Annotated in this window: 49 protein-coding genes (1 of these 49 running past the window's edge); 29 read left to right on the forward strand and 20 right to left on the reverse strand. The window is 69.0% G+C overall.

All coding sequences use genetic code 11. The features are described 5' to 3' along the window. From VFK57_11475 to VFK57_11490, 4 genes are all read left to right on the forward strand, one after another. On the forward strand, positions 1–780 hold a 780-nt coding region (locus VFK57_11475; GenBank protein ID HET7696321.1), incomplete at its 5' end, for an FtsX-like permease family protein. A gap of 133 nt (positions 781–913) precedes the next feature. Further along, entirely contained in the window at positions 914–1495 is a 582-nt protein-coding gene (locus VFK57_11480; GenBank protein HET7696322.1) for a hypothetical protein, read from the forward strand. Positions 1496–1560: 65 nt separating this feature from the next. Then, complete coding sequence (locus VFK57_11485; protein HET7696323.1) at positions 1561–1944, forward strand: hypothetical protein; 384 nt, start codon at positions 1561–1563, stop codon at positions 1942–1944. A 122-nt stretch (positions 1945–2066) separates the two neighbouring features. Next, positions 2067–2219: a hypothetical protein gene (locus VFK57_11490; protein HET7696324.1), complete on the forward strand. Its 153-nt coding sequence runs from the start codon at positions 2067–2069 to the stop codon at positions 2217–2219. Here VFK57_11490 and VFK57_11495 read toward each other — a convergent pair. Further along, positions 2212–3366: an alpha/beta hydrolase-fold protein gene (locus VFK57_11495; GenBank protein HET7696325.1), complete on the reverse strand. Its 1155-nt coding sequence runs from the start codon at positions 3364–3366 to the stop codon at positions 2212–2214. The two genes, VFK57_11490 and VFK57_11495, sit on opposite strands and share 8 nt — an antisense overlap. A gap of 437 nt (positions 3367–3803) precedes the next feature. On the opposite strand from VFK57_11495, the gene VFK57_11500 reads away from it, so the two are divergent. Genes VFK57_11500 through VFK57_11510 form a run of 3 tightly spaced genes read left to right on the forward strand, consistent with a single transcriptional unit; the run spans position 3804 to position 6042 of the window. Further along, positions 3804–4289, forward strand: coding sequence for a VOC family protein (locus tag VFK57_11500; GenBank protein ID HET7696326.1), 486 nt, complete (start codon positions 3804–3806; stop codon positions 4287–4289). 20 nt (positions 4290–4309) lie between these two features. Beyond that, the gene (locus VFK57_11505) at positions 4310–4714 is read left to right on the forward strand and encodes a YciI family protein (GenBank protein ID HET7696327.1); all 405 of its coding nucleotides are present in this window, start codon (positions 4310–4312) and stop codon (positions 4712–4714) included. Next, positions 4711–6042, forward strand: a complete 1332-nt coding sequence (locus tag VFK57_11510) for a DUF6596 domain-containing protein (protein ID HET7696328.1) — start codon at positions 4711–4713, stop codon at positions 6040–6042. The genes VFK57_11505 and VFK57_11510 overlap by 4 nt, the downstream gene beginning before the upstream one ends. Here the strand turns inward: VFK57_11510 and VFK57_11515 are convergent. Next, positions 6012–8837, reverse strand: coding sequence for a protein kinase (locus VFK57_11515; protein HET7696329.1), 2826 nt, complete (start codon positions 8835–8837; stop codon positions 6012–6014). The genes VFK57_11510 and VFK57_11515 overlap by 31 nt on opposite strands. Before the next feature lie 70 nt (positions 8838–8907). On the opposite strand from VFK57_11515, the gene VFK57_11520 reads away from it, so the two are divergent. Further along, positions 8908–9279 (forward strand): DoxX family protein, encoded by a 372-nt coding sequence (locus tag VFK57_11520; GenBank protein HET7696330.1) that lies wholly within the window; start codon positions 8908–8910, stop codon positions 9277–9279. Between the two features lie 142 nt (positions 9280–9421). Here the strand turns inward: VFK57_11520 and VFK57_11525 are convergent, their stop codons facing one another. The 8 genes from VFK57_11525 to VFK57_11560 form a co-directional block, all read right to left on the reverse strand. Beyond that, a complete protein-coding gene (locus tag VFK57_11525) occupies positions 9422–10234 on the reverse strand; it encodes an SRPBCC domain-containing protein (GenBank protein ID HET7696331.1) in 813 nt (270 codons plus the stop codon). After that, a complete protein-coding gene (locus VFK57_11530) occupies positions 10231–10866 on the reverse strand; it encodes a winged helix-turn-helix domain-containing protein (protein ID HET7696332.1) in 636 nt (211 codons plus the stop codon). The genes VFK57_11525 and VFK57_11530 overlap by 4 nt, the downstream gene beginning before the upstream one ends. A gap of 89 nt (positions 10867–10955) precedes the next feature. Then, positions 10956–11669 carry a TonB family protein gene (locus tag VFK57_11535; protein HET7696333.1) on the reverse strand — a complete coding sequence of 238 codons (714 nt, stop codon included), beginning with the start codon at positions 11667–11669 and terminating at the stop codon, positions 10956–10958. A gap of 148 nt (positions 11670–11817) precedes the next feature. Beyond that, positions 11818–14226 carry an ABC transporter permease gene (locus tag VFK57_11540; protein ID HET7696334.1) on the reverse strand — a complete coding sequence of 803 codons (2409 nt, stop codon included), beginning with the start codon at positions 14224–14226 and terminating at the stop codon, positions 11818–11820. A 120-nt stretch (positions 14227–14346) separates the two neighbouring features. Further along, the gene (locus VFK57_11545; protein HET7696335.1) at positions 14347–17238 is read right to left on the reverse strand and encodes a protein kinase; all 2892 of its coding nucleotides are present in this window, start codon (positions 17236–17238) and stop codon (positions 14347–14349) included. Continuing rightward, a complete protein-coding gene (locus tag VFK57_11550) occupies positions 17225–17800 on the reverse strand; it encodes a sigma-70 family RNA polymerase sigma factor (GenBank protein HET7696336.1) in 576 nt (191 codons plus the stop codon). The genes VFK57_11545 and VFK57_11550 overlap by 14 nt, the downstream gene beginning before the upstream one ends. Positions 17801–17949: 149 nt before the next feature. After that, on the reverse strand, positions 17950–18432 hold the full coding sequence (locus tag VFK57_11555; GenBank protein HET7696337.1) for a CoA-binding protein: 483 nt from the start codon (positions 18430–18432) through the stop codon (positions 17950–17952). Beyond that, entirely contained in the window at positions 18429–18842 is a 414-nt protein-coding gene (locus tag VFK57_11560; protein ID HET7696338.1) for a hypothetical protein, read from the reverse strand. Before VFK57_11560 ends, VFK57_11555 begins: the two co-directional genes overlap by 4 nt. 240 nt (positions 18843–19082) lie before the next feature. Between VFK57_11560 and VFK57_11565 the strand changes: the two genes are divergently transcribed. The 4 genes from VFK57_11565 to VFK57_11580 all read left to right on the forward strand — a co-directional run bounded on the left by VFK57_11565 (position 19083) and on the right by VFK57_11580 (position 23227). Further along, positions 19083–20141: a CPBP family intramembrane glutamic endopeptidase gene (locus VFK57_11565; GenBank protein HET7696339.1), complete on the forward strand. Its 1059-nt coding sequence runs from the start codon at positions 19083–19085 to the stop codon at positions 20139–20141. Between the two features lie 1087 nt (positions 20142–21228). Beyond that, the gene (locus VFK57_11570) at positions 21229–21600 is read left to right on the forward strand and encodes a response regulator transcription factor (protein ID HET7696340.1); all 372 of its coding nucleotides are present in this window, start codon (positions 21229–21231) and stop codon (positions 21598–21600) included. Between the two features lie 107 nt (positions 21601–21707). Next, on the forward strand, positions 21708–22937 hold the full coding sequence (locus VFK57_11575; GenBank protein HET7696341.1) for an NAD(P)/FAD-dependent oxidoreductase: 1230 nt from the start codon (positions 21708–21710) through the stop codon (positions 22935–22937). Further along, positions 22928–23227 carry a hypothetical protein gene (locus VFK57_11580; protein HET7696342.1) on the forward strand — a complete coding sequence of 100 codons (300 nt, stop codon included), beginning with the start codon at positions 22928–22930 and terminating at the stop codon, positions 23225–23227. Before VFK57_11575 ends, VFK57_11580 begins: the two co-directional genes overlap by 10 nt. Before the next feature lie 33 nt (positions 23228–23260). On the opposite strand, the gene VFK57_11585 is transcribed toward VFK57_11580, so the two are convergent. Beyond that, positions 23261–25708, reverse strand: a complete 2448-nt coding sequence (locus VFK57_11585) for an ABC transporter permease (GenBank protein ID HET7696343.1) — start codon at positions 25706–25708, stop codon at positions 23261–23263. Between the two features lie 197 nt (positions 25709–25905). Here VFK57_11585 and VFK57_11590 point away from each other — a divergent pair, with 197 nt between their 5' ends. Genes VFK57_11590 through VFK57_11615 form a run of 6 tightly spaced genes read left to right on the forward strand, consistent with a single transcriptional unit; the run spans position 25906 to position 31756 of the window. Further along, positions 25906–26169, forward strand: coding sequence for a hypothetical protein (locus tag VFK57_11590; protein ID HET7696344.1), 264 nt, complete (start codon positions 25906–25908; stop codon positions 26167–26169). A gap of 12 nt (positions 26170–26181) precedes the next feature. Then, positions 26182–26769 (forward strand): OsmC family protein, encoded by a 588-nt coding sequence (locus tag VFK57_11595; protein HET7696345.1) that lies wholly within the window; start codon positions 26182–26184, stop codon positions 26767–26769. A gap of 6 nt (positions 26770–26775) precedes the next feature. Then, positions 26776–28059: an NAD(P)-binding domain-containing protein gene (locus VFK57_11600; GenBank protein HET7696346.1), complete on the forward strand. Its 1284-nt coding sequence runs from the start codon at positions 26776–26778 to the stop codon at positions 28057–28059. After that, positions 28025–29170, forward strand: a complete 1146-nt coding sequence (locus tag VFK57_11605; GenBank protein ID HET7696347.1) for an FAD-dependent monooxygenase — start codon at positions 28025–28027, stop codon at positions 29168–29170. The genes VFK57_11600 and VFK57_11605 overlap by 35 nt, the downstream gene beginning before the upstream one ends. Positions 29171–29220: 50 nt before the next feature. Continuing rightward, the gene (locus VFK57_11610; protein ID HET7696348.1) at positions 29221–30861 is read left to right on the forward strand and encodes a winged helix-turn-helix domain-containing protein; all 1641 of its coding nucleotides are present in this window, start codon (positions 29221–29223) and stop codon (positions 30859–30861) included. 10 nt (positions 30862–30871) lie between these two features. Continuing rightward, positions 30872–31756 (forward strand): TIM barrel protein, encoded by an 885-nt coding sequence (locus tag VFK57_11615; GenBank protein ID HET7696349.1) that lies wholly within the window; start codon positions 30872–30874, stop codon positions 31754–31756. A gap of 7 nt (positions 31757–31763) precedes the next feature. Here VFK57_11615 and VFK57_11620 read toward each other — a convergent pair whose 3' ends face one another. Further along, entirely contained in the window at positions 31764–34100 is a 2337-nt protein-coding gene (locus tag VFK57_11620; GenBank protein ID HET7696350.1) for a helix-turn-helix domain-containing protein, read from the reverse strand. A 116-nt stretch (positions 34101–34216) separates the two neighbouring features. Here VFK57_11620 and VFK57_11625 point away from each other — a divergent pair, with 116 nt between their 5' ends. Next, positions 34217–35218 (forward strand): D-2-hydroxyacid dehydrogenase family protein, encoded by a 1002-nt coding sequence (locus VFK57_11625; protein HET7696351.1) that lies wholly within the window; start codon positions 34217–34219, stop codon positions 35216–35218. Positions 35219–35362: 144 nt separating this feature from the next. Beyond that, the gene (locus tag VFK57_11630; protein ID HET7696352.1) at positions 35363–36028 is read left to right on the forward strand and encodes an outer membrane beta-barrel protein; all 666 of its coding nucleotides are present in this window, start codon (positions 35363–35365) and stop codon (positions 36026–36028) included. A gap of 78 nt (positions 36029–36106) precedes the next feature. Here VFK57_11630 and VFK57_11635 read toward each other — a convergent pair whose 3' ends face one another. From VFK57_11635 to VFK57_11645, 3 genes are all read right to left on the reverse strand, one after another. Beyond that, positions 36107–38293: a DUF5916 domain-containing protein gene (locus VFK57_11635; protein ID HET7696353.1), complete on the reverse strand. Its 2187-nt coding sequence runs from the start codon at positions 38291–38293 to the stop codon at positions 36107–36109. A 139-nt stretch (positions 38294–38432) separates the two neighbouring features. Continuing rightward, a complete protein-coding gene (locus tag VFK57_11640; GenBank protein ID HET7696354.1) occupies positions 38433–41513 on the reverse strand; it encodes a hypothetical protein in 3081 nt (1026 codons plus the stop codon). Positions 41514–41574: 61 nt separating this feature from the next. Further along, a complete protein-coding gene (locus VFK57_11645; GenBank protein ID HET7696355.1) occupies positions 41575–42375 on the reverse strand; it encodes an ion transporter in 801 nt (266 codons plus the stop codon). A gap of 229 nt (positions 42376–42604) precedes the next feature. Here VFK57_11645 and VFK57_11650 point away from each other — a divergent pair, with 229 nt between their 5' ends. After that, positions 42605–43555, forward strand: a complete 951-nt coding sequence (locus VFK57_11650) for a trypsin-like peptidase domain-containing protein (protein HET7696356.1) — start codon at positions 42605–42607, stop codon at positions 43553–43555. A gap of 6 nt (positions 43556–43561) precedes the next feature. Here VFK57_11650 and VFK57_11655 read toward each other — a convergent pair whose 3' ends face one another. The 5 genes from VFK57_11655 to VFK57_11675 form a co-directional block, all read right to left on the reverse strand. Next, positions 43562–43831: a response regulator transcription factor gene (locus tag VFK57_11655; GenBank protein HET7696357.1), complete on the reverse strand. Its 270-nt coding sequence runs from the start codon at positions 43829–43831 to the stop codon at positions 43562–43564. Positions 43832–43943: 112 nt separating this feature from the next. Further along, positions 43944–44837: a trypsin-like peptidase domain-containing protein gene (locus tag VFK57_11660; protein HET7696358.1), complete on the reverse strand. Its 894-nt coding sequence runs from the start codon at positions 44835–44837 to the stop codon at positions 43944–43946. Between the two features lie 56 nt (positions 44838–44893). Beyond that, on the reverse strand, positions 44894–45367 hold the full coding sequence (locus tag VFK57_11665; GenBank protein ID HET7696359.1) for a DinB family protein: 474 nt from the start codon (positions 45365–45367) through the stop codon (positions 44894–44896). Positions 45368–45371: 4 nt separating this feature from the next. Then, positions 45372–46592, reverse strand: a complete 1221-nt coding sequence (locus VFK57_11670) for a PQQ-binding-like beta-propeller repeat protein (GenBank protein HET7696360.1) — start codon at positions 46590–46592, stop codon at positions 45372–45374. Positions 46593–46613: 21 nt separating this feature from the next. Continuing rightward, complete coding sequence (locus VFK57_11675) at positions 46614–48716, reverse strand: TonB-dependent receptor (protein HET7696361.1); 2103 nt, start codon at positions 48714–48716, stop codon at positions 46614–46616. A 125-nt stretch (positions 48717–48841) separates the two neighbouring features. Here VFK57_11675 and VFK57_11680 point away from each other — a divergent pair, with 125 nt between their 5' ends. The 8 genes from VFK57_11680 to VFK57_11715 form a co-directional block, all read left to right on the forward strand. Continuing rightward, positions 48842–51106 (forward strand): PQQ-binding-like beta-propeller repeat protein, encoded by a 2265-nt coding sequence (locus VFK57_11680; protein ID HET7696362.1) that lies wholly within the window; start codon positions 48842–48844, stop codon positions 51104–51106. After that, positions 51103–52530 (forward strand): PQQ-binding-like beta-propeller repeat protein, encoded by a 1428-nt coding sequence (locus VFK57_11685; protein ID HET7696363.1) that lies wholly within the window; start codon positions 51103–51105, stop codon positions 52528–52530. The genes VFK57_11680 and VFK57_11685 overlap by 4 nt, the downstream gene beginning before the upstream one ends. A 79-nt stretch (positions 52531–52609) precedes the next feature. Further along, entirely contained in the window at positions 52610–53719 is a 1110-nt protein-coding gene (locus VFK57_11690) for a PQQ-binding-like beta-propeller repeat protein (GenBank protein HET7696364.1), read from the forward strand. 230 nt (positions 53720–53949) lie between these two features. Further along, positions 53950–55281 carry a coproporphyrinogen-III oxidase family protein gene (locus VFK57_11695; protein HET7696365.1) on the forward strand — a complete coding sequence of 444 codons (1332 nt, stop codon included), beginning with the start codon at positions 53950–53952 and terminating at the stop codon, positions 55279–55281. A 38-nt stretch (positions 55282–55319) separates the two neighbouring features. Further along, positions 55320–55766, forward strand: a complete 447-nt coding sequence (locus VFK57_11700) for a thioesterase family protein (protein ID HET7696366.1) — start codon at positions 55320–55322, stop codon at positions 55764–55766. Between the two features lie 23 nt (positions 55767–55789). Continuing rightward, entirely contained in the window at positions 55790–57115 is a 1326-nt protein-coding gene (locus VFK57_11705; GenBank protein ID HET7696367.1) for an NAD(P)/FAD-dependent oxidoreductase, read from the forward strand. 52 nt (positions 57116–57167) lie between these two features. After that, on the forward strand, positions 57168–57614 hold the full coding sequence (locus VFK57_11710) for a hypothetical protein (protein ID HET7696368.1): 447 nt from the start codon (positions 57168–57170) through the stop codon (positions 57612–57614). A 41-nt stretch (positions 57615–57655) separates the two neighbouring features. Beyond that, positions 57656–57671 carry the beginning of a PQQ-binding-like beta-propeller repeat protein gene (locus VFK57_11715; protein ID HET7696369.1) on the forward strand. 1286 nt of this gene lie beyond the right edge of the window, so only the first 16 of its 1302 coding nucleotides appear in the window; it begins with the start codon at positions 57656–57658; its stop codon lies off the right edge, out of view.

Raw genomic sequence — 57671 nt, forward strand, 5'->3', positions numbered from 1 at the left:
AAGGGCCGCGACGTCTCGTGGGACGATGGCCCGGGGAGACCCGCCGTCGCGCTGATCTCGGCGTCCCTCGCTCGCGCGGTGTTCCCGGCCGGCGGCGAGATCGGCCAGCACCTCCGGATCGCCGGACCCGATCGTCGAGACGTCGAAGTGATCGGCGTCGTCGCCGATGCGCCGTACGTCAAGCTGGACGACCCGGCGCCGCTCGTCGTCTTCCGGCCGATCATGCAGGAAACGGCACGGACGCAGTTTCCGATCGCGTACGTCCGCGCGACAGGCGACCTCGCGACGGTGCGCGACGGCTATACCCGCGTCATCGCGTCGCTCGACCACCGGTCGCTGCGCGGCTTCATCACTTCGTCGGCATGGGTCGACGGCGTGCTGGTGCAGGAGCGGTTCACCGCGGCGCTGTCGACATTCGCGGCGGCGCTCACGGTGCTTCTGGCCTGCATGGGCGTGTACGGGCTGCTGGCGTACTCCGTGACGGCGCGGACCCGGGAGATCGGTGTGCGCGTGGCCCTCGGCGCCACGCGCCCGACCGTCGTCTGGATGATCGTGCGGGACGGCCTTGCGATTGCGGTTCCCGGCGTGCTCATTGGCGCTCCGTGCGCGTGGGCTGCTGCACGGCTCGTACGGGCGCAGCTCTACGGCATCGCCCCGGGTGATCCGCGCACGCTGGCGATCGGCGCGGCGATCCTGCTTGCCACGGTGCTCGCCTCGTCACTGGTGCCGGCGCTGCGCGCGTCGCGGGTGGCGCCCCTCGAAGCGCTGCGCGACGAGTAGCCGTCCCGCCAGACTTCCGAATCATTCCGAGCACACGGGCAACACCTTCGGCGCGAAGGCGTGTCGATCGGCTCGAGGCGAACGGCCTCGGACCGTTTGACAGCCATTCGTCGACGATGCCATCGTCGTCGTCATGGCGACGGACGACCGCAACAACGAACAGGAAGCGCGGATCGAGGCACTCAAGGCGCAGGCGGCGGCGCTGGGCGGCGGACACATGGCCTACGAGGAAGCAGGCCTGAGCCCGGAGCTGCGCGAACAGTTCTGGCGCCGTGTCATCGACGCGGAGACCGCGCCCACGACGACTCTCGTCAAGGAACTCAACGGGATCGGTGTGGAACTGCCGGATCCCGAGGGGCTGGATGACGCGGCGCTGCACGAGGTCCTGTGGAAAGTCATCCAGGCGCTCGGCACGCTGCACGTGTACCTGGATCAGACGGATCATCTCAGCGACCGCGAGCTGTACACGAAACTGCTGCGTGAAACGCTTCCCGAAGAGATGGATGCGCTCGACGGCGACGACAACACCGCGTGCCACATCGACATACTGGGCGGCTGGAGTCTCGAGGACGTCGCGCTCTTCCTGAAGTACTACGCCGGCGAGGAGCAACGCGAATATTGGCGCCGGAACAATCCCGAAATCGAGATGCCGCAGCACGAGGACCCGCCGTACGACCGCGACAGCCATCTGCCCCAGCCGTGGTGGTACACGTAGGAGGAGTCGCCGGCGGATGAATGGGCTGGCAGGACAGGAGCCGGTGGCGTGCGAGAATGACCCCGATGGGGAAGGGCCGCGGTCCGCAGGATCCCTTTGGCACCTACCGGGAATGGGCCGAGCATCGGCTGGATCCGGGGCACTATCTGGGCGGAACGATCGAACCGCACCTGCGGAAGTCCGAGCTTGGTCCGAGAGCGCGGCGCCTCAGCGGGATCATGCTGACGGCAAGCGGCGCCATGGGCGTGATGTCGTTGCTGGCGCTGGAGTGGACCGCGATAGGCGATATGCCGGCGTGGCTGGGATATCCGGCATTCCTTCTCACGTTCGGCGGTCTGCTGCTCGTCATCTGGGCGGGGGTGACGCTCTTCCGGTCGGATCCCGCCACGCCGCGACACCCGGAGAAACGACGAGGATCTTCGCAGAGCCGCGCCGCCCGCCGTCGATAGGCTTCGCCGCACACCGGCGCCGCCGTGCCTCACATCTGGCGCGTGGACACCAACGCCCGCGACACGGCGGCGATGGGCGCATTTTCCAGCGGCGGCCGCAGACTGGCGCGATCGGCGTCGGCATGCCCCGATTGGAGTCGTCGTCCGCGGCCGAATCCACGCCGGCGACGATGCCGGCATGGACGATGCGACTCGCGAACCCGATCGACGGCCGAAAGGACACCGAGATCCTCGTCGGCGAGATGACGAACTGGCGGCCGGCGCCGCTTACTTGAACGCCTTCTGAACGAAGTCGGCGAGGTTCTGCCGCCAGAGCGGCCACACGTGGCCCACCTCCGGCGCTTCCTCCTCGGTGAAGCGTACGTTCTTCGTTTTCAGCCACGCCTTGAACTGCCGGTTCACACCCACCAGTCCATCGGCCGTGCCACACCCGATGAACAGGTACTTGATCCGGGAGTTGGCCCTGGCGTCGAGAGCCGGAAAGTTCTTCTCGAAATCCGCGGCCGTGAGCGGCGGGCCTCCGCCCCGCCCGCCGCGGCCCCGGCCCTCGGCGGCAGCCGCCGCCGCCGGCGCCGCCCCAGCCGGCGCGGGAGCCGCCGGGGGTGCTGCACCCGGCGTCCCCGCCGGCGGCATCGCGCGCGGCCACATGACGAAGGCACCGCTGAACGATCCGAGCCACGCGAACTTGTCGAGATTGTTCAGCCCCGTGTAGAGCGCCTCGGCACCGCCCATCGACAAGCCCGCGATCGCTCGTTCCTCGCGGCTGCTGCTGACGTGATACCCCTTCTGCACCTGCGGCATCACTTCGGTCAGCAGGATCTTCGCGTAGCCGGTCACGATGTCAGCGGAGTTGGCATTCGGTCCGGCGCTCGTGCCATAGCCGAGCGTCGTCACGACGACCATGGGCACCGCCTTGCCCTGCGCGATCAGGTTGTCGAGGATGACGCTCGCCGCGCCGCCGTTCATCCACCGCTCCGCGTCGTCCCCCAGCCCGTGCAGCAGGTAGAGCACGGGATACGCCCGCGAGCGCTGCACGTCGTAGCCGGGCGGCGTGTAGACGAAGAAGTCCCGCTCGTCGCTGGCGACGGTCGAGCGAAACCGGTGGCGGGCAATCGCCCCGCGCGGGACGTTGGCCGCCGGCAGCCAGGGCTCTGGCCCGGGGACGACGAACATCGACTGGAACCCGTTGAAGCTGGTCTGCACCTGCCGGTTGTTCGGGTCGTTGATGGTCGTCCCGTCGATGACGAGCTGGTACGTATGGAGACCGGGACCGAACGTGCCGGACGTGACGCTCCAGACACCCTGTTCGTCCCTGGCCATCGGCAGGCTCTTGCCTCCGACCGCGACCGCCACGTCCTTTGCGTTCGGCGCGCGGAGGCGGAAGGTGACGCTGCCGTCCGCCCCGACCTCCGGTGATTTCACGGCTGCTCCGCCGCGTCCGCCACCGCGTCCGGCGGGCGGCGGGGCGGCGCCCGGGGGCTGCGTGCCGGCTGCGGCCGGCGGGGGCTGCTGCCACGCGTGCAGCGACGGCGCAACGAGCGCACCTGCGAACAGAACAATCAGCCACGGCCGCCTTTGCATACGAGCAGCTCCGTCAGAATCGTGAAACCGGCGAATAATATACCGTCCGGCGAGACCTCGGTCATGAAGATCACCATCTACATCGCTATGCCGGCCAACGGACTGATCTCGAACAGCCGGAACGTTCGCGACTGGCTCTCGCCCGAGTCGTTCTCGCCGCCAAAGGCTTCGGTCAGGTGAGCGGTGTCTATTTCGTCAGATGACGTGTAGAGTTCTGGCAGTCGGCTCCGACTACATGATGAACGCCCCGCACGCGGGCCACATCACAGGAGCCGAGCATGGCACGTCCTCAGAAGATCACCACGCACCTCTGGTTCAACGGCAACGCCGAGGCGGCGGTCGAGTTCTACACCTCCCTGTTTCCGGATTCGCGGGTTACCAACGTGGCCCGGTGGGGCGACGGGGGCCCCGCGCCCAAGGGGACCGTCCTGAACATCACGTTCGAGATGGCCGGGCAGACGTTCATCGCCCTGAACGGCGGGCCTCAGTACACGTTCACGCCGGCGATCTCGCTGTTCGTGTCGTGCGAGTCTCAGGCGCAGGTGGACGAGCTGTGGACGAAGCTCCTCGCCGGCGGCGGCAAGCCGAACGCCTGCGGATGGCTCGACGACCGGTATGGCCTGTCGTGGCAGATCGTTCCGACGGCGCTCATGGAGCTGATGAGCGATCCGGACCCGAAGGCGTCCGGACGCGTCGCCCGAGCGCTGATGGGGATGCAGAAGATTGACATCGCGGCGCTGCGCCAGGCACACGCGGCCGCGTAGCCACACCACGAGGACACATCATGAAGTACATGCTGATGATGAACGCGCCCCGCGGAGGGGCGTACCAGATCGCGGGCTGGCCCGCGGCAGCGATCACCGCCCACATCGCGTTCATGCGGGACTTCGCCGGCAGGCTCTCGGCTGCAGGAGAGCTGGTCGCGGCCGAGGGCCTGAGCGGGCCTGAGGAGGCGAAGCGCGTGCGAGCCGGCGCCGGCGGCGAGCCCATCACCGACGGCGTGTTCCCCGAATCGAAGGAGTTCCTGGCCGGCTACTGGATCGTGGACGTCGACACGCCCGAGCGCGCCTACGCGATCGCCGCAGAGGCCTCCGCGGCTCCGGGCCCGGGCGGCCGGCCGTTGAATCTCGCCATCGAGGTGCGGCAGGTGATGAGCGGCGCGCCGGCCGACTGGGCGTCGAGCACATGATCCCGCGGCTGGACGATCGCGCTCAGGAGCTGTTGCGCGATCTCGCACCCGCGGTCCTCGGCGGCCTGGTGCGCCGTTACCGCGATTTCGGTGCGTGCGAAGACGCGGTGCAGGAGGCGCTGCTTGCCGCCGCGATGCAGTGGCCGACGCAGGGCATGCCCGACAACCCGAAAGGCTGGCTGATCACCGTGGCCGCGCGCCGGCTCACCGATCACATCCGGGCGGACGCCGCCCGCAGACATCGTGAGCAGCTGGTGGCCAGCCTGATCCCCGCCGACCAGCAGATCGCGCTGGCGGCGGATGCTGCCGGCGTCAACGAGCGGGACGAGACGCTCGACCTTTACTTCATGTGCTGCCATCCGGCGTTGTCGGCGGCATCGCAGGTCGCGCTCACGCTGCGCGTCATGGGCGGCCTCACTACGGGTGAAATCGCGCGCGCGTTCCTGGTGCCCGAGCGGACGATGGCGCAGCGCCTGACGCGCGCGAAACAGACGATCGAATCAGCCGGGCGAAGCTTCCCCGACCTTACAGCGGACGATCGTGCGGCCCGCCTGCCCACCGTACTCAACGTGCTGTACCTGATCTTCAGCGAAGGGTACACCGCCGCCCAGGGAGACGAGCTGTACCGCCTCGACCTGTCGAACGAGGCAATCCGGGTGGCCCGGCTGCTCTCGCGATTGCTGCCGGATCACCCGGAAGTCTCCGGCCTGCTTGCGCTGATGCTGCTCACCGACGCGCGGCGCGCGGCGCGGGCGGGGCCGAACGGCGAGCTGATCCCGCTCGACGAACAGGTTCGATCGCGCTGGAACCAGGAGCGCATCTCGGAAGGCAAGCGGATCCTCGAGCGGGCGCTGGCGCGAGGCGCCGCCGGTCCGTACCAGATTCAGGCCGCCATCGCCGCGCTGCACGACGAAGCACCCAGCACCGAGGCGACGGACTGGCCGCAGATCCTCGCGCTCTACGACGCGCTGCGATGTTACGGCAGCCCGATGGCGCGGCTCAGCCGCGCGATCGCCCTTGCGATGGTCGAGGGGGCCGACGCCGGTCTGGCTGCCCTGGAGGACCTCGCCGCCGATCCACGTCTTGCGGCCCACCATCGGCTGGCGGCGGCCCGTGCGCACCTGCTCGAGCGGGCGGGCCGTCACCACGAGGCGGTCGACGAGTATCGTCGCGCCTCGCAGCGCACGGCGAACACGCCGGAGCGGAACTACCTCCTCCTGCGCGCGGCGCGGCTCAGCGACTCGCTCGCGGCGGCCGGATTGAACGGTGTCGCGCCGCGCCCGAATCTCTCGGGCGGCTATCGCACCGTCACCGGCCCCAGATACTGATCGAACCAGCCGAGCACGTCCCGAATCAGCTCGTTGAGCGGCGGAATGTGGCCGCCTTCGTGGATCGCGAGCCGCTTGCGGTCGGGCGGCGCGCCGAGCAGCGCGAACAGCGGCCGGGCGACGTCGTCGAGCGGGAAAATGAAATCGTCGCGCCCGTTCAACATCAGCGTCGGGGCGGTGATGCGCGGCGCGAAGTTGATGGGATCGGCCTCCGCGGGCCGGCGGCCGGTCTGCAGTCCTCCGGACAACAGCACGACCGCCTTCAGCCGCGGTTCGACGGCGACGATCGGCAGCGCCGCCGTGGCGCCGGCACTGAGGCCGTAGAATCCGACCTTTGCTGCGTCGATGTCCGGCCGGGTCTCGAGGTAATCGATCGTCCGGCCCAGATCCTTCGACCACTGGACGACCATGTCCCGATAGGCGTTCATCTGATCGTCGCGGGGGAATTCGCCGACGCCCGCGAAGCGCTGGAACGTGCCCTGATAGATCGGAATCACGAGAGCGCGGCCGCTGCGCGTGAGGAAGTTGAAGTACGCCGCGCCGGGCGCGGCGCTGAGGTCGGGGCCGAGAGGAAGCAGGCCGAACGCATATCCGCCTGGAAACCAGATCACCGGTTGATAGGGGGGCGGTGCGTTCTTCGGCAGAAGCAGAAAGACCGGGACGCGCTCCTGTCCGTACGCCGCGGCGATCGACACCAGTTCGGCACGCCAATGGTCGGTTTCCGGCAGCGGCTCGACGCGCGCGTCGAGTGGCCGGCGGTCGTAGCCATACAACGCCTTGTACGCCGCATAGAGATCGTCGCCCACCGGTTTGTCCGAACGCGCGCCGACGTTGGGAGGAACCGGCGCGAGGGCCTCGGGCGGCAGCGGCGAGACGTCACGAATGCAGCGGAAGCCGTGAGCCGCATGACGATCGAGCGGCAGCCGCGGCTCGCGGTTGAACGCCATGTATGGAGGATCGTTCCAGGCCCCGCCGACGATGTTCCGGCGGTCTCCGGTCGCGTTCCAGACCCACTCCTTGACGTTTCCCGAGAGGCCGTAGGTGCCGAACGCGCCGAGATCCTTGAGCGCGGTCACCGGTTCGGCCGACTTGCCGTTGAAGTTGGCCACCGACGCGACCGCCTGGCCGTACAACACGGTTCCAATCGCCTGCCTCCAGTGGAAGAGCGTCGGCAGCTGCTTGCCGGCAAACTGCGCGTAGGCGGCGGCCTCGTACCAACTGACCCCGCCGACCGGGTAGTCGGCCTGTCCTTCGGGGAACGTGCCGAGCTCCCACGTCGCCGGCCCCGGCCGCCCGGTCTTGTCGCGCAGGCCCGCGACGAGGTCGAACCCGTCCTTCCAGTACTTCGGATCGCGGTAGCCGCCGGCATCGACGAATCGCTTGAATTCACCATTGGTGACTTCGTACTTGTCGATCCAGAAGTCCGGCAACCGGACCGCCGCCGTTCCCTGGCGAAACGGCCCGCCGCGCACGTAGAGCATTCCGGGTGGCGACTCCCCGGTCTGGCGCAGCGCGATGACCGGCGCGATCGGCGATGCACCTTCAGCCGTGTCGAATCCACTCTTCACGAGCCTCCAGCGCAGTTGCCCCTGGGGAACGCGCGCGTCCTTGATCGGGATGCGGCCGACCGATACCCACGCGCCGCCGGCGTCGATGAAGTCGTTGAAGTGCACCTCGGCGCCCACCGGCTCACTCATGCTGAGAGGCAGTGTGGCGGCGCCGAGCGCGCGCCGCACGCGCAGGTCGCCGGGGGCGAGCGCGGCGGCTCGCATGGCCAGCCGATAGGCGTCGACGAACTGCCCGAGGCCGGCGAGCCGTTCGATCTCCGGCAGCGATCGCTCCACCAGCGCCGCCGACTGCCATCGGCGCACCATGACCCACGTGATGGCGATGACGATCGCCAGCGCCAGGACGGCGCCGGCCGCGACCAGGCGCGGCATTCGCGACGAACGCGGCATCGCATGTGCCGGCGCAAGCCGCCGCAGATCGGCGAGCAGCTCCACCGCCGACGGATAACGCCGCGCGGGATCCTTTTCGAGGCAGCGCTCCACGATCTGCGCGACGGCGGCGGGAACGTCCGGCCTGACGGTCTGCAGCGGCACCGGCTGCTCGCGAACGACCGCGTTCATCACCGACCACTCGGAGGTGCCGGAGAAGGCCTGCCGTCCCGCGAGCGTCTCGTAGAACACCACGCCCATCGAGAACACGTCCGACCGTGCGTCGGCCGGCTGGCCGAGGGCCTGTTCCGGCGACATGTATCCGCTGGTCCCGACGATCGCTCCGGCCTGCGTGTACGGAGCGCCGGTCACCGTCGCGGCATCGCCCTGAGGCGCGCTGGTCGATTTCGCCAGACCGAAATCCAGCACCTTGATGGTGCCGTCGCGCGTCACCATCAGGTTGGCGGGCTTGAGGTCGCGATGCACGATTCCCGCGGCATGCGACGCCGCCAGCGCGCCGGCCATCTGGATGGCGTAGTCGATCGCGCGCGCGAGGGGCATCGGCCCGTCGGCCGGCCGCCGGTTCAGCGGCGCGCCGTCGACGAGCTCCATCACGATGAAGTCCCCATCGTCGGCGGCGTCGATATCGTGAATGGTGATGATGTTGGGATGATTCAGCGCGGACGCGGCGCGCGCTTCCTGCGCGAACCGCTGCGCCCATCCGGCACGATCGGGCCCCCGCTGAAGGACTTTGATCGCCACCTTCCGGCGAAGGCGCGTGTCCTCGGCCTCGTAGACGATCCCCATGCCGCCGCGTCCCAGTTCCCGTCCGACGACGTAGCGAGGGGGCAGGCGCATCGGGGTGAGGTGGATACTATCGCACCAGGTGCGGATTCGAGCCGCCGCACGTTAGAATGCGCCCTCGACGATGAACATTCTGTTGTGGGTCCTGCAGGTCCTCGCCGCGCTCGCGTACGCTGCGTCGGGCTGGATGAAGATCTTCCTGTTCGACCAGATCAGCCGGGAGGTGCCGTCCTTTGGCGCGTTACCGCGCCAGGCCTGGATGGCCCTCGGCATCGTCGAGCTCGTGTGCGTGATCGGGCTGATCGTTCCGGCGGCGCTCCACTGGCGGCCGGCGCTCACGGTGGCCGCCGCGACGGTGCTGGCGCTCGAGAGCCTGGTGTTCATCGGCGTCCACGCCAGGTACGGCGAGATCGGGTCGATCGCCATGAGCGGCACGCTGGGCCTCCTCATGGCGTTCGTCGCGTACGGACGGATGGTGCTGAAGCCGATCGTCTGAACCGCGGAACTGCGGCGGTCATGGGACGCGGCGGGATCTGACGGCATCGACGGCGTGCATTTCGATCGGCCTGCGCCGGAAGAGCGCGCCGCCTGGCTCGCCTACCTGCGAACGTTGCGATAGCGGACGCGGGTTGCGCGTTTCATGGCTCGGGCACGGCGAACGCCGACTTCAAGCCGGCCAGCCCTTGCCGCAGCGGCGCCGCGGCCGTCTCGGGCACGCCGTAGAGCGAGAGCCAGACGCCCAGCCCGTGCGTCTCCTTCATCCCTTCGCGTTCGACGAAGAGCAGCGCGTCGTTCCACGCCGGCACGACGAAGGCGACCGCGCGCGGCGCGCGGCGCACGGCGACGCGGGCATCGGCCTCGATGCCGCCGAGCGAGAAGCGACAGGCGTCGCCCGGCCGGAGACCGGCGACCGGGGGCTGCACGCGCAGACCCTTCGCGCCGAAGATCGGGTGGTCGCCGCCGGCCGGCGCGGTCGTGCGGAACCGTGCGGAGAGCTGCTGGCGATCGACGCCGCGATGGCGTTCGAGCGCGTGCTTCAAGTTGAACAGGAAGTACGTCCAGCCGGCGTCGAGCCCGTCGATGTAGTCATCCCATGTGCCGCTGTCGTCGAAGCCGGAGTGCACGAGACGCACCCGCACCCGTCCGCCGCGGGCTTCGAGGTAATAGTCGACCGCGAGACGGATCGTGCGGCCGTCCTTCGTCGGCATCTCGCTGGCGGTCTGCATCCGCCGCATCGGTTCCCACACCGTGATTGGCGTGGCCCACATCTCGTTCGGGTCCCAGCCGATGCTGACGCTGCCGCCTGCGCCCGGCGTGACCGCGGCGTACGGGGCGAACCAGCGGGCAATGCCCTCGCCGCTGGTCAGCGCCTGCCACACGTCTTCGAGTGTGGCGTCGATGTCGACGGTCAGATCGAGCGCGCGCGCGGTGCGCCGGGGGTCGTCAGTCACATCGCCTCCATGCCGGCCTCGCGGCCGCGTTGGGGTTGGGCCGGCCCTGCGGGCACGGCGGGATAGCCGCACGCGAACACGCGGAACGTGCGTCCCTGCGGCGCATCGGGGTCGTGGTACTTGGACGCGAGGGTGGCGAGAGCCGCGGTGAGCTCGTCGGTGAACCGCCGCTGATCGGCCGGCGTCGCAAACCGCACGGCGGTTTCCAGCGTGAGCGTCGGCACGCGCTTGCCGCGGGCGGCCGCGGCCTTGCCGAGCGCGGCGAGGTCGTTCAGCGCCCGGCCGGCGACCGCCGAGAGGTACGCCGAAGAGAACGCGTCGGCGATCGTCCGCGGATCGGCGGCGACGCCGCCCAGCGTCTTCGGCGCAATGGCGTACGACGTCGCGGTGCGGACGTAGGAGCGATCGATGCGGCGGCCGACGCTTCCGTGCTCGTGCGCCTCCACCAGCCGCTGCGCCTCGAGCTTCCGCAGGTGGTAGAGCACGCGCTGGCGCGGCATCCCGGTCGCGTTCGCCAGTTGGGGCGCCGATTGCGGCCGCTCGAGCAGGTGCAGGAGCCGCAACCGAATCGGCTGGAGCGCCGCGCGGGCGCGCACGGGGTCGTCGATGATGTCGAGCGGTTGGGCGCCCATGGGTTCGTTGTCGGCCGGCAACGGACAAAATAATCTGTCCGTTGGCGCATGTCAAGCGATTGGGCCGCTCGGCCGTCCGCCGCCGCGGCTCATCGCACCAGCAGCACGATCTTCGGGAACTTCTGTTCGACGAGCCGGCCTCCGGCCCACCGGCACAACTGCATGTCCTCCCGCGTGCAGTCGACGGCAATGAGCCGGTCGCGCGGCAGCTCCGGCCCGCTCCGAACCGAAAGCTCGTCGAAGGGAATGTTGACCGCGCCCGGCCAGTGACCGCGTCTGAACGCCTCGCGCTCGCCTGAATCCAGAACCACGTGGCGGGTGCGTGCCGCCTGCTTCCTGAATGCGGAGACGGTCATGGTGTCCAGCGTCTCTCCATGACTGCCCGGTATCGACTTCGCCGGGGCCGATGGAACATTGAGAGACGGCACGCCGGAGCGGGGGATCGTCACTGCCGGTGCCGGTTGCGGCCGCGGCGTACCGCCAGGCATCTGATCGGGATCGACGACGTAGCCTTTTCCATGTCGAACCTGGAAGTAAAAGGTCAGCTTCCCCGCAATGGGGTAACTGCGCGGACGGTCTGCTCCGTGGGCCGCAGGCATCGTCCACCGGCTCACCGCGCTGCGGACCGCCGCGCCCGTCAGAGCGTCCGGCGACTCCAGGATCTCGACTGAATCGACTCGCCCATCGACCCCGAAGCGAACCGCTGCGACGACCACCCCCGACACCTTGTCGCGGAGCGCCTCTCTCGGATATTCGGGCATCGGCGCAGAACTGGTGGACCCGCGCAGCGCCCACTCACCCATCTTGAAATACGGCTGCTGCGCCGCGACGGTCTCGCCGGCGAGTCCGGCCGCACAACTGAGAAGGAGAAGTCCGGGCGCAATCGTTCGCAGTACAGTCGCTGTCTTCATGACACTGCTCGCGGCTGATGTGAGCTTCGGGTGTGCTGTATCACTCCCGTCTGAGCGCGATGGCGGGGTCGACGCACATGGCTCGACGCACCGGGACAACGCATGCCAGCAGCGCGGCAAAGAGCACGACCATTGGCGCAGCCGCGTAGGTCGTGGCATGAACCGCCGGGACATTGAACAGCAGGGCCTGGATGTACCTCGCCCCCGCGAACGACGCACCGAGCCCCGCGACCAGACCTGACAGGACGGCCAGCGCGGCATGGCGCACGATCATGCGAGCGATATCGCCGCGTGCGGCCCCGAGCGCGAGCCGCAAACCGATTTCTGCTGTCCGCTGCCGGATCGTGGACGCCAGCGCGCCGTAAATGCCAATCGCGCCGAGCAGCATCGCCAGCGTGCCGAAGATACCGAAGACCGTCGACCCGAGCAGCCACGAGCGCGCCTGCACGTCGGCGAGTTCCTCGAGCGTCCGGATGTTCACGTAGGGCAGGTCCGGCGCGGCGCCCTGCAGCACGCCGGAGACTGCCCGTAACTGAGAAGCGGCCGGCCGCCTCGTCCGGATCAACAGAACCTGCGCTGTCGTTTCGATGTCGCTCGATGCACGGAAGGGCACGAATACCTGCGAGGTCTGGCTGCCCGGTTTCAGGCTGGCGCGCGATGTCGGCACGACGCCGGCCACCTTCAGACAACGACGCGACACGAAGACACACTGCCCGAGCGGCGACTCCGACGGAAACAGCTGCCTCGCCACGATATCCTCGAGCACGATGGTGTCTTCCGAGGCAGCGGCTGCCTGGCCGTCAAACCCCGGCCCGCCGGACAGGCTCAGTCCCAGCGTCGAGAAGTACTCAGGCGTCACCTCGACCAACTTATGCATCGTCACCTGGCGGCCGGTGATGGTGCGGCTCACGCCAAATATCCGGCTCCAGCCGCCGGACTCGAGGACCGGAGCGGAGCTGAGCGCTGCAGATTGCACCTGCGGCATCTGCTGCACACGACGCAAGAGGGTTTCGAAGAGGCCCTGAACCTCCAGAGGCGTCCGCGTATTCGACGTCCGCAGGTCAATCGAGGCGGCGATGACGTGCTCCAGGTCGTAGCTGAAATCCTGGTGGAACTTCCTGACGCTCGCGACGAACAATCCCGCCGCCACCGCGAGAACCAGGGCGAGCGCAATCTGCAGCGACAGCAGCGTCGCGCGCCATCGCGAGCGCATCGCCGCGAGGGAATCCCCCGTTCGAAAGAATCGCTCGGCACCGGTCCGTGAAGCATGGACGACGGGCACGATGCCGCTTGCAAGGCCGGCGAGAAACGCGAGCAGCCCCACCACGACGAGGCTGCGGAGGGTCATCAACTCGACGCCCTCCGCATACGGGAAATACCTGTGGACCGCCCGTCCGAGCACCGCTGCGACCGCAACCGCCGCGACCCCGCCGATTGCGGCCGCGATCAAGTGTTCCACGAGCAGGTGCGCGAATACCCGAACGCGGCTCGCTCCCACCTGGAGGCGAACCGCCGTCTCACGGGCTCTGTTCAGCGTCTGGGTCCAGAGCAGCCCGGCGACATTCACGCACGCCATAAGGAGAAGGACCGCGGCGCCGCCCATCAACCACAGGGCAAGCCGGCCATCCCGGCTGAGGCTCACGCGCCTGGACGCGTACATCGGCGTCAGCCTGTCCCGGTCGTTCGAACGTCCAGAGGCGGCGGGCGCAACCGGGCTGGCCAGGGCGAGGCTGGCGAGTTCGGCCTGTGCCTGGCTGAGCGGAACGCCGTCACGAAGCCGGCCGATGGTCGTCAGCCACCGGGTGTCGGATCGAAGCAGGTTTCTCGCGAACGGCGAACAGGCCTCCGGCGACGCCTCGAGCAGAATCCACGCGTCCACGTCGCCAAACTCCACGCCCGTGAAGCCGGCCGGTGCCACGCCGATCACGTCGTAGGACTTATCGGCGATGCGAACGCGCGTTCCCACCGCGTTCAGATCGGCATTGAACCGCCTTCGCCAGAGATCGTGAGAGACGACCACCGTCCTGTCAGCGTCGAGGCTGGCGTCCGCCTCGGCGAAGGTCCGTCCGTACTGAGGCGTCATTCCCAGCACGCGAAAGTAGGTCGGCGTCACGCATTCGATGCGGAGAGGCATTGCTTCAACGCCCGCGCCGAAGCCCACAGAGCGGCGAGTGTAGGCCGCCAGTTCCGCAGAGCGCAGCCGATCGCGCAGATCTTCGTAGCGGACGTAGCTTCCGGCCCCCTCGACCCGAACGATGGCCTCAGGCGCGGCCACGTGCCGTGGTGTGCGGAACATGAGCACGTCCACGAGCCCGAACATCGCGGCGTTCGCTCCGACGCCGACGGCGAGCGTCACGGCGACCAGAGCCGTGAACGCAGGCTGCCGCTTGATCCGCCGCAGACCGTAACGCAGATCCTGGATCAGCATCGCGATGAGCGTGGAAGGCATTGTCGGCAATTACCAGGTATTCGACGGCACGTTGTCAAACCCCGCGCGTGTTGTACGAGCTCGAAGAATGCCGCGTGCGGGCTTGGCGCGAAATCGGACAACGAAACAGCGAGGCTCAGCCTACTGCCTCGGCAGCTCGATGAGCACGACGTTCGAGTTCTGCCGCGCGCGATCGAACACGATGTACTTCCCGTCCGGCGTGATGTCGAAGGTCCGCACGGCGCCCCGATTCTCCAGCCGCGTCAGCTGCCGCCGCTCGCCGCTGGCGAGATCGAGCCGCCAGAAGTCCGGCGACTGGATGCGTTCGACGTAGACGAGGGCGCTGCCGTCAGGGACGAAGCGATACCCGCCGGGACGGACCATCACCCGCGGCAGCGCCACCGCCGTGCCGTCCGGTCTGATCCCGCGGAGCTCGACCTGGCCGATCACGGACCTGCCGGCATACACGATCAGATCGCCGCGGGGAGACCACACCGGATTCAGCCATGTGCCCTCGACGAGCCGGGTGGCGACGCCCGTGTCGACGGCAATGAGGAACAACGCCGGCCCCTTCTCGTCATGACCCCCGGCGACGATACGCGTGCCGTCCGGCGACCAGTCGGCCGCGCCCTGGCCCGCGGCGCCGTCGATCTCGATGGCTCCCGCGAGCTTCTGCGCGTTGGTGCCGTCGCCGGCCATGACCGACAGAGAGCGCCGGCCCTGCTTTCGAACCACCACCGCGAGCCGGCCGTCGCGCGACACCGCCGGCGCCTCGGAGATCGGCGCGTCCACGGCGCGGCGCAGCTGCGACGCCCGGTTGTCCTGGACCTTCCACAGCCCGTCGTCTATGCCGCGGTCGGTGAGATAGAACAGGGACTGCGGACCGGCGCGCGGCGCGAAGGCGAAGCCGGTCGGTCCCGGCAGCGGGTATCGCTCGGCATCGCGCTCCTCCGCGGGCCGATCCGCCAGCGGCACGCGCCACAGGCTCGCGCTCGGGTTCGCAACCGTGGCGACGACGCGCCGGCCGTCGCGGCTGGCGGAGACCGACAGGTATTGATCAACCCCCGAAGGCACGCGCGTCGAGCGGCCGGTGTCCACGTCGACCGACCAGAGCCACGGCCCCGATCGATCCTCGGCACGCGCCACGTACAGGAACCTGCGCGAGTCGAGCGGCGCGAGGAAGTTGATGGCGAGGTGCTGTGCGGTCACACGCTCCGCCGTGCCGCCGGCCGGGCGGAGCCGCCACACGTCCATCGCGGTTTCGTCCTGCGGCTCGACGCCGCGGGTGAAATAGATCCACTTGCCGTCGGGGGACCAGACGGGATTCATGTTCTTCAGGCTGCCTGGTCCGAAGATCTGCTGCCGCTCGGTGTTGGAGGCATCGGCGCGATAGATTTGATCCTCGCGCCTGGCCTTGTCGACATAGACGAAGCTGGTGCCGTCGGGCGACCAGGCGGGCGTGTTCGTGCCCGCCGGCAGGAACGGCTGCGGCGGTCCTCCCATCCACGGCATGAGCGCGGGGGGCTTGCCGTCGCCCGGGTTGAACCAGATCTGCGCGCCGTCGGACGTGAACCCCAGCTTGCGCACGATCGAGCCGCTCGCCGCGAGCGGCGCGACATCGCGCGTCAGGTTGTGAAAGATCCCGGTGCCCACCTGGCTGACCCAGAGATCGAACTCCCCCTCGCGGTCCGAGAGGAACGCCACCAGCTCGCCGTTGGGAGAAATCTCGGCTCCCTCTTCGTTCCCCTCCCAGTTCGTGAACTGCGTGAACGTGGCGTTCGCCAGCGGCGACGGCGGCTGCATCGCGCGCCAGCCCTCCCGGATGACGACTGCGGAAAGCGCGATCGCCACGGCCGCGGCCCAGGGCAGCCACCCGGCGTAGCGCGCGGGGCGGTTCCTCGACGCCGTCGCGTCGGGCGGCCCCTCGTTCTCGACGTCGAGCTCGAGCCGCGCGTCGCCGATGTCCCGCAGCCGCTGTCGAGGATTCTTGACCAGACAGCGCCGCAGCAGCCGCTGCACCGGAAGCGGCGCGTCCGCGGGAAGCGCCGTCCAGTCCGGATCCTCCTTGACGACGGCGGCGAGCACGTCGGTGACGGTGTCGCCGCGAAACGGCGGCCGGCCCGCGAACATCTCGAACAGCACGCAGCCGAACGCCCAGATGTCGGTGCGCTTGTCGACCGGCAGCCCCTTCGCCTGTTCCGGCGACATGTAGGCCGCGGTGCCGAGGATGATCCCCTCGCGAGTCGCCGCGGTATCGTGCGGCGCGTCGTTGATCGCCGTGCCGGCATCGGCGCCGAGGGCTTTCGCCAGGCCGAAATCCAGCACCTTGACGACGCCGTCCGCTCGGACCTTCACGTTGGCGGGCTTGAGATCGCGATGCACGATGCCCTGCTCGTGCGCCGCTTCCAGCGCGTCGATGATCTGCCGCGCGATCGGCAGCGCCCGGCGGGCGGGCATCGGCCCCGCGGCGATGAGGTCCGCCAGCGTCGGCCCGTCGACCAGCTCCAGCACCAGCGCGCGCGGCTCCGCCGATTCCTCGACGCCGTAGATCGCCGCGATGTTCGGATGGTTCAGCGCCGCGAGCAGCTGCGACTCGCGTCTGAACCGCGCGACGCGGCTGGGATCGTCCGACGAGAGTCCGGCGACGACCTTGAGCGCGACCTCGCGGTTCAATCTGGCGTCTCTGGCGCGATAGACGTCGCCCATTGCCCCGGCGCCCAGCACGCCGATGATTTCGTACGAGCCCACCGAACGTCCGGGACCGAGCAGCGGCCGCGTTCTCGTCACGCCGATCGTCGTCGACGCGAGGACGCCCAGGGCATCCGCCGGCGCCGCGCGCGCGTGGCCGGGAAGCCGGTCGAGCAGCGCGGCGTCCCGGGCGTCGGACGACAGCAGCGACTCGACCTCGGCCCGCAGGTCCTCGTCGTCTCCGGCCGCCGACGAGACGAACGCCCGGCGGTCTTCGGGGGCAAGCTCCACGGCGGCCTGGAACAGCGCCTTCACGCGCCGCCACCGGTCGTCAGTCAGCGGCATCCGTCGCACCGATCTCGCGATTGAGCCACGCCCGGGCGGTGCGCCAGTCGCGTTTGGCCGTCGACGGCGAGACGTTGAGCACGTGCGCCGCTTCGTCGATCGTCAACCCGCCGAAGGCGCGCAGTTCGACGATGCGCGCGAGATCGGGGTCGACCTTCTCCAGCCGGCGGAGAGCGTGATCGAGGGTGATGAGCGGCATCTCGGCGGCCGCCGCGACGCCCTGGGCATCGTCGATGGAGATGTGCGGCGCGCCGTCGCCGCGCTTGTTCGCGGTGTGGCGGCGCGCGTGATCGACGAGCACTCTCCGCATGATCTGCGCCGCGACGCCGAAGAAGTGCGCGCGATTCTGCCAGTCGACCTGGCGCTGATCCACGAGCCGCAGGTAGGCCTCGTGGACGAGCGCGGTCGGCTGCAGCGTGTGGCCGGCGCGCTCCCTGCCCAGCTGCCGGGCGGCGATTCGGCGGAGCTCCGCGTAGACGAGAGGCAGCAACTGGCCGAGCGCCGCCTGGTCGCCGCGACTCCATTCGTCGAGGAGCGCCGTTACGTCGTGACGCGCCGCCATGGCCGCAGGTGCTTGCGAGACCGGGGAGAGTGGCTCGCTGCGGCCACAGCATAGGGGTCCGGGCGGTGGATCGCAACCCCGCGCCCGGTGCCCGATCGGCGGTCAGCTCGAAGGCTGCGATGCCCCAGTCGTATGTCGGCGCGCCTGCGTCATGCAGGGAGCCGTCCGGTCACCCGGAGCATCCATCGCATGCACGCGTGTCCGAGATCGACGCCTTCGCCGTACATCATCGGGCACGCGCCCGCGATCACGCTGATGTCGTGCTGCTGGCAGTACTCGACGGCGGCCGGCGAGACGCTCGACGCCTTGGTGCCGATGGACTGGTGCATCCAGACGCGGCGGACGCCGGCATCACCGCAGTCGCGCACGATCCGCTCGGTGGTGTCCGGCCGGGTGACAATCACCACGCCATCGACCCCGCCAGGAATCGATCGCAGATCCGGGTAACACGGATCGCCTTCGAACGTCTGGATGTGCGGATTCACCGGGAAGACCTCGTGGCCGGTCTTCTTCAACCGGCGATAGATCAGGTTGCCCACCGGGTGATGGCCGTTGTCGCGTGACACGCCCGCCACCGCGATGCGCTTCTGCGCCAGGAACTCGTCTACTTTCGTCTGGAGCGCCGGTGTCATACGAGCTGCCTCATCTCGCCGGCAGGCACGGGAACCGGGTTGGAGATGGACGGCTCCAATCCCTGGAGGAAGCGAAACCACTTGAACCCGACCCCGTGCGCCTTGAACAAGTCGAGCAGCGGCTGCGACGGCTCTCCGTACACCGTCATAAAGTGATCGTCGGCGTAGTCGGCGAACAGCCTGGTGCGGGCCTCGAGGATGTGGCTGTTGTGCTCGATGAGTCCTTCAGGTCCGGTGTACGCCTCGTGCACCTCGCACTCGGCGCCATCGCTCGCCAGGAACCAGTCGTAGCGCAACGTTCGCGTGTCCTTCTCCTTCGTGATCCGGATGCACTCGGCCGCCTGCCGTTTGAAGCCCTCCAGTTGTCCCGGTCGAACCGTCAGGTGTGCGAAGACCTCGAGAATTGCCATAGGTCCTCCTTGGCGCGACGCGGCCCACGTCCGCATGTCGGGCGCGTCGGCGCCTGCATATGCCGCGCCTGAGGGAGATCGCGCCGCGCCGGCGCCGATGGCGCTCGTGCGGCGGCGGGCGATCGGAGATTTTTCCCGCTGCGCAGGACTATTCCGCGGCAGCGCGGCGATGGAGCCGTCACCGCCGTCACTGCAACGGGCAGGGTTCATGCGTTCTCTCCCGGCGATACGCGAGGTGTCATGACCAGCCTCAAGTCGTTCGTCGGAAGACATCCTGTTGCCTCCTACTTCGTACTGACGTTCGCGATTTCGTGGGGCGGCGCGCTTCTCGCCGTCGGCGGCTCGGGCGGGATGCGCGGAACCACGCCGGGAAGCGACCCGCGGTTCGCCTACGCATTGTTCGCGATGCTCGCCGGCCCGGCCCTGTCCGGCCTCTTCATGACCGCGCTGCTGCACGGACGGAGCGGTCTCGCCGCCTTCGCGTCGCGCCTGATCGCCTGGCGCGCCGGCGCGCGCTGGTACGCCGCCCTGCTGATCGCGCCGGCGGCGATTGCGGCCGCGCTGGCGGCGCTCTCCTCCGTCTCGCGTGGCTTCCTGCCGGGCATCGTCACCTCGGACGACCCGCTGTCGCTTCTGCTCACCAGCCTCGCCGTAGGCGTGGCAGCGGGCATCTTCGAGGAACTCGGGTGGACGGGTTTCGCGATCCCGGCGCTGAGGCGAACGCGCGGCATGGTCTCAACCGGGTTCATCGTCGGCATCCTCTGGAGCGCGTGGCACCTGTTCCCGAACATCTGGTCGGCCCGGTCCGCGGCCGGCGACCTGCCGATGTCGATCCACATGACCGGCATCGCCGCCGGCATATTCATCGGGTACCTGACGGCGTACCGAATCGTGATGGTCTGGGTCTACGACGCGACCGGGAGCATCCTCATCGGCATGCTCATGCACGTGAGCATCACGTTTTCACTCCTGGCGCTCAATCCGCTCGGCATTTCGGGGCTGCGGTTGCTGGTGTTCTCGTTCAGCTTCGCGGCCGCGCTCTGGATCGCCGTCGCGCTGGTGGCGCTGATGAATCGCGAACCGGGGCGGCAACCCTGGCGCCGACTGATCTACGATGCGCAGGGACGCCATGGTGAACGCGCAAACGCTCGAGCGGGCGCGGAAGTCATTCGCGGAGCGGTGTTGGGCGGAGGCGTATCGCCTGTTCGAGGCCGCCGCGCGCGAAGCTCCGCTGGAAGCGGAGGATCTCGAACGCCTCGCCACGGCCGGCTACCTGCTCGGGCGCGACGACGACAGTGAGGCGTTCTGGGAACGGGCGCATCACACCTTCCTGGAGCGCGGCGACCGCGAAGGGGCCGCGCGATCGGCATGCTCGCTCGCGATCGGACTGCAGCTCCGCGGCGCCATGGCTCCGGCATCCGGCTGGTTCGCGCGAGCCCGGCACATCCTCGACGAGGGGCAGATCGAGTGCGTCGTGCGCGGGTATCTGTTGATTCCGTCCGCCATTCAGCGCGTCGTGCAGGGGGACCCGGCCGCGGGTCACGCCCTGTTCGGCGAGGCTGCCGAGATCGCGCGCCGGTATGCGGATCCCGATCTCGCCTGCAAGGCGGCTCAGGGCTGCGGCCGCGCCCTGATCCGTCTCGGCCGCGTCCGCGAGGGTGTGGCCCTGCTCGACGAAGCGATGGTCGCGGTGATCGCAGGCGACGTCTCGCCGATGCTGGCCGGCGATGCGTACTGCACCGTGCTCGAGGGATGCCAGGAGATCTTCGACCTGCGCCGCGCGTACGAATGGACCGCGCGGCTCGCTCGGTGGTGTGCCGCGCAGCCCGATCTCGTGCGCTACCGCGGCGAGTGCCTGCTGTATCGCGCCGAGGTCCTGCAGCTGCGCGGCGAGTGGGACGCCGCGGCCCGCGACGCGCAGAACGCGTGCGAGCTGCTGCTGTCGCGGCCGGCAGCGGGCGCCGCGCTGTACCGCCTCGGCGAGATTCATCGATTGCGCGGTGAGTTCGACAAGGCCGAAGCCGCGTTCGTGCGCGCGAACGAGCGCGGCCGCAAGCCGCAGCCCGGCCTGTCGCTGCTCCGCCTGGCCCAGGACCGAGTCGCGGACGCCGCCGCGTCGATCCGCGCGGTTCTGCTCGACACGCGTGCCCCGGCGGCGCGCGCCCGGGTCCTCGCGGCTGCGGTCGAGATTCTGCTCGCGGCCGGCGAGATCGATCAGGCCCGCGCGGCGGCCGGCGAATTGTCGGAGATCGCACGGGCGATCGACGCCCCGCTGCTCTCGGCGGCGTCCGAGCAGGCGGCCGGCGCCGTTCTTCTGTCCGAGGGGGATGTCGCGAGCGCCGCCGGAGCACTGCGTCAGGCATGGGAGACCTGGCGGGACCTCGAGATGCCGTACGAGGAGGCGCACACCCGCCTGCTGCTCGCGGCGGTCTGCGCGCGTCGCGGCGACGAGGATGGCCGCCGGCTCGAGATCGATGCCGCGCGCAAGCTGCTGAAGCGGCTCAACGCCCGGGCACCTCTCGCGCGCGCCGCGCCGCCGTCGGCACCAGGGGGCCCGCAGCCGGCCGCCCCTCTCAGCGAGCGGGAACTGCAGGTCCTGCATCTGCTGGCATCCGGCAGGACGAATCGCGCGATCGCCGAGGCGCTGTTCATCAGCGAGAAGACCGTCGCCCGTCACGTCAGCAACATCTTCGACAAGCTCGGCGTGTCGAGCCGCTCTGCGGCGACCGCCTGGGCCTATCAGCGGAACCTCATCTGACCTGATACGCAGAATTACCCAATTTCAAGCGGCTGCGACGGTTGGGTAATCCGTCCGATGCCCGCCGCTCCGGCGGTCGGGTAGGGTTGGCGGCGCGGAGGTTCACGATGTTCGATGCCATCGTCGTCGGCGCCCGCTGTGCCGGCTCGCCGGCTGCCATGCTGCTGGCGCGCCGCGGATTCAAGGTACTGCTCGTCGACAAGGCGAGCTTCCCGAGCGACACCATCTCGACCCACATTCTCTGGCCTCACGGCGCCGAGATCCTCGGGCGGTGGGGACTGCTTCAGCGGCTCGCCGCGACACGAGTGCCGCCGATCTGCCGGCGAATGCGGTTCGACGTCGGTCCCTTCGCGCTGTCGGGCACGATTCCCGACGCAAACGACGGGATGGGCGGCTTCTGCCCGCGCCGCACCGTGCTCGACGCGCTCCTCGTCAGCGCAGCGGCGGAGTCCGGCGTGGAGGTTCGGGAGAGCTTCACGGTCGATGAACTGATCGTCGCCGATGGAACCGTCATCGGCATTCGCGGACATGCAAGGGGCAGGAAGCCGGTCGAAGAGCGGGCGCGGATCGTCGTCGGGGCGGACGGTGTGAACTCGTTCGTCGCTCGAGCCGTCAAGGCGCCGGAGTACGACGTGGAGCCGGCCGCGGCGTGCGGGTACTACACGTACCTGAGCGGCGTGCGGCAGGACGACATCGAGCTGTACGTGCGGGATCACGTCGCGTTCGGGGGGGCGCCGACGAACGACGATCTGCACCTCCTGATGGTGAACTGGCCGGCGAGGGACTTCCCCGCCGTCCGCCGCGACATCGAAGGGCACGTGTGGCGGGCGCTGGAGGGCGCGCCGGATTTTCTTGCCAGGATGCGCGAAGGACGCCGCGAGGAGAAATGGTACGGGGCGGCCGGCGTCCCCGGCTACTTCCGCAAGCCTTATGGGCGCGGCTGGGCGCTGGCCGGCGACGCGAGCTACAACCGCGATCCAATCACCGCACAAGGGATCAGCGACGCCTTCATCGACGCGGAACTGCTCGCCGAAGCGCTCGGCAAGTGGCTTGCGGGCGACGGCGCGTTCGAGGAGGTCATGGCAGGGCACGAAGCGGCGCGCAACGAACGCGTCCGTCCGATGTACGAGTTCACCACCCATCTCGCCGCGCTCGAGCCGGCGCCGCCCGAGATGCGCGCGCTGTTCGCGGCGCTGCGCCACAACCAGGACGCCACCAACGCGTTTCTGTCCGCGATCACCGGCGCCATTCCCCTCCCCGACTTCATGTCGCACGACAACATCGGCCGCATCATGGCTGCGGCAAATGAACGCGAGAGGAGCACGTCATGTACGTAATTCGCGAGGTCCTGCACTGCAAACCGGGAAAGGTCCGCCAGATGGCCGACAAGTTCAAACACATCTCGGCACTGCTGCAGGAGATGGGACACGAGCCGATGCGCCTTCTGACGGATGTGTCGGGCGAGCCGTTCTGGACGCTCGTCGCGGAAGCGAAGGTCGAGAGAATCGACGACTTCTTCGCCCTCGAGAAGAGCCTCATGGCCAATCAGGCGCTGCAGAAGACGATGGCCGACTACCACGACCTGGTCGAGAGCGGCCGGCGCGAGATCTACCGAGTGGAGAGCTGAGATCCCGGCGGCTGCCGCCAAGGGGCTGGGCGGCTATTCGTCGCGCAGCGCAATCAACGGATCGATGCGCGCCGCGCGCCGCGCCGGCAGATAACTGGCGAGGAGCGCCACGCCGATCAGCACGAACGACACCACCGCGTACACCGCGGGATCGGTCGGACGCACGTTGAACAGGAGGCTCGTCATCGAGCGGCTGAGGAGCGCCGCGCCGACCAGACCCAGCGCGACGCCGATGCCCCCTTTCCACAGCCCCTGCCGCAGGATCAGCCCGGCAATCTGCCCGCGTGACGCGCCGATGGCGCTGCGCACGCCAATCTCGCGCGTCCGCTGCGACACGTCGTAGGCCAGCACGCCGTAGATGCCGAGCGCCGACAGGAAGAGCGCCAGACCGGCGAACGCGGCGAGCAGCAGCATCACCGCGCGGCGGTTGTCAAACGACGAATCGACCGCCTCTTGAAGGCCGCCGGCGTCGAACAGCGGAAGCTTGGGATCGATCTCGCGCACCTTGGCGCGCAGCGCCGAGACCACATCGCCCGCCGGGCGTGACGTGCGCATGAACATCGTGAACCCGCCCGGCCGTCCCCCCTGCACGACCTGGTACACGAACGGGTTGCCGCTTCGTTCTTCCACGCCGTTGTGCGGCACGTCCTTCACGACGCCGACGATGGTGGGCCAGTCTTCCGGCTTCGCCGGCCGTCCGCCGAAGCTGAAGTGTCCTCCGACGGCGGACCGGTTCGGGAAGAACTTCCGCGCGAAGCTCTGATCGACGACGAACGTGCGTCGGCCGGGGGCGGTGTCCGCCTCTTCGTAGAAGCGTCCCTCCACCAGCCTGAGCCCCAGCGTCTCGAGATATCCCGGCGTCACGATCACGCGGTAGGCGCCCGGCTGCGGCGAGCCGGGCGGCAGCGTATCGTTCTCGAGGGTGAAGGCGTTGATCGGCAGTCCGCCCTGGAACGGCGTCGACGCGGACAGCGCGACCGACGTCACCCCGGGAATCTCGCGCATCCCCTGCAACAGACGCTCGCGGATCTTGCTGGCCGCCTCGTCGCTGGCGCGGTGCTCCCGCGTCAAGGCAATCCGCGCGGTGACCACGCTCCCGGCGTCGAGGCCGGTGTCGACGCGCAGCGCCTGCGCGAAACTGTGGATCAGCAGGCCGGCGCCGGTCAGCAGCATCAGCGCCACGCCCACCTGCGCGACGACGAGCACGCTGCTCAGCGCGCGGACCCCGCGGCTCGAGGACGAGCCGCGCGAGCTGCTCTGGATCACGGACGCGAGATTGGTGCGGACGATGTGGAACACCGGGATGAGGCCGATGAACAGACCGATGGCGATCGCCAGCGCCACCGCGAACCCGAGCACGCGCCAGTCGAGCGACGCCGGCAGCGACTGCGGCATCATCCTCGCCAGGTAGATGTTCGTGACGCGCAGCGCGCCCCACGCCACGGCGAGGCCGAGCGCGGACCCGAGGGACGTCAGCAGCAGGCTCTCGAGGAGGAATTGCCGGGCGATCGTGCCGCGCCCCGCGCCGAGCGCCGATCGAATCGCCATCTCCGACTGCCGGGCGTTCGAACGCACCAGCAGGAGGTTGGCGACGTTGAAGCAGCCGATGAGCAGCACGAACGCCACGCCCCCCTGCAGCATGAGCAGCGTCGGCCGCACCGGCTGCACCCGCTGCTCCTGCACGCCGCCGACGTTCATGGTCATGCCCGACCGGTCCACGAACGCTTTCAGCTGCGGCGGTCCGGCATCGACGTAGCGCTTCTCCAGCGTTTTCGCCTCGGCGTCCGCCTGCCCGGCGGTCACGCCGGGCTTCAGGCGCCCGAACAACTGCAGGCCGACGCCGTAGCGGCCCTGCGGATTCTCCTGCGCGGGCGTCCAGCTCAGAGGCACGACGAACTTCATCCGCGCGTCGAACGCTTCCAGCACGCGCGGCGCCACCCCGACGACCCTGTACGCCTCGTCGTCGATGCGCACCTCGGCGCCGAGAACGTCCGGACTCTCGCCGAACTGGGTCTGCCAGTACGACTGCGTGAGCACGATGACCTTGTCGGCGCCGGGCCGGTTCTGCTCCGTGGTGAAGAAGGCGCCGATCAACGGCTGGATCCGCAGGATGTCGAACATCTCGGCGGTCATCCGCACGCCGGGCACGCGGACCACGGCGTCCTTGTCGCCGACCAGGCCATAGAAGAACGTCCACAGTCCGAGGCGCTCGTACGAGGTCGCGTTCTTCGAATAGTCGAGGTAGAACGGCACGTTCGCGGGCATGTGGTGCAGCCCCGCCTTCGACGCCGACGTGTAGAGCTCCACGATCCGATCCGGTTCGTGATACGGGAGCGGCTTCAGCATCAGCGAATAGACCGTCGAGAAGATCGCGGTCGTCGCGCCGATGCCCAGGCCCAGCGTGATCAGCGTGGTGGCGGTGATGCCCTTCGATTTCCAGAGCAGGCGGAAGGCGTGACGCAGTTCCTGAATGGATGTCATTGGCGAGGGAAGTCCTGGAAGGAGATATACGTGTGACGGCGGAACTCGTTCGGTAATCGCACAGGCCCCCTGCCCGACTCCCGCCGCAATCCCGGACTAATCCCGGCCGGTTCTCGGGACTCCAACCGGCCCCCCCTCCTACTCTGTGCCCATCGCAATTGGACATCGCCCGATGAACGGGCAAGAGGAAGGACAAGATGAAAAGCAAGCTTCTCTCTGGTGTATTGGCGGCCGCCGTGGCGGCGCTGGTGGGCGTCCCCGCCGTCGCCGCCGCGGCTCAGCCGGCGTCGCAGTTGTGGACGATCGTGGTCCACTTCGAGTACGCGGACGGCTTCAACTACGACTACCCGCTGAGGACCGGCGTGCCCACGTCGGAGGTGCCGGGCTATCTGGCCGACTGCGGCCGGGCGCACCAGCAGCCCTCGGTCGTTCTCTTCCGCTGCTTTCCCATCCCTGAGTAATTGGAGGACATCATGCCAGTCGAAACGACGTTGAAGACACGCCGCGAGCGCCTCCCGCTCAACGGCGTCGACACCCCGACCCTGTTCGCCACGCTGGACGCGGTCAAGGGCCAGCCGGAGCTGGCCAAGTTCCAGTTCCGCGCCCGGAACCGGTGGCAGAACGGCACGCTCAGCGAGTCGACGATCTCCACCTTCTCCGGAGCCGGCGGCGAGCACGCGCACAAGACCGCCTTCAAGGTGGCGGCGGACCATCCCGCGGTCCTCGTCGCCGAGGATCGCGCGCCGCTCCCGGTCGAGTACCTGCTCCACGCGCTGGCGTCCTGCATCACCGGCGGCATCGCCAACATCGCGGCGGCGCGCGGCATCACGCTGCGTGAAGTGGAGTCGACGATCGAAGGCGACATCGACCTGCTCGGCATCTTCGGGATGTCGAAAGAGGTTCGCAACGGCTACCAGGGCATCCGCGCCAGCTTCTCGATCAAGGGAGACGCGACCCCCGAGCAGCTGCAGGACATCGTCGAGCAGTCGCGGGCCCGTTCCGCGGTGTACGACGTGCTGACCAACGGCGTTCCGGTCTCTCTGTCGGTCAACGCCGGCTGAACCACCGTGCGCCGAACGGACGTCCTCATCGTCGGCGGCGGCCAGGCGGGGCTCGCAATGAGCCGCTGTCTGGCCGCCATGCGAATCGAACACGTGGTGCTCGAGCGCGGCCGGGTCGCCGAGCGCTGGCGCAGCGAGCGGTGGGACTCGCTCCGCCTGCTCACGCCGAACTGGATGAGCCGTCTTCCCGGCTTCAAGTACGACGGGCCCGACCCTGACGGATTCATGAGCACGAGCGAAGTGGTGGCGTTCTTCGAACGCTACGCGACATCCTTTCCGGCGCCGCTCGAAACGGGCACGTCAGTCGATTCCATCGAAGCGGCCCACGGCCAGTTTCGCGTGACCACGTCCGGCGGGGTGTGGCTGGCACGCAACGTCGTGCTCGCCACCGGCTATGCGGATGCGCCGCTCGTGCCCTGGCTGGCCGCGCGGCTGGACGCCGGCGTCCTGCAGGTCGTGCCGCGCGACTACCGCAGCCCCGCGGCCCTGCCTCGCGGCGGCGTCGTCGTGATCGGCGCGTCCGCCACCGGCATTCAGCTGGCCGACGAGATTCAGGCGAGCGGACGCCAGGTGGTGATCTCGACAGGACAGCACCTGCGCGCGCCGCGGCGCTATCGCGGACGCGACATCATGTGGTGGCTCGATCGCGCGGGTATCCTCGACGCGACGGTGGAGTCGGTATTCGACGTGGATACGTCGCGCCAGGCGCCGTCTTTTCAGCTCGCCGGCCGTCCGGACCACGCCACGATCGATCTCGAACGGCTTCGCCGCGCCGGCGTCATCGTGACCGGCCGCCTGAAGGCAGTCGACGGACACCGGCTCCAGTTCGACGACGACCTGGTGAAGACCACGGCAGCGGCTGACGTCAAGCTCGCCAGCCTGCTCCTGCGGCTGGATCGCGCCGCCGGCGATCTCCGCGAGCCGGTCGAGGCCGCCGAACCGTTCGAGCCGCTCTGGCCCGAGTTCGTCAGCGCGCCGACCGGGCTCGATCTGCAGGACGCCGGCATCGAAACCGTGATCTGGGCGACGGGCTACACGCGCACGTATCCGTGGCTGAAGCTTCCCTTGCTCGACGCGCGTGGGGAGCTGCTGCATCAGGGCGGCGTGACGCCGTGTGCCGGCGTGTACGCGCTGGGCCTTCCGTTCCAGCGCACCCGCAAGTCGGCCTTCATCGACGGGGTCGGCGCCGACGCGCGTGTGCTGGCGGAGCACATCGCCGTTCGGCTCGGCCACGGCGTTCTGAGGATTCCCGGACATGATACGAGACACGATTCCCGCATTGCGGTATGACGTCGTCGTCGCGGGCGCGCGGTGTGCCGGGGCGGCCACCGCGCTGCTGCTCGCGCGCGCCGGACACCGCGTGCTCCTGATCGACCGCGGACGGTACGGCACCGACGCGCTCTCCACTCACGCGCTCATGCGCGGCGGCGTCGTCCAGCTGCATCGATGGCGCGTGCTGCCCGAAGTGATTGCGAGCGGTACGGCACCCGTGCGGAAAGCGACGTTCTACTACGGCGCTGACGCCGTCACGGTGCCGATCGCGCCGCGGGACGGGATCGACGCGCTGTACGCGCCGCGGCGGCACGTGCTCGATCGACTGCTGGTCGACGCGGCGGCCGCGGCCGGCGCCGACGTCGTCTTCGGCGTCCATCTGCGGGACCTGCAGCGCACGGCCGGCGGGCGCGTCGCCGGCGTGGTGCTCGAGAACGACGCCGGGGAGGTCCATCGCCTGGCGTCTCGCGTCGTGGTCGGCGCCGACGGTCTGCGGTCGACCGTCGCGCGCCTGGTCGACGCGGCGGCATACCGTGTCGGACGGCATGCGAGCGCGACGATGTATGGCCACTGGAGCGGGCTCGACGTCGATGGTTACGGGTGGTACTTCGTCGAGGGCCTGAGCGCGGCGGCGATTCCAACGAACGCCGGCCAGGTGTGCGTCTCGCTGTCGGTGCCGGGCGCCGAGTTCACCCGGCTGTTCGCGCACCGCCCGGACCGCGCCTTCCGCGAGCTGCTGGCGCGGGTCGCACCGGATCTGGCGAAGCAGATCGACGGTGCGGGTCATGCGCGTCTCAGCGGATTCGGCGGTCAGGAGGGATTCTTCCGGCGCGCGCACGGTCCGGGCTGGGCCCTCGTCGGCGATGCCGGATACTTCAAGGATCCGCTGACGGCGCACGGCATCACCGACGCCCTGCGTGACGCGGAGCTGCTCGCTGCGGCCATCGGCGCGGAATCCGACGCCGCGCTCGCCGAATATCAGGAGCAGCGGGACGCCGCGAGCCTGGCGCTCTTCGAGGCCACGGACGAGATCGCATCCTTCAATTGGAACCTGACCTCGGTGCGACCGCTGCACGAAGCGCTCGCCCGGGCGATGTCGCGCGAGGTGAAGCTGCTGCTTCGCACCTGATAACCCGTCCGTGCGGCCGGTCCGGAAATATACTGTGAGCCGGCCGCTCCATGATCCAGAGTGTCGGCTTCGGCGACTACAACTTCCAGCTCGATACCGGACAGCTATGGTTCCGGGGGCGCGAAGTGCGCCTGACCCCCAAGGCCGCCGCCGTTCTCAAGACCCTGGTCGCCAACGCCGGCTCCCCGGTATCGAAAGCTGACCTGTTTGCGTCCGTCTGGCCCAACATCGCCGTTACCGACGATGCGCTGACGACCTGTATTCAGGAGCTGCGCCGCGTCCTGAATGACGATGCCAGGCATCCGCAGTTCATCGAGACGCGCCACCGCCGGGGCTACAGGTTCATCGCGCCGGTCTCCCGGGAGGCGCCCGCAGCGCCGGAAGCGCCCGCCCGCACCGTCCGCCCGATCGCCTCGATTGCGGTGCTGCCGTTCGCGGACATGAGTCCCGCGCACGATCAGGAATACCTCTGTGAAGGGCTGGCGGAAGAGCTGATCAACGCGCTGACGCATGTCGACGGTCTTCGCGTCGCGGCGCGCACCGCCTCGTTTCAATTCCGCGGCAAGGGCGAGGACATCCGCCTCGTCGGCGAGCAGCTGAACGTCGAGGCGCTGCTCGAGGGGAGCGTGCGCAAGTCGGACGACCGGCTCCGCGTGACGGTTCAGCTCATCGAGGTCTCGACCGGCTATCACCGCTGGTCGCACCGGTTCGACGGCCAGTTCACGGACGTGTTCGCGATTCAGGATGAAATCGCCGAGAGCGTGGCGGCGTCGCTCCGCGGCGGCGCGGCGGCGCCGCGGGAGCGGAAAGCGTCACATCGGGCCGCGACCGCACCCGCGGCCTACGAGTTGTACCTGCGGGGACGCCAGCGCCTGCACCGGATTCAACACGAGGATCTGACGTGCGCGGTCGACCTGTTCAGGCGCGCGATCGAGCTCGAGCCGCGTTACGGCCCCGCCTACGCGGGACTCGCCAGCGCGCATGCGACGTTGTACGAGTGGTTCGGCGCGAAGGACGCCGATCTTGCCGGCGCCGAGCGCGCGAGTCAGCGCGCGCTCGAACTGGCACCCGATCTCGCGGAGGCGCACGTGGCGCGAGGCTGCGCGCTCGGGCTGATGCGGCGCTACGAGGACGCCGCGCGCGAGTTCGAGGAATCGATCCGTCTCAACCCCAACCTGTTCGATTCCTACTACTGCTACGCGCGGACGCGTTTCGCGCGCGGCGACGTTCCCGGGTCCGCCACCCTGTTCAAGAAGGCGGCGGAAATCCGCCACGAGGATTTCCAGAGTCCGTTCCTGCTCGCCCAGTCGCTCAAGATGCTGGGGCGGGAGGACGAGGCGTCGGCGTGGAGGCGCGAAGGGATCCGCCGCGCCGAACACGCGCTGCTGCTGAATCCGCGCGACGGCCGCGCGATGTCGCTCGGCGCGCTGTACCTGCTGGAGGAAGGGCACGCGGAGCGCGCCGTCGACTGGTCGCAGCGCGCGCTCGAGCTGAACCCGAACGACATGAGCGCACTCGGGAACGGCGCCTGCCTGCAGGCCAAGCTCGGAAATGCCGAGCGCGCCATCGCGCTGCTCGAGCGCGTCTCGGCGCTCGGCTTCGGCCAGCGCGACTGGTTGGAGCGCGATCCCGACTATGCAAACCTGCGCGACGACCCCAGATTCCAGCGGCTGCTGACGACCTTCAAATAGGATTGCCCACATGACGACCAGACGCACGTTCCTCAAGACGCTTGCCGGAGCCGCCGCACTGCCGCCGCTCGGCGTGTTCGAGCGCCTGGCTGCGCAGCGCGCGCTGCAGCATCCGGCGACGGGCACGATAGGGCTCCAGCTCTATAGCCTGCGCCACCTGTTCGAGAAGGGGGACATCGCCGGCACGCTCGCGATGGTGCGCGGCTGGGGGTTCACCGACGTCGAGGCGGCGGGCACGTACAAGCTCAGCCCCGAGGACTTCGCCGCGCAGGTGAAGAAGGCCGGCCTGCGGATCGCGTCCACCGGCGGGGACTTCAATCAGCTCGCGAAGGACGCCGGCAGCGTCATCAAGGACGCCAGGACGCTCGGCGCCCAGCAGGTGATGTGCGCATGGATCCCGCACGAAGGGCGGTTTTCACGAGCCGACGTCGACAAGGCGGTGCCGGTCTTCACGCAGGCGGGACGGGCGATGCGCGATGCCGGCCTGCGGTTCCTCTATCACGTGCACGGCTACGAGTTCCAGCAGGGACCCGACGGGACGCTGTTCGACGCGCTCGCCCGGCAGACCGAGCCGGGCGTGGTCGACTTCCAGATGGACGTCTTCTGGGTGGTGCACGGCGGCGGCAATCCCGTCGAACTGTTCGCGAAGTACCCGAACCGCTTCCCTTCCACGCACCTCAAGGACATGCGCAAGGGGACGAAGATCAACGAGCCGACGGGCAGCGCCCCCGACGACACCAGCGTCGCTCTGGGCGAGGGCATGGTCGGGATCGCGGACGTGCTTCGCGCCGCGAACGCGGCCGGCGTGAAGCTGCATTTCATCGAGGACGAGCATCCCGAGTCCGAGAAGCAGATCCCGCGGTCGCTCGAATACCTGGCCCGGCTGAAGCTGTGATGCCGCGTCAGGCGCGCGTCATCCGATCGATGTCGTCCAACAGCGCGTCGACCGAGGCTTCGCGCCCCACCGCGTAGGCGGCCGCCCATCGATCGGCGCCGAGCCGGGCTCGCGCCTCGCGTTCCGCCGCCGCGTGCAGATCCAGGATCGTCGGGTCGCTGACGTTGACGCCGGTGCTCGCGCTGATCGCGTCGCGCGCCCCGAAGATCCGGGCCGCCCACGCGTCCTCCCCCTTGAGCGCCGCCGCCGCCGCGAGCGGAACGAGGCTGTAGAAGTACGCGACCTTGTCCTGCAGATCGCGAATACGCGCGAGGTTCTCGCGCACCAGCGCGATCGCGCGATCCACCTCGCCGCGGCGCAGCGCCAGCATCGCGCGGATGTACGCCCCCAGCGCGTGGAACCAGGGGCCTTCGTCTTTCAGCACCGCCGCGGCTTCGTCGAGGAGACGTTCCGCCTCGACGGCGTCGCCGGTGGCCAGCGCCACCTGCGCCAGGCCGCTCAACGACAGTCCGGCACCCCACGGAATCGCCGCCGCGCGAAATCGCCGCGCGCCGTCCAGGAATCGAACCCGCGCCGCGTCGGGGCGGCCGAGCGCAAATTCGACGTGGCCGAGGAGATGCGCCGCCTGGCCAATCATCTCCTCGTCCGCCGCCGCTTCTGCACGCCCCATCGCGCGCGCCGCCGCGTCGAGGGCTCGCGCATGTTCCCCCTGCCAGTACAACATGATGGCGGCACCGATGAGCGTTCGCACCTCGGCTCCCTGGGGAACGAGCCGGAGGCTGAGAATCTGCTCGTACCACCGCTGCCCTTCCGGCGCATGCCCCCGGATCAACCAGAAGAACATCAGCGGCCACGCGATCCTGGCCGCGTCGCCGGGGCGGTTGCGCTCGATCAGCCACGTGAGCGCGGCGCGGTAGCTCTCGAGATCGTCCTGGACGCGGCCCAGCCACTCGGCCTGCGCCCGTCCGATCAGCCCCGCCCCGGCGAGTTCGGCTTCGGCAGTGCAGTAGCGCGTCAGCCCCTCCATCGCGGCGTCGTAGTCACCCGCCGTGCGGAGTTCGGCGCCGGCAAACGCGCGCACCGTCTCCAGCATCACGAAGAGCGGCCGCGTCGACGCCGGCGCGTCGCCGCGCAGAAGAAGGCTTCTGTCGATCAGACCGGCGACGGTCCCAAGCGCCTCGTCCGTGGACCGCGGCACGCCATCACGTCCCGCGCAGACCGCGGCGGCGGCCTCGATCGGAAAACGGTCCGGCAGGACGCCGAGCTGCCTGAACGTGCGCTGCTCGGGCGGACCCAGAAGCTGATAGCTCCATGCCACGGTCGCGACCACCGTGCGTTGCCGCTCGGGGAGATCGCGCGGGCCGACGGTCGAGAGCAGCACGTCCTGCTCGAGCCGCCGGAGCAGCTCCTCGGGCGTCAGCGTCTTCATCCACGGCGCGGCGAGCTCCAGCGCGAGCGGCAGCGTGTCGAGCCGGCGGCATACGGCAGCGACGACGGCCCCGTTCTCCGGCGTGAGCCGGAAGCCGGATTGCACGTCGCGCACCCGCTCGACGAACAGCCGCACGGCGGGTATCCGCGCCAGTTCGTCGGCAGGCATCCGATCGCAGTCGGGCGGCAGCATCAGCGGGCCGACCGCGAACTCCCGCTCGCCGCGCAGGTGCAGCGGCGCGCGGCTGGTGACGAGCAGTTGAAGGGCCGTGACCGACAGCAGGAGATCGGCGAGCAGCGGCGCGACCTCGATCACCTGCTCGAAGTTGTCGAGCACGAGCAGCGTGCGGCGATCGGCCCCGGCCGCCCGCGCGCGCCTGGACAGATCGGCCGCCGTGACGTTCGACAGTCCGAGCGCGTCGCCGATCGCCGACGCGACGAACGCCGGACTGCGGATCGCCGCCAGCGGGACGAAGATCACCCGCGTGGCCCCGTCCCCGGCGATCCGGCGGGCGACTTCGAGCGCGAGGCGCGTCTTCCCCACCCCGCCGGGTCCGGTGAGGGTGACCAGACGAACCTCGGGATCCGCGAGCCATTCGGCGAGCCGCCGGACGTCCGGCTCGCGCCCGAGAAGCGGTGTCGGGGCGAGCGGCAGCGAATCGTCGCCCGGCGCAGTCCCCGCCGATCCGCGCGCGCTCTGGAGGAAGGCGTCGCGAACGTCGCCGGTCAGATCCAGCGCCGCGGACAGCGCGCGGACCGTCTCGAGCTGCGGACGGCGCCGCTCGCCGCGCTCGAGCGCGCTGACGCCGTGGACCGACAGCCCGGCGATGGCCGCGAGCTCCTCCTGCGTGTAGCCGGCGGCTTCGCGCAAGGCCCTGAGCTGCACCCCAAACGTGCGGGGAGCGCTGACGGTCATGACGCGACCATCTTACCGCCGGGCGTATGGGCGGTGTACGAGCCGTGTGCGGCCACTGGGGGCGGCGCCTCGGCCCGGTCACGCTCACACTGGGGTGAGACGACGCGAGCATCGCCATGCAGATCACGATTCTCGATGACTACTTCGATACGCTCCGGACCCTGCCCTGCTTTCGCAGACTGGACGGGCATCAGGTCGAGATCTGGAACGATCACGTTCAGGACACCGGCGCCCTGGCTGAGCGCCTCAAAGACACCCAGGTCCTGGTCCTCATCCGCGAACGGACCGAGATCAGGGAGCCGCTGCTCGCGCGGCTGCCGGCGCTCGAGTTGATCAGCCAACGCAGCGCGTACCCGCACATCGATGTCGATGCCTGCACCAGGCTGGGCGTGATCGTGTCGTCGAGTCAGCACCCGGGCACGCCTTCGTATGCCGCCGCGGAACTGACATGGGCGCTGATCCTTGCGGCGGCGCGGCAGATTCCGCAGCAGATGCAGTCGCTCCGCGCCGGCGCGTGGCAGTGCGGCCTCGGAACGACCCTGCGCGGCAAGACGCTGGGCATCCACGGCTACGGACGCATCGGCAGCACCGTCGCCGGCTACGGCAAGGCGTTCGGCATGCGTGTCCTGGTCTGGGCACGCGACGCGTCACGGCGCCGCGCGGAACAGGACGGCTGCGAGATCGCGGCCGGCAAGTCCGCGCTGTACCAGCAGTCCGACGTCGTCTCGGTGCACCTGCGCCTCGTCGAGGAAACCCGAGGGATCGTCACCGGAGCCGACCTGGCCTGCATGAATCCGTCGGCCCTGTTCGTGAACACCAGCCGCGCCGGCCTGGTGGAACCAGGCGCCCTCGTTCGCGCGCTCGCCGAGGGACGCCCCGGGATCGCTGCGGTCGACGTGTTCGAACAGGAACCGCTGCGCGATCCGGCTCACCCGCTGCTGATGATGCCGAACGTCCTGTGCACGCCGCACATCGGGTACGCGACGCGGGACGAATTCGAAATCCAGTTCTCGGACGTCTTCGATCAGATCGTGGCGTACCACCAGGGGCGCCCGATCAACGTCGTGAACCCCGAGGCGCTCCAGCATTGCCGCAGGCCGGCGCGGCGCCGTCCCTGACGGTTCTGTCCTGGAGCTTACGGTTCTGAGACGGCTCGTCCCGCCGCGGCGCGACGGATCCGCCTGCGGCGGCCGCAACGCGCGGATCTCCGGCCGTACGCCGGCGGCATCCGGTTTGGAGAGCCGCCGGGCATGGCTTCAACGATGCGCGCACTCACGATCACGGCGCTCTGCGTGCTGGCCCTGCCGGCCGCCGCGTGGAGCCAGGAACAGTCCGACGGTTTCGCCAGAAACGGCGCCTACCTCGCCGTGTCCGGCGTTCCCAACTTCACCCTCGACGGGCTCACCTTCGACGGCGCGACCGTCTACAAGCAGGTCGACGGCGAAGAGTTCATGATCCTGCCGCGCCTGAAGGCGAAGACGTCCGTTCGTGCACTCGTCGGGTTCCGGACGACGCGGGGCGCGTTCGAGATCGGCTACGAACAGACCCGGCACGTCGGCACGTTCCTCGATATCAGCGGGGAGGCCACGTTCCACTCGCTGAACTTCGACGAACGGATCTTCTTCCTGACCCGCGGCCACATCCAGCCGTACGGGTTGGTCGGGCTGTCGGCGCCGTGGCTCACGGTGAAGGATGGCAGCTTCCTGGATCCCGACGTGGCCGACGGCACCTTCCGCGGGTTCGGCGTCAACAGCGAACTGGGCGTCGCGGTGTTCGTGCACCCGCGCGTCGGCATCACCGCCGGCTACCGTTACCGCGCGATGTGGTTCGACAAGGCCAGCGGCGTCAGCGAGACGAACTACAAGCTGCGGCCTCGCTTCCGCGAGACCGCCGGCAGCCTGGCGCTGGGCGCCTCGTTCACCTTCTGACGCCCGGACCCCAGTCCCCGGAAGCCGCGGCTGCAGGTCGCGGCACGCGTCAGTCCCGGCCTCGCGGTGAAGGCGCCCTCAGAAACGCCGCAGGTATGAGGCCTTGAGAAACAGTCCGCGGTTGATCATGACGTAGCGCGGCGTCGACGCCGGCTCGACGGATCCGAAGCCCTTCTCGTACAACGATCCGTAGCCGGCATGGAACACCGTGCCGGGCACGAACTCGTACGACGCGAGGAAGTCCGTCAGGACGCGGTCCTGCGAGCTGTCGTAGCGCGCCAGCATCCGCAGCAAGAAATGCTTGTCGAACTGATACGTCGTCCTCGCGTTGACGATGTTCACCGCGTAGACCTGCGCGCCCGTTTCGGGACGCCAGAACCGGTTCCGGCTGAACTCGAGATCCTGGGAGAGGTGCTGGCTCGGACGGATCGTCGTCTCCACGCCGTAGTAGCGCGCGCGCCCCTGGAACGGCGCGGTCTCGTCGTAGAAGATCGCCGGGCCGCCGCCGTAGCTGGCGGACAGAAACAGCCACCCCAGCGGCTGCATGTTGCCGAAGAAGTTGAAGTCGCTGCCGATCCGGTACTTCGTCCCCTTCCACGATTCGTGGCCGCGGCCGTGCGAGAAGTTGAAGAAACCCTGCCGCGTGAGGTTGAAGCGGATGCCGGTGTGCAGGTAGTCCTCGTCGCCGTTCTGAATCCGGTCGCGGCCGTACTTCGCGAAGTAGAACGGATGGATCCGCTGCAGCCAGGCAGACTTGGGATAGAAGTTCAGCTCGCTGAACGACCACACGCTGGTGAAGCCGGTGCGATTGTAGAACGCCGTGTCCATCACGAAGTCTTTGTCGTAGTGCTCCGCCTGATTGGTGCTGAACCAGCGCCGCGTCGCGTAGGTGTAGGTCGCCTGCGCGGTGCTGCCGGCGACCGAGGATTCGGCGCCTCGCGGATCGCTCGTGCGCGAGGCGAGGAACGTCGCCGAGAACGAGTGCGCCTCGGACGGCCGCAGCGACAGGTCCCCGCCGCCGACGAGGTTGCGCCGGCCGTCATGCTGCGTGTGCGTGAAGATGCCGCCGACGTAGTCGGAGCGCTGCAGCCCATACGTCGCTCGCCCGACGGTCGTCACTTTGTTCGCCACGTCGATGGGCTCCCCCTCGATCGTGAACGGCGGCGTCGGGCTGTCGTCCACCGCATTCAACACGCCGAAGGCGGTCTTGCCCATGGTTCCGGTGAGCTTCGACCCGTAGATCGGATCGACGATGCGGCGGGTGTGGACGGCGGTGCGCATGTTGCCGTCGCCGCCGGTGCCGGCGATGTTGAAGAGGCCCATGCCTTCCATGAAGAACGGACGCTTCTCGGAGAAGAACACGGGGAAGCGTTGGTTGACCTGGACCTGGAACGCATCGCTCTCGACCTGGCTGAAGTCGGGGTTGATCGTGCCGTCGAGCGTGATGCCGGACGTGATTCCGAGCTTGCCGCTGGCGCCGAAGTTGTACTTGTCGTCGGCGGGACCCCAGTTCTTCGCCGCGTCGCGCTGCTGATTGACGCCGTAGGTGACGCTCGGCAGCAGCTCGACGAGACGCCGCGGCTTCAGGTTGCCGAACACCAGCCGCGACGGACGATCGAAGACCCATTGCCCCGGCCGCATTTCCGGCCACGCGTACGAATAGCCGATGCGGCTGACCTTCCGGAAGAAGACGAGATTCATCCGGACTTCGTCGCCCCCGGCGAAGCGCAGGGTCTGCAGCGGAATCTGCAGTTCGACGACGTAGCCGTCGCTCGTGGTCCTGGCGGCGCTGAACCAGACCATGTCGGCATCGAACTGCTCGCCCGACGCCGAGGTGTTGAGCGCGTCCATCTGGCTGGCGCTCGGATTGGAGAAGAGGTGATACGCCGCCTGCCCGGTGCCGGCGGAATCGAGGCTGATGGCGATCCAGTCGTCGCTGAACGCGGCGTCGCGCTTGGCGACGTTCGTGCGGATCTTCGCCGGCTCGTTGTCGAGGCAGTGGAAGGCGAAGTAGATGTTGCGGTCGTCATAGGCGATGCGAACGTCCGTCTTGTAGACGTCCGGCATGTTGTCGCCCCGATTCGGGTTGTAGGAGACCCACTGCCCGGTCGGCATGGGCGGCTGCGTCCACGCCTGGTCGTCGAGCACGCCGTCCAGCTTCGGCGGCGCCGACGCGCGCGGCACGCGGTACTCAACCGGGGTTTGTGCGAAGACGCCCTGGCCAACACAGAGGCAGAGCGCCAGGGGGAAGAGGAGCCGTTTCATATCGAGTCATGCATTAGACGGATGCGCGGCCGGGACCGTTGCGGACTGAACGGCAAAGGTTTCAGCAGCGGCCGCAGTCGGCTCCGATCGGAACCCGGGCCCGCCGGCCGATCTCGATGTTGATGAGGAAAGCGAGCGCCTAGGCGCGGAGCCGAAGGGCAGGGGCGGCACGGAACCAGCGGGACAGACGTCCGCCGCGATCGGACCGTGCGTTCTGTGCTCGTCTCTCGGGACCGGCAGCCGACGCGCGGCGCGGCAGGTGGATCTTCACGACGAGATTGCCGGCCGGCTGAGCCTCCAGCCAGAGATGCCCGCCGCAGGTGCCGACGAGATCGACGAGCGCGGTCAGTTCGACGCCGGGCCGATCCAGGGGTACCGCCTCGCCTGCCGTGAACCCCCGCGGTCCGCCGATGCCCGGCAGCTCGGTCACGGTGATCAACACGTGGTGGCCGGGACGCACGTGCGGGTAGCGGCTGACGAACCGGCGCCCGAGCGCCGTCGCTTCCACGTCGATGCGCATCTGGCCGCCGTGCGGCATCCGCTGGCGAGCGTAGCCGGCGACGTTGACGAGCACCCGCTCCAGCCGCTCGGCCTCGACGTCGACGTCGAACGCGCCCGAGGATTTCGTGAGCACCAGCGCAATGCGATCGCCGACGACCCGCTTCAGGACCGGCGCGAGATCGCTCAGCACGCGCTGCACCCTGACGGGCGCCAGCGCGCGGACCTGTTGATCGCCGTAGACGCCGAGCTGGCGCAAGTAGCTGGCGGTACGCGTCACGTCGGTGAGCAGCCGATCTCCCTGCCGCAGGGCGTCGGCGCCGCCGCTCAGCGTCGCCCACTCCCGCACGCCGCGCGCCACGTCGCCGAGGAGCGCGTCGCAGGTCGCCGCCACTTCGGAGGCCAGGCGCCCCACCGCTTCCATGCGCTGCGCCAGCCGCAGCCGCTCTTCCAGCGCGCGCACCCGCGTCACGTCTTCGGCGACGATCTCCACCGATCCGGCTGCCGTCGCGGCGGCATGAAGCCGGACGACGAGATCGCGGCCGTCCCGCGTCTGCCACACCGTTTCCACCGACTCGGTCCGGCGGACCGTCCGCGTCCGCTCCAGCAGCCAGCCAAGATCGCCGGCGCAGTCGACGACGGCCGCGGCGAACTCGACGTGGCGCAGCTCGTCGGGGCGGCGCACGCCCAGCATCGCGGCGAAGGTGTGGTTGGCGTCGGTGATGACGCCCTCGGGGGTGCAGTGGCACAGGCCGTAGGGCGCGCGCTCGAATTCGCGGCGGCGCTCCTTCTGGCTGGTTTCGAGCTGCATCTGGAGATCGGGGACGAGCGCGGCGTCGCGGCGCAGCGCGTCGGCGTGCGCGCGGGAGGCGTCGAGCGCCGTGCGCAGCGTGTCACGTTCGTGCTCGAGCCGCGCGACATCCGCGCCGCTCGCGGCCAGCGACTGTCGCAGCACGGCCTCGGCTTCCGCAAACGCGGCCTGCGAGGCCTGCTCCGCGGCCCGATGGCGCTGTGCCTGTGCGGTCAGCTCGCTGTCGCGCGTCGCCACCACGCCCTCGAGCCGGGCGCGTTCCGCCGCGTGCTCGCCGGCGATCTCTTCGAGCGTCTGGAACGCGGTCTGCAGCCGGTCGAACGACCCGCGCAGGTGATCGTACTCCGTCGAGACGCGCTGGATTTCCGCCGCGCCGGTGAGCCGCGTGCGCTCGTGCGCCTCGTGGGCCTCGTGGGCGTCGCGCAGCGCCTCGGCGCGCTGCTCGCGCTCGCGGGTCAGCTCGCCGCGCAGCTCGGCGACGTGGGCGTCGACCGCCCGCCTCTGCTCGCGGCCGCGGGCGCGCTGCACGCGAAGCGCGCGCGCGAGGCGGCGGCGGCGGCGCGCCGTTTCGATGCGCAGGCCCGTCAGGCGCGTCGATAATTCCGTTTCCCGCACGGTCGCTGCCGCAAGCGCATCGGCCGCGCGCTCCAGCTCCGCACTGTGCCGCTCGACCGCATCGTCCAGAGCGGCCTCGGCGGCGGCAAGCTTGCGTTCGGCACCGGCTCGACGGTCCGCCTCCTGCGCGAGCAGGTCTTCGAGGGCCGCCTGACGCTCCGCTGCCTGCGCGAGCTCGATTTCCGCCCGCTCCCGCGCGTCGCGATACTCGGCGTCCCGCTCTTCCAGCCGCCGTTCCAGCGTCGCCCGCGCGATGCCCGCTTCCACCAGCGCGGACGCGAACTCTGCTTCGCGGCGCGCGACATGCTCGGCGGCCGCGGCCTCGGTCCGGACGAGCTGCTGCTGCAGCGACGCGCGCTCGCTCGCGTGCTCGCTTGCGGCGGCGTCGTACTGGGCCTGGACGTCGGCGAGCCGTGCCGCCGCGCGGGCCAGTTCCGTCGTGTGCCGGTCGCGCGCGTCTTCGAGCGCCGCCTCGGCCGCGGCGAGCCTCTGCTCGAGACCGGTCCGGCGATCCGCTTCCTGGCCGAGGAGATCCTCGAGCGCGGACTGACGCTCGACCGCCGCCGCCAGCTCGATGTCCGATCGCGCCTGCGCCTGGCGGTGCTCGGCTTCCGTCTTTTCGAGCGCGCGCGCCAGGATCGTGCAGGCGGTCCCCGCTTCGTGCAGCGCGCCGCCGAGTTCGGCTTCGCGCCGCTGCAGGCGCTCCGCGGCCGCCGCGCGCTCGGCCGCTCGCGCTTCCTGCGCTTCGTCGAGGGCTGCGGTCGCCGCGGCCAGATCGATCGCCAGGCCATCGCGCGCCTGCAGGGTCTGGGTGAGGCTGGCCGTGAACTCGGCGTGTCGCTTGGCGACCTGATCCGCGAACGCGCCGGCCTCCGCCGTCCGGCGCTCTTCGGCGGTGCGCAGCGCGCTTTCCAGCTCGAAGACGCGCTGCTGCAATGCGGTGCACAACCGGGCTTCGCGGGCGAGCGACGCGTTGTGCTTCGCCTCGACGCGGGCGACCCGACCGGCCGCTTCGGCTTCGGCCTCGCTGAGCGCCCGCGCGAGGAGGTGCCGGCGGTTCCGATCGCGATCCGCCGCGTGGCCGACGATTCTGGGGAGAATCCGGTCGACGAACCAGGCGCTCTCGCCGGGGACCGCCACGACGACGGCCGCGGCGTCCGGATTGCCGTCCAGCCACTGGACCGCCGAGGCCGGGCTGGCCGCGGTGGCCAGCGCGACGTTCTGTGCAGTTCCGTGCAACGCACGGACAGCCGCCTCAGCGGCGTCGCGGTCGGGTGTGACGTACAGGATCTTCATGGAGCGGGCAGACCCGTCAGGCCACTTATCGGCCGATGCCGCCCGGGCAACAGTCCCCGGCCTACCGCCCCGCCCGAAGCCGCGCCTCGACCTCCGCCAGCCGCTGCCGGGCGGCCTCGATCGCCTCCAGCACGCCGCGATGGACGCTCTCGCGGTCAGCGTCCGCCTGCTGCTCGTGCTTGACCGACTCGAGGTTGTTGATGACCACCGCGATGAACAGGTTGACGACCACGAAGACGGCCACGAAGACGAAGCTGCTGAAATAGATCCAGGCCAGGGGATAGGTGCCCAGCACCGCTGCCTGGATTTCCACCCAGCCTTCCAGCGTCAGCATCTGGAACAGCGTCAGCAGCGCGGCCGGCAGCGACCGCCAATGGGCCGGATCGGCCTCGCGGAAGAAATGGAAGCCGAGCACGGCGTAGACGTAGAGCAGCAGGCTGAGCAGCAGGATCACGTGCCCCATCGACGGGATGGAGCGGACCATGGTGCCGATGATCAGCCGCAGCTCGGGAAAGGTCGAGACCAGGCGGGTCACCCGCATCAGGCGCGCGAGGCGCGCGACCATCGCAAAGGGGCCGGCCTGCGGCAGCAGCGACGCGGCGACGACGACGAAGTCGAAAACGTTCCAGCCGTTTCTGAAAAACGCCCCGACGCGCGGCCAGCACGCCAGCAGGCGGATCGTGATCTCGATGACGAAGATGCCCTGAATCAGGACCTCGGCCGCGGCGATGATCGGGCGGTACCGCGCCGTGAGCGCCGGCGACGTCTCGACCCCGATGAGAATCGCGGCGAGAACGATCACGGCGAGGATGAAATGCTGAAACTGCGTACTGTCGGCGGCGCGGCGGGCGATCGCAATCACGGCGCCATTATCGCCGCATCGCGCCGAGGGCACCTTCGAGCCCATCCACTCCCCGGGGCGCGGGTCTTGCTCGCGGCTCGCAACCGCCGCGAGCGCGGGACGCGGGAGTGCAGGAGATCCGGCAGCGCGGCGGCCGGGCGGCCGCCGTGGACGGCGACGCGGGCCGGGGCGCATCCGCACCGCCCAAATGGGTGAGGCGGGACGCCGACCGGATCGCTAGGATCCGGAGATGCCGGCCCGGCCCGATGCGTGGTCAGATGCCGATCTGCTCGACGACTTCTCCCGCACCGTCGTCAGCGCCGTCGACGTCGCCGGACCGGCCGTCGGACGGATTGAAGCCGGCCGCGGGCAGGGATCCGGGTTCCTGTTCACGCCCGACGGCTTCCTGCTCACCAACAGCCACGTCATCCGGGGTGCCGGCCGCATCACCGTCGCGCTGCCTGACGGACGCACCCTCGCGGCGGATCTCGTCGGCGACGATCCGCACACCGACCTCGCCGTCCTGCGAGTGACTGGACGGGACGGCGACGCCGGGCCGCTGCCGTGGATTGCCTTCGCGGACTCCCGCGCGGTGCGAGTGGGGCAGATCGCCATCGCCATCGGCACGCCGCACGGACTGCAGCACTCCGTCACCTCCGGCGTGGTCAGCGCGCTTGGACGATCGCTGCGGTCGCGAACGGGGCGCCTGATGGACGACATCCTCCAGAGCGACGCCGCGTTGAACCCGGGGAACTCGGGCGGTCCGTTGATCGACTCGCGGGCGCGCGCGATCGGCGTGAACACCGCGATCATCCTCGGCGCCCAGGGGCTGTCGTTCTCGATCGCGAGCAATACCGCGCGGTATGTCGCCGCGCGCTTGATGCGCGACGGCCGCATCCGCCGCAGCGTCATCGGGTTCGCCGGCCAGACGGTCACCGTGCCGGCCGCGCTCGCCCGCGCGCACCAGGTGGCCGCCGCCGCCGGCGTGCAGGTCGCCGCGGTGGAGCCCGGAAGCCCTGCGGAGACCGCCGGCTTCCGTGAAGGAGACATCATCATCGCGATGGCCGGCAGCCTGGTTCCGGGCATCGACGAGCTGCACAAGCTGTTGACGGAAGAGCGGATTGGCGTGCCGACGCCGGTCGTCGTCCTGCGGCGCGGCGCACGCCGGCAGCTCACGGTCGTCCCGGCGGAAGCAAAATGAAGACGGTCAGAGCGCGATCAAGCCGCGCCGCACCGCCCGCCGCACGATCGCGGTCCGGGACGGCGCGTCCAGCTTTCCCGCGATCGACGCGACGTGGAACTTCACCGTCTGATCGCTGATCCCCAGCCGCGCCGCGATCCCCTTGTTCGACAGTCCTTCGGCGAGCAGCTCGAGCACCTGCACTTCGCGCGCGGTGAGGGGTTCGGCGGCAACGAAGTCGTCTGCGCCGGACCACGGCGCCTCGTCGGGGGCGACGATCCAGACGTCGCCGCCCACCGCCCGCGCCTCGGACGCATCCCGCGCCTCGGCCGCGATCGGCAGCGCGCCGTTCAGAAGCGTGCGCAGACGCGCGCGGACCGCCGGCGGACCGACGAGGACTACGCGAGGATCACGCAGGCCGCTCCTCCAGCGTCACCGTGACATCGGCCGGAACGCCGCCCCGCAGCACGCGCAGCGTCAACGGGGGCCCCACACGATCGCCGCGAAGAATATCGAGCAGATCGTCGGGCGAAGCCACCGGCTGACCGTCCAGGTCGAGGATCACGTCACCTACTATGACGCCGCCCCGTGCCGCCGGGCTCCCGCCAGTCACGGCGACGACCAGCGCCCCCCGATCGCGCCCGCCGGCCGACTCTGCTGAAATCTGCACCTGCTGTGCCGCCACCCCCAGGTATCCGCGCCGCGCGCCGCCGTGCTCGAGAATCGCCGCCGCGGTCTTCCAGGCAATGCCCGCGGGGATGACGACGCCGAGTCCGCGGATCCGCGCCGCGGTGGCAACCCCGGCGAGCGCGCCGGCCGAATCGAGGAACGCGCCGCCGGAGAAGCCATCGTGCATCGGCGCGGTGGTCCGGAAGATCTGGTCGATCGTCCGCCGGCGTCCGGTCTGCAGCGGGCCGCCGATCACCGACACGATCCCGGCGCTGACGGTGACCGCGTTGCTCCACGAGCGCGCGACTGCGAGCGCCAGACTCCCGACGCGCGGCGGCTGCTCCGCCGGCTCGAACGGCGACAGCCCCAGATCGGGCACCCTCAGAACGGCGAGGTTCGTCGCCGGGTCCCAGCCGGCGAGCTCCGCCTCCGCCGCGGAGCCGTCCGGCCGGACGACGCGCAATCCCTCGTCGCGTCCGATCGATCTCGTCGTCGTCAAGACGACGTTCTCCGCGAAGACGACGCCGGTGCCGGGGCGATGGCGTCCGTGCACCTGCACGACGGACGGCGCGGCGGCCGCGGCGATGCCGGCGAATTCGTTCGAGAGCTGGGCGAGGAGAGAGGTGGTAGCCATGCCGCGATCCTCTCGCGGATCGCGGCGATGGCGCATCACCCGTACGGGCGGGACTGCTACGGCCAGATGCCGAGCGCGCGTCGAAGCTCGACGATCTGGCCGACGTGATAGGCGGCGTGATCGATGACGAGGAGAAGGGCACGCAGGTACGTCTGCGTCCCCTTGCCGGTCGGCACCAGGGCGGTGAGATCGGGCGTCTCGCGCGCGAGGCGTTCGAGCGTCTTGCGGTCGCGCACGTAGGCCGCGAGGCTCTCGTCCCAGGCCTTGCCGTCCGGCGGCGCCGGCGCCGCCGGCCAGTAGTCGTCCGGCCACTTCATCGTGTGCTCGTACTTCGGCTTGACGCAGAAATCCAGGATGTCCTCCTGCGCAATCCTGATGTGCTCGAGCTGATGCCACAGCGAGTGCTCGAAGCCCGGCGGACGCGCGCCGCGCTTGTCGGCGGGAATGCCGGCGAGCGCCTTGTCGATGCCGACGTGCGCGTCTTCCCACGCCAGGGCGCGGGCGAGGTGATCGCGGATCGCAGCGTCCATGCGTCTACTTCGCCTTGACGTCGTACGCCATGAGCGAATCCTGGTTGCGGATATACAGCCGTCCGCCGCTCACCACCGGGTGCGCCCAGCTCGGAAGTCCCTTGTCCGCGATCGAGAAGCGGCCCTTCTCCTGATATCCGCTCGAGCTCGCGGCGGCGAGGCCGACGGTGTTGTTCTCCCCGAGGATGTAGAGATCGCCGTCGGCGAGAATCAGCGATCCCTTGCCGACGCTGCGATCCCGCCACATCCGCTTGCCGCTCGCGAACTCGAGGCAGGTCAGGATCGAGTCGTCGAAGCCGTACAGATACCCGTTGTGCAGGACGACGCCGCCGTGATGGTTCTTCATCTCGCGCGTGAAGTACACCTCCTGCGCGGAAACGGCGCCGTTCTGCGCCGACAGGCTCACCAGCCCGGCGCCGGTGTCATACGCAGAGGTGAAGAACACTTTGTTCTCGAAGAACACCGGCGTCGTGATGTTGGCGACACGGTTCGCGGCACGGTCGTAGCGGAACATCACCTTGCCGTCCGACGCGCGAACGCCAACGCCCGCGCCGGCGGTGAACGTCAGGTAGGTGCGCACCCCCTGCACGTCGGCGGCGATCGCCGACGAATAGCCCGCGGGGTCGCTCAGTTCGCTCGCCTGCCACACCGTCCTGCCCGTCATCTTGTCCAGCTTCACCATGCCGGCGCCCGGCCCGCCGGGACTGACGACGAGGTGCGCGCCGTCGACCAGCGGCGACTCGCTGATCAGCCACTGGAGCTGACGGCCGCCGAACTCGCGCAGGATGTTGCGCTGCCACACGGCGGTGCCGTCCGTCTTGAGGCTGGCGAGATCGCCGTTCTCGGTCAGCACGTAAAGGCGGTCGCCGTCCACGGTCGGCGTGCCGCGGGGACCCGGCCCGCGATCGTCATCGCCGCTCCGGCCGAGCGCTTTCGACCACACTTCCTTGCCGTCAGCCCGGTTCAGCGCCACGACGATGCTGTTGCCGCCGCGCGTGCCCTGCACGTAGACGCGCTCGCCGGCGACCGCCATCGATCCGTAGCCGTTGCCCAGCCCCGACGCCGTCCAGACCACGGACGGGCCGTTCGCGGGCCACTGCTTGAGCAGCCCCGTTTCCCTCGACACCCGCGTGCGATCCGCCCCCTGCCACTGGGGCCAGTCAGCGGCGTGGATGGTGGCGATACTCAAGACCGTCGCGGCTGCGACGGACAGGGGTTTATTCATCGTCTCGTCTCCTTGCGCATCTCAGAAACTGATCCCGGCGGTGATCCCGAACGTGCGAGGTCTGCCGGACTCGCCGATGAAACCGGATTGCGCGAGCTGGCCGTAGGCGAAGGCGACCGGGACGTAGTGGGTGTCGAACGCGTTCCGGATCCAGCCTTCCGCGAAGAGCCGCCGGCCGCGGGCGCCGCCGCGGATATTGACGAGCGCATAGGCGTCCTGGCCGGCGAGATTCATGTCGTCGTACTTGAACGCGCCGTAGAACACCGCTTCGCCGCCGCCGTACAGCGTGACGCCGGGCGTCAGCGCGCGCGAGAGCCGGGCGCCGAACGACGCGGTGTAGTCCGGCGTGTTGGGTACCTTGTTCTCGGCCACGCTCACGCCGCTCGACAGCGTCCCGGCGCCGAAGCGCGCGCGGGTGTAGCCGAACGTGGCGAAGAGATCGACGCCGTCGCGCGCGCGGCCGTTCACTTCCACCTCGACGCCGCTGCTGCGCGCGCTGCCGACGTTGGCGATGTAGAACTGCCCCGGCACGGCGGGGTTCGGCAGGTTCAGCTGCAGATCGGTCCAGTCGATGGTGAACACCGCCACGTTGGCCGTCACGCGGCGCGAGAGCCACGACGTCTTCAGACCGCCTTCGACGTTCCACGACTTCTCTTCGTCGTAGACCTCCTGCCCGGTCGGCGACGAGGGGTTGAACCCGCCGGCCTTGAACCCGCCGGTCAGCGAGGCGTAGACCATCGCGTCAGGGGCGACGCGGTACGCCGCCGCCGCCTGCGGCGAGACGTTGGCGAACGACTCCTCGACCGTGAGGGTGACCGGGAACGCGCCGATGTTCGGCGCGCCGAGGATGTTGGTCAGCACACCCTTGCGGTTCTCGCGATCGAAGCGCGCCCCCAGCGTCACGTCGAGCTTGTCGAACGTCAGGGTGCCGTTGCCGTACAGCCCGACGCCGGTGTCGTCGAGAGCCGCGCGCGCATCCTGCGTCGCGCCGAACGCGAACACGGGCGAGAGCACGAACGGCGCGAACGTGTTCGTGGCGTCCTGCTCGTAATTCTGCGTGAAGAGGAACACGCCGGCCTGCCACCTGAGGGATCCGGACCCGGCGAGCGGGACGCCGCCGGCGCCCGAGGCGACGCGGACCTCCTGCGTGAACTGGAAATCCTTCTCCTCGTTGCTCCGCGTGATCAGCGGCAGCGGCGTGTAGTCGAGATCGGTCTCGTCCAGCGTCTTCCAGTTGACGAACCCGGTCGTCGAGGTGAACGTCAGCGCGCCGGTGCGGCGCGCCGTCACCGTCGTGGCGTGCACGTCGCGATCGGTGTGCCCTTCGAAGTCGCGCTGCGCGCGGCGCGGATTGGTCCGCAGCGAGCCGAGATCCATCAGGGCGTAATCCCCGTCGCGCCCGCGCTCGCCGGTGTAGATCAGGCGCGCCTCCCAGTTCGCCGCCGGCGTGAGCAGCAGCTGCGCCTTGGCGGAGGTGCCGTCGCGGTAGTCGAGATCGTTGCCGGTGACGTCGTTGGTGGTGAAGCCGTCGCGCTCGGCGTGCGCGATCGCGAAGCCGACCGCCGCCTTGCTGCCGATCGGCCCGGATGCGTTGGCGCGCACGTCCCAGGACGCGAAGTTGCCGAACGGCACGATGGCCGAGCCGGTCCACCTGGACAAGGACGGCCTCGCGCTGGAGATGTTGACCACGCCGCCGAGGGTGTTGCGGCCGAACAGCATGCTCTGCGGTCCGCGGACGAATTCGACCTGGTTCACGTCGAGCAGCTCGATGCTGGACGAGTTGGTGTTCAGCTGCGGGACGCCATCTATATAGGTCGTGACCGCCGGGTTGGCGGGGCTCGACCCGAGACCGCGGAACCGCGGGTTGCTCAGCTTCCGGGCGGTGAAATCACTGAAATACGTGTTCGGCGCGTGCAGCGACAGCTCGCCGATGGTCGTCATCCCGCCGTTCCACAGGGCCTCCAGCGGGACGACGGTCACGCTGACCGGCAGACCCTGCGGATCGGCGGGCTCCTTCTGCGCGGTGACGGTGACCGTGGGATGCGTGACGGTGGGCGGCGGGACGGATTGCGCCGAGGCGAGCGCGGGGGTCAGCAGGACGAACGTGAACACACTCAATCGCATGGTCATCCATTATGCAACGGGAAAACGCGGCGAAAGTTCCTCGGCAATCACACCATTCGTCACGCCGCCGGCGCGGCTGAGGCGCGAAACGTCGTGCGGTAAGATGGCGTAATCGAGTGAGGATCATGCTGAAACGACTCTGTCTGACGGCCGCGATGGTCGTGCTCGGAACGTTGACAGCGGCGCAGGGCCCCGCGGCGCGCCCGGGGGCCGGCACGCCGCCCGCGGGGCGAAAGGTGGCGCTCGGCGACTGGCCCGACGCGCGCGGCCCGTTCCGGGACGGCCGGTCGCTCGAACAGGGACTGATCGACAAGTGGGCGCTGAAGGGGGAGAACTTCCTCTGGCGCGCGCCGTACGGCGGACGTTCGGCCCCGCTCGTAATGGGCAACCGGGTGTACGTGCAGAACCCCTCCGGGCTCGGCGCATCGCTGCAGGAGCGCGTGATGGCGCTCGACGCCGACACCGGCAAGCCCGTCTGGGAATACAAGTTCAACGTCTTCCAGAGCGACGTGCCGCCGCATCGCGTCGGCTGGGCGTCGCCGGCTGCCGATCCCGAGACCGGCAACATCTACGCGATGGGCGTCGGCGCCACCGTCCTCGCGCTGAGCAAGGACGGCAAGCTCCTGTGGGATCGGTCGATCGGCGAAGAGTTCGCCGCCTTCACCACGCACGGCGGCCGCACGTCGTCGCCAATCGTCGACGGGAACCTGGTCATCGTCAGCGCCGCGATCTCGAGCTGGGGGACCGGTGCGTCGCGCCAGCATCGCTTCGTCGCGCTCGACAAGCGGACCGGCGACATCATCTGGATCGCCAGCCCCGGCGGCCGGCCGTACGACACCAATTACTCGGCGCCGGTGATCGCGACCATCGACGGCACGCGCCTCCTGATCAGCGGAAGTGGCGACGGCGGCGTCTACGCCATGAAGGCGCAGACCGGCGAGAAGGTCTGGAGCTTCATGGCCGCGAAGCGCGCCGTCAATACCGGCGTGGCGGTGTCGGGCAAGACGGTGATCGTCTCGCACGGCGACGAGAACCTCGACACACCGGAGCTCGGACTGATTGCCGCGATCGACGGCTCGCAGAAGGGGGAGATCAAGACCACGCTGTGGGCGCACCACGGCAGCCAGTACGGCTTCTCGTCGCCGATCGCCGACAGCGGCCGGGTCTATCAGATCGACAACGTCGGTCAGTTGAAGGCCTTCGATCTCGAGAAGGGCACGGTGCTGTGGACCGCGGCGGTCGGCACGGCGCAGAAGGCGCCGCCGGTGCTCGCGGACGGCAAGCTGTACTTCGGCACCGAGGGGGGCAAGGTCTTCATCGTCCGGCCGCATCCCGATCGCGCCGAGATCCTGAGCGAAGTCGAACTGCCGCCCAGCACCGATGAGAACGCCGGGCAATCCGCCGGGGTGCCCGAACCGGTGTTCGGCGGCATGGCGGTGTCGCGCGGGCGCATCTTCTTCGCGTCCACCGGCGCGGTGTATGCGATCGGCTCGAAAGCGGCGAAGCCGCAGACCGGGTTGGCGGTGGACGAACCGTTCGCCGCCGGGCAGGGAGCGCCGGCGTGGCTGCAGGTGTCCCCGACGGAGCTGGTGCTCAAGCCCGGGCAGGCGGTGAAGCTGCACGTCAAGTCGTTCGACGCGCAGGGGCGGCTGTTGAAAGAGGAAACCGGCGCGACGTGGACGCTCACCGGCCTGAAGGGAACGGTCGCGGCCGACGGCACGTTCACGCCGGATCCCGGAACGGCGGAGCAGGCCGGCGTGATCAAAGCCACGCTCGGCGCGCTGTCCGGCGACGCCCGCGCCCGCGTCGTCCGCCAGCTGCCGTGGACGGAGACGTTCGACGCGATGGAAGAGAAGACCGTCCCCCCCGGCTGGATCATCGTCGGTACCGCGCGGACGGCCGTGGGCACGATCGACGGACAGAAGGCGCTGGTGAAGCAGCCTGACGAGACGATCTTCAAGCGCTATCGCGCGTTCGTCGGTCCGGTCGATCTCGCCAACTACACGATCGAAGCGGATGTCCGCGGCACGTCGCGGCGGCGCCAGATGCCGGCGCTGGGGGTCACCGCCCAGCGCTACTCGTTGGTCATCTACGGCAACGACCAGGTGATGAAGATCGAGTCGTGGGGGCCGGAGACGACGCGGTCGGCGGTGGCGCCGTTCGAGTGGAAGCCCGACACCTGGATCCATCTGAAGCTGCGCGTCGAGAACATGCCGGACGGGCGGGTCCGCGCGCGCGGCAAGGCGTGGCCGGCCGGGCAGCCGGAACCGGCGAACTGGATGATCGAGAAGCTCGATCCGATCGGCAACAAGAAGGGGGCGCCGGGATTTTTCATCGACGCGGATTACGGCGCCGCCATCGACAACATCAAAGTGACGTCAAATCAATGAAGAAGATATTCGTCTCCTCCGCTCTGGTCGGCCTCGCGGGCGTGCTGCTGTCGGCCGGCGATCCTCCGGGATCGAAGGACTGGCCGATGTGGGGCGGCACGCCGGACCGCAACATGGTCTCGTCGATGAAGGGGCTGCCCACCGAGTGGGACCTCAAGACGAAGAAGAACGTCAAGTGGGTGGCGGATCTCGGATCGCAGAGCTACGGCAACGCGGTCGTCGCCGGCGGCATGGTGTTCGTCGGCACCAACAACGAGGGCATGCGGGATCCGAAGCAGCCGGGCGATCGCGGCGTGCTGATGGCGTTCAAGGAGGACACCGGCGAGTTCCTGTGGCAGCAGACGCACGAGAAGCTCGCGTCGGGGCGCGCCAACGACTGGCCGTATCAGGGAATCGCCTCGTCGCCGCTGGTCGAAGGCACCAAGCTGTACTACGTGAGCAACCGCGGCGTGCTGCTCTGCCTGGACATCAACGGCTTCAAGGACGGCAACCAGGGACCGGTCACCAACGAGAAGCTCACCGGGCCGAAAGACGCGGACGTGCTCTGGCAGTTCGACATGATGGAGGAAGTGGGGTCCTACCCGCACAACCTCTCGAACTCGTCGCCGGTGTCGTTCGGCAACCTGATCTTCGTCAGCACCTCGAACGGCCAGGACGAGAGCCACGTCAACGTCCCGTCGCCGAAGGCGCCGTCGGTGATCGCGGTCGACAAGGTGACCGGAGAGCTGGCGTGGGAAGACAACTCGGTCGGCAAGAACATCCTGCACGGGCAGTGGTCGACCCCCTCGGTCGGCAAGATCGGCGGCGTCGATCAACTCGTCAGCGCGCAGGGAGACGGCTGGGTGCGCGGCTACGAGGTGCTCACCGGCAAGAAGCTGTGGGAGTTCGACACCAACCCGAAGGACTCGGTCTGGCCGAAGACCCGCAACGAAGTGATCAGCACGCCGGTGATCTGGGAAGACAAGGTCTATATCGCCAACGGACAGGATCCGGAGCACGGCGAGGGCGTGGGCCACATGTACGCGATCGACGCGACCAAGCGGGGCGACATCACCAAGACGGGCCTGGTGTGGCACTACGACAAGATCCGCCGATCGATCTCGACGGCGGCGATCTACAACGGCCTGGTGTTCATCCCCGACTTCAGCGGCTTCCTGCACTGCCTCGACGCCAGGACGGGCCAGGCCTACTGGACGCACGACGTGTTCGCCGCAGTGTGGGGCTCGGCGATGGTGATCGACGGCAAGGTCTACCTCGGCGACGAGGACGGCGACATCGTGGTGCTCGAGGCGGCGAAGACCAAGAAGGTCATCTCCGAGATGAACATGGGCAGCGCGGTCTACGCCACCATGGTGCCCGCGAACGGCCGGCTGTTCTTCAACAACCGCAATCAGCTGATCGCGGTTTCCACTGATGGAAAGTAACCGCCGGACGGGTTCACGTTCCAGCACAAAGACCACAAAGATCCCGAAGATCTCCAAGAAGACCAATTGGGTTTTCCTCGTGATCTTCGTGGTCTTCGTGACCTTTGTGGCGGAGCGCGCGGCGTTGCGCGTCTCGGCGCAGGCCACGCCGGCTGCCAACTGGACGCAGTTTCGCGGGGACTCGCGCCTGAGCGGCATCGCGGCCGCGGATCTGCCGGCGACGCTGTCGCTGAAGTGGACCTACGAGGCGGGGGAAACGATCGAGTCGTCGGCCGCGATCGTCGACGGCGTGGTCTACGCCGGCGCCGGGAGCGGCGAGCTGCTGGCGATCGACCTGGCGACCGGCAAGCTGCGGTGGAAGTACGCGACCGGGAATCTGCTCGGCGAGTCCTCGCCGGCCGTCGCCGGGGACCTTGTTTACATCGGCGACCTCGCCGGCGTCTTCCATGCGGTGCGCGTGAAAGACGGCTCCAAGGCGTGGACGTTCAGGACCGGGAGCGAGATCAAGTCGTCGCCGGTGCCGGCCGGCGCCATGGTGCTGATCGGCTCGTACGACACTCACCTCTACGCGCTCGATGCGAAGACGGGCGCGTTGAAGTGGAAGCTGAAGACGGACGGCCAGGTCCACGCGACGCCGGCGGTCGTCGACGGCACCATCTACTTCGGCGGCTGCGACGAAGAGTTCCGCGCCGTGCGCCTCGCCGACGGCAAGGTGCTGTTCAGCGTGCGGCTCGACGCCAACACCGGCTCCTCCACCGTCATCGACGGCACCCGCGCCTATCTCGGCACGTATGCCAACGATGTGGTTGCGGTGGACCTGAAGGCGCGGAAGATCGCGTGGCGCTATCAGGATCCGGATCGCCAGTTCCCGTTCAACTCGTCGCCGGCGTTGGCCGGCGGCCGCGTGATCATCGGCGGTCGCGACAAGTCGGTGCACGCCATCGACGCCGCGACCGGCAAGGCGGCATGGAAGTTCGCCACCCGGGCCCGCGTGGATTCCTCGCCGACGCTGGCCGGCGGACGCGTGTTCGTCGGATCGAGCGACGGCCGGCTCTACGCCCTGGACGCGAAAACGGGGGCGAAGCGCTGGGAGTACGAGGTCGGCGACGCGCTGACCGCCTCGCCGGCGATCGCCGGCGGCCGTCTCGTGATCGGCGCGCAGGACGGCCGGATTTATTGCTTCGGGTGAAACGAGTTCAATCGAAGGAGTCGAAGCGGGCGAAGGAGGCGAAGGGGCTTCGCGTCCGCGTCCGAAGGATCGAAGGGCGAAGGGTCGGCGGTCGAAGGAGCGCGTCTGAGTTCGCAGTGAACGGGAGTCGACGTTCCTTCGACCGTCGAACCTTCGAATCCCTGACTGGTCTCCTTCGAAGTTCCTTCGAAACCTTCACCTCCTTCGCTTCCTTCGATTAAAGGACAGGAATGGCAGACACGCCATCAGCGGGACTCGCCGAGCCGGAAGTCGGCAGCTACTTCGTCGCCACCTACCCGCCGTTCTCGGTGTGGTCGCCGGAGGCGGTGGCGCATGACGCGGTGCCGGCGCTGGCGGCACCAGCCGTGCCCGGGACGCCGCTCGGCCTCTACCTCCACATTCCCTTCTGCCGCAAGCGCTGCCACTTCTGCTACTTCCGCGTCTACACCGACAAGAACGCCCAGGAAATCGGCCAGTACCTCGACGTCCTCGCGCGCGAGTGGGAGTTGTACGCGGCGCAGCCGGCCGTGGCCGGGAGGCCGCTGAACTTCGTCTACTTCGGCGGCGGCACTCCGTCGTTCCTGTCCACGGCGCAACTCCAGGGGCTGGTCGACCGCCTCACCGCCGTCACGCCATGGAACCAGGCCGAGGAAATCACCTTCGAGTGCGAGCCGGGCACGCTGACGCAGCACAAGCTGACCGCGATCCGCAGGATGGGCGTCACCCGTCTCAGCCTGGGCGTCGAGAACTTCGACGACCGCATTCTCGAGATCAACGGCCGCGCCCACCGCTCGCCGGAGATCGAGACCGCCTACCGCTTCGCGCGATCGCTCGAGTTCCCGCAGATCAACATCGATCTGATCGCCGGCATGCTCGGCGAGAGCGACGAGAACTGGCGGCGCAACGTCGAACGCACGCTGGCGCTCGACCCGGACAGCGTCACCATCTATCAGATGGAGCTGCCCTACAACACCACGATCAGCAAGGACCTCCTGAACAAGACCGGACAGATGACCGGCTCGCTCGCCGGCTGGGACACCAAGCGGCGGTGGGTGCGGGACGCGTTCGAGGCGCTCGAGCGCGCCGGGTATCACATCCGCAGCGCCTACACCGCGGTCAAGGATCCCGCGAAGACGCAGTTCGTCTACCGCGACCGCCTCTGGCAGGGGGCCGACATGGCGGGGCTCGGCGTCGCCTCGTTCGGCCACGTCAACGGCGTACACCTGCAGAACCGCGACACGTGGGAGGCCTACAGCGAGGCCGTGCTCCGCGGCGAACTGCCGCTCGGACGGGCGTATCGCCCGACCCTGGAAGAGCGGATGCGCCGGGAACTGGTGCTGCAGCTGAAAAAAGGACGGCTCGATCCCGCCTATTTCGCCGCGAAGTACCACGCCGACATCGTCCGCCAGTTCGACGAGCAGTGGACCGCCTTGCGCGCGGACGGCTACCTGGCGGAGGCGACGCCCCTCGGCGTGACGCTGACCCGCGATGGCCTGCTGCGCGTCGATTCATTGCTGCCGCGCTTCTTCCTGCCACAGCACACGAACATTCGTTACACATGACCGACTGGCGAGAATCGAGGGTCGAGGGTCGAGGGTCGATGGCTGAAGATCGAGCACAGAAGGAATTCCGGGTGTCCAGGCGTGTGCTGTTCTCCGAGACCGACGTCGCGGGTCTGGTGCATTTCTCGAACTTCTTCCGCTATTTCGAGGACGCCGAGCACGCGCTCTGGCGCCAGGCCGGCCTGAGCATCCATCCAGAACGCTCGCCGATTGGATGGCCGCGCGTCTCCGCCTCGTGCGAGTTCCACCGGCCGCTGAAGTTCGAACAGGAGTTCGAGATCGCGGTGCGGATCGCGGAGATGACGAAGCGCACCATCGCCTACACGGGCGAGATCACGCGGAACGGCGAGAAGATCGCCGGGGCCGCGTGGAAGATCGCCTGCGTCGCACGACTGGCTGACGGCAGCATCAAGTCAGCGGACATCCCCGGTGACGTGGCCGGGCGTCTCGCGCCTTTCGCACAGCGCATGGCGGACAGCGGATAGCGCGACAGCGGAACTTTTCACCGATGCAGCATCCAGACGTCGTCGTCATCGGCGGCGGACCCGCCGGGTCCACCGTCTCCACGCTGTTGGCGCAGCAGGGCCTGCGCGTGCAGCTGTTCGAGCGCGAGCGCTTCCCGCGCTTTCATATCGGCGAATCGCTGATTCCCGAAACGTACTGGGTGCTGAAGCGGCTCAACATGCTCGAGCGGATGCAGAAGAGCCACTTCGTCAAGAAGTACAGCGTGCAGTTCGTGAACGCCCAGGGCAAGGAATCGGCGCCGTTCTATTTCTGGGACAACAAGCCGCACGAGTGCTCGCAGACGTGGCAGGTGGTGCGGAGCGAGTTCGATCAGATGCTGCTCGAGAACGCCCGGGCGCACGGCGTCGACGCGCAGGAGGGCGTCCGGGTGATGGACGTCATCTTCGAGCCCGCGGCGTCGGGCGGACCAGGAGGCCCGCGGGCGGTCGGCGTTCGGCTGAAAGACCGCGAGGTCCGCGCCAGCGTGGTCGTCGACGCCAGCGGTCAGAACGGCCTCATTGCCAACCGCCTCGGCCTGCGCGTCTGGGACCCGATCCTCAACAAAGGGGCGATCTGGACCTACTGGGAGGGCGCCTACCGCGACACCGGCAAGGACGAGGGAGCGACGATGGTGCTGCAGACGCCCGACCGGAAGGGATGGTTCTGGTACATTCCGCAGCACGACAACATCGTGTCGGTCGGCGTGGTCGCGCCGTTCGACTATCTCTTCAAGGGACGCGGCAAGGACTTCGGCGCGATCTACGACGAAGAAGTCGAGCGGACGCCCGCGGTCAGGAAACGCATCGAGATGGCGGGGCGCGTCACCGGCTTCTTTGCCACCAAGGATTATTCCTACCGGACCACGCGCGCATCCGGCGACGGATGGGTGCTGGTCGGCGACGCCTGGGGGTTCCTCGACCCGCTGTATTCCTCCGGCGTCCTGCTGGCGCTGAAGTCCGGCGAGCTCGCGGCGGACGCGATCGCCGACGGCCTGAAAAAGGGAGACACCTCGGAGGCGCAGCTCGGACGCTGGGCGCAGAACTTCAACGTCGGCGTCGATCGCATGCGGCGCCTGGTCTGCGAGTACTACGCCGGTTTCAGCTTCGGCAACTTCATGCGCCACCATCCGGAGATGCGCGGCACGGTGACGGACCTGCTGATCGGCGACCTGTTCGACGATCGCGTCGACAAGGTCTGGGCACCGATGGAAGAGATGTACCCGGAGAACCGGCACGTGATCCCGGCGTGGGATGCCGGCACGGCGACGGCGGACGCGCCGGAGAAGGCGAACGAGCTGTTCCTGCCGGACGAACTCAGCCGCCGCGTGTAGAATCACCTCCTTCCTTATGGCTGTCAGCTCTGCGGTTCAATCGAGAGGTCGTATGTGGATACTGTTCGTCGCCGGGGCGGTGCTGTCGTGGGGCGCCTACGGCGTGCTGCTGCACCGCGGCCAGGTGATGCTCGGCAATCCCTTGAAGGCGCTGCTCTGTGTCGGCGTCGCCTACTTCCTGATCGGGGTGCTGGTGCCGGTGGCGGCGCTCTCGGCGCAGGGCGGGATGTCGAATTTCAACGGCGGCGGCCTGGTCATGGCGACGATCGCCGGCGCGCTCGGCGCCGCCGGCGCGGCGTGCATCATCTATGCGTTCCGGACCGGCGGACTGCCCCTCTACGTCATGCCGCTGGTCTTCGGCGGCGCGCCGATCGTGAACGTGCTGGTCAGCATGGCGATCCATCCGCCCCGGAGCGCGATCAATCCGATGCTCTATGTCGGTTTCCTGCTCGCCTCGGCGGGCGCCGCGATGGTGCTGTACTTCCGTCCGGCGTCATGATCCCCGGACGCTTGGGGGTTGGGCGTTGGGCAGTCGGGAGTTTGCTCGCGGCGCTCA

The sequence above is a fragment of the Vicinamibacterales bacterium genome (assembly GCA_035699745.1).
Classification (GTDB): Bacteria; Acidobacteriota; Vicinamibacteria; order Vicinamibacterales; family 2-12-FULL-66-21; genus JAICSD01.

Bases quoted from the DNA above. Each gene is read 5' to 3' on its own strand.
- VFK57_11480 (HET7696322.1), top strand. From the start codon at position 914: ATGGCGACGGACGACCGCAACAACGAACAGGAAGCGCGGATCGAGGCA.
- VFK57_11485 (HET7696323.1), top strand. From the start codon at position 1,561: ATGGGGAAGGGCCGCGGTCCGCAGGATCCCTTTGGCACCTACCGGGAA.
- VFK57_11490 (HET7696324.1), top strand. From the start codon at position 2,067: ATGCCCCGATTGGAGTCGTCGTCCGCGGCCGAATCCACGCCGGCGACG.
- VFK57_11500 (HET7696326.1), top strand. From the start codon at position 3,804: ATGGCACGTCCTCAGAAGATCACCACGCACCTCTGGTTCAACGGCAAC.
- VFK57_11505 (HET7696327.1), top strand. From the start codon at position 4,310: ATGAAGTACATGCTGATGATGAACGCGCCCCGCGGAGGGGCGTACCAG.
- VFK57_11510 (HET7696328.1), top strand. From the start codon at position 4,711: ATGATCCCGCGGCTGGACGATCGCGCTCAGGAGCTGTTGCGCGATCTC.
- VFK57_11515 (HET7696329.1), bottom strand. From the start codon at position 8,837: ATGCGCCTGCCCCCTCGCTACGTCGTCGGACGGGAACTGGGACGCGGC.
- VFK57_11520 (HET7696330.1), top strand. From the start codon at position 8,908: ATGAACATTCTGTTGTGGGTCCTGCAGGTCCTCGCCGCGCTCGCGTAC.
- VFK57_11530 (HET7696332.1), bottom strand. From the start codon at position 10,866: ATGGGCGCCCAACCGCTCGACATCATCGACGACCCCGTGCGCGCCCGC.
- VFK57_11535 (HET7696333.1), bottom strand. From the start codon at position 11,669: ATGGGTGAGTGGGCGCTGCGCGGGTCCACCAGTTCTGCGCCGATGCCC.
- VFK57_11540 (HET7696334.1), bottom strand. From the start codon at position 14,226: ATGCCTTCCACGCTCATCGCGATGCTGATCCAGGATCTGCGTTACGGT.
- VFK57_11545 (HET7696335.1), bottom strand. From the start codon at position 17,238: ATGCCGCTGACTGACGACCGGTGGCGGCGCGTGAAGGCGCTGTTCCAG.
- VFK57_11550 (HET7696336.1), bottom strand. From the start codon at position 17,800: ATGGCGGCGCGTCACGACGTAACGGCGCTCCTCGACGAATGGAGTCGC.
- VFK57_11555 (HET7696337.1), bottom strand. From the start codon at position 18,432: ATGACACCGGCGCTCCAGACGAAAGTAGACGAGTTCCTGGCGCAGAAG.
- VFK57_11560 (HET7696338.1), bottom strand. From the start codon at position 18,842: ATGGCAATTCTCGAGGTCTTCGCACACCTGACGGTTCGACCGGGACAA.
- VFK57_11565 (HET7696339.1), top strand. From the start codon at position 19,083: ATGACCAGCCTCAAGTCGTTCGTCGGAAGACATCCTGTTGCCTCCTAC.
- VFK57_11570 (HET7696340.1), top strand. From the start codon at position 21,229: ATGCCGTACGAGGAGGCGCACACCCGCCTGCTGCTCGCGGCGGTCTGC.
- VFK57_11575 (HET7696341.1), top strand. From the start codon at position 21,708: ATGTTCGATGCCATCGTCGTCGGCGCCCGCTGTGCCGGCTCGCCGGCT.
- VFK57_11580 (HET7696342.1), top strand. From the start codon at position 22,928: ATGTACGTAATTCGCGAGGTCCTGCACTGCAAACCGGGAAAGGTCCGC.
- VFK57_11585 (HET7696343.1), bottom strand. From the start codon at position 25,708: ATGACATCCATTCAGGAACTGCGTCACGCCTTCCGCCTGCTCTGGAAA.
- VFK57_11590 (HET7696344.1), top strand. From the start codon at position 25,906: ATGAAAAGCAAGCTTCTCTCTGGTGTATTGGCGGCCGCCGTGGCGGCG.
- VFK57_11595 (HET7696345.1), top strand. From the start codon at position 26,182: ATGCCAGTCGAAACGACGTTGAAGACACGCCGCGAGCGCCTCCCGCTC.
- VFK57_11605 (HET7696347.1), top strand. From the start codon at position 28,025: ATGATACGAGACACGATTCCCGCATTGCGGTATGACGTCGTCGTCGCG.
- VFK57_11610 (HET7696348.1), top strand. From the start codon at position 29,221: ATGATCCAGAGTGTCGGCTTCGGCGACTACAACTTCCAGCTCGATACC.
- VFK57_11615 (HET7696349.1), top strand. From the start codon at position 30,872: ATGACGACCAGACGCACGTTCCTCAAGACGCTTGCCGGAGCCGCCGCA.
- VFK57_11620 (HET7696350.1), bottom strand. From the start codon at position 34,100: ATGACCGTCAGCGCTCCCCGCACGTTTGGGGTGCAGCTCAGGGCCTTG.
- VFK57_11625 (HET7696351.1), top strand. From the start codon at position 34,217: ATGCAGATCACGATTCTCGATGACTACTTCGATACGCTCCGGACCCTG.
- VFK57_11630 (HET7696352.1), top strand. From the start codon at position 35,363: ATGCGCGCACTCACGATCACGGCGCTCTGCGTGCTGGCCCTGCCGGCC.
- VFK57_11635 (HET7696353.1), bottom strand. From the start codon at position 38,293: ATGAAACGGCTCCTCTTCCCCCTGGCGCTCTGCCTCTGTGTTGGCCAG.
- VFK57_11640 (HET7696354.1), bottom strand. From the start codon at position 41,513: ATGAAGATCCTGTACGTCACACCCGACCGCGACGCCGCTGAGGCGGCT.
- VFK57_11650 (HET7696356.1), top strand. From the start codon at position 42,605: ATGCCGGCCCGGCCCGATGCGTGGTCAGATGCCGATCTGCTCGACGAC.
- VFK57_11660 (HET7696358.1), bottom strand. From the start codon at position 44,837: ATGGCTACCACCTCTCTCCTCGCCCAGCTCTCGAACGAATTCGCCGGC.
- VFK57_11665 (HET7696359.1), bottom strand. From the start codon at position 45,367: ATGGACGCTGCGATCCGCGATCACCTCGCCCGCGCCCTGGCGTGGGAA.
- VFK57_11670 (HET7696360.1), bottom strand. From the start codon at position 46,592: ATGAATAAACCCCTGTCCGTCGCAGCCGCGACGGTCTTGAGTATCGCC.
- VFK57_11675 (HET7696361.1), bottom strand. From the start codon at position 48,716: ATGCGATTGAGTGTGTTCACGTTCGTCCTGCTGACCCCCGCGCTCGCC.
- VFK57_11680 (HET7696362.1), top strand. From the start codon at position 48,842: ATGCTGAAACGACTCTGTCTGACGGCCGCGATGGTCGTGCTCGGAACG.
- VFK57_11685 (HET7696363.1), top strand. From the start codon at position 51,103: ATGAAGAAGATATTCGTCTCCTCCGCTCTGGTCGGCCTCGCGGGCGTG.
- VFK57_11695 (HET7696365.1), top strand. From the start codon at position 53,950: ATGGCAGACACGCCATCAGCGGGACTCGCCGAGCCGGAAGTCGGCAGC.
- VFK57_11700 (HET7696366.1), top strand. From the start codon at position 55,320: ATGGCTGAAGATCGAGCACAGAAGGAATTCCGGGTGTCCAGGCGTGTG.
- VFK57_11705 (HET7696367.1), top strand. From the start codon at position 55,790: ATGCAGCATCCAGACGTCGTCGTCATCGGCGGCGGACCCGCCGGGTCC.
- VFK57_11710 (HET7696368.1), top strand. From the start codon at position 57,168: ATGTGGATACTGTTCGTCGCCGGGGCGGTGCTGTCGTGGGGCGCCTAC.